The organism is Hyphomicrobium sp. (assembly GCF_020852195.1).
In the GTDB taxonomy this organism is placed as follows: domain Bacteria; phylum Pseudomonadota; class Alphaproteobacteria; order Rhizobiales; family Hyphomicrobiaceae; genus Hyphomicrobium_C.
Map to the genome: position 1 here is coordinate 1 of NZ_JADZBI010000154.1, position 54,256 is coordinate 54,256.

At 66.5% G+C, this 54,256-nt stretch carries 52 protein-coding genes, 2 tRNA genes and 1 pseudogene; 26 read left to right on the forward strand and 29 right to left on the reverse strand.

Going from position 1 to position 54,256, the window contains the following annotated elements:
- Window positions 1-151: 151 nt before the first annotated feature.
- Entirely contained in the window at window positions 152-2,350 is a 2,199-nt protein-coding gene (locus IT540_RS13020) for an EAL domain-containing protein (RefSeq protein ID WP_291178453.1), read from the reverse strand.
- Window positions 2,351-2,749: 399 nt separating this feature from the next.
- Between IT540_RS13020 and IT540_RS13025 the strand changes: the two genes are divergently transcribed.
- On the forward strand, window positions 2,750-3,913 hold the full coding sequence (locus IT540_RS13025; RefSeq protein ID WP_291178457.1) for a saccharopine dehydrogenase NADP-binding domain-containing protein: 1,164 nt from the start codon (window positions 2,750-2,752) through the stop codon (window positions 3,911-3,913).
- An 11-nt stretch (window positions 3,914-3,924) separates the two neighbouring features.
- On the opposite strand, the gene IT540_RS13030 is transcribed toward IT540_RS13025, so the two are convergent.
- From IT540_RS13030 to IT540_RS13045, 4 genes are all read right to left on the reverse strand, one after another.
- Window positions 3,925-4,359 carry a heme-binding protein gene (locus IT540_RS13030; RefSeq protein WP_291178461.1) on the reverse strand — a complete coding sequence of 145 codons (435 nt, stop codon included), beginning with the start codon at window positions 4,357-4,359 and terminating at the stop codon, window positions 3,925-3,927.
- 350 nt (window positions 4,360-4,709) lie between these two features.
- A complete protein-coding gene (locus IT540_RS13035) occupies window positions 4,710-5,873 on the reverse strand; it encodes a slipin family protein (RefSeq protein WP_291178465.1) in 1,164 nt (387 codons plus the stop codon).
- Between the two features lie 372 nt (window positions 5,874-6,245).
- Window positions 6,246-6,311 (reverse strand) — tRNA-Asn (locus IT540_RS13040).
- 3 nt (window positions 6,312-6,314) lie between these two features.
- Window positions 6,315-6,386 (reverse strand) — tRNA-OTHER (locus IT540_RS13045).
- A gap of 322 nt (window positions 6,387-6,708) precedes the next feature.
- Between IT540_RS13045 and IT540_RS13050 the strand changes: the two genes are divergently transcribed.
- Both IT540_RS13050 and IT540_RS13055 read left to right on the forward strand, forming a co-directional pair.
- Window positions 6,709-8,370 (forward strand): GMC family oxidoreductase, encoded by a 1,662-nt coding sequence (locus tag IT540_RS13050; RefSeq protein ID WP_291178469.1) that lies wholly within the window; start codon window positions 6,709-6,711, stop codon window positions 8,368-8,370.
- A gap of 92 nt (window positions 8,371-8,462) precedes the next feature.
- Window positions 8,463-9,401, forward strand: coding sequence for a 50S ribosomal protein L11 methyltransferase (locus IT540_RS13055; RefSeq protein ID WP_291178473.1), 939 nt, complete (start codon window positions 8,463-8,465; stop codon window positions 9,399-9,401).
- 151 nt (window positions 9,402-9,552) lie between these two features.
- On the opposite strand, the gene phaZ is transcribed toward IT540_RS13055, so the two are convergent.
- Complete coding sequence (phaZ, locus tag IT540_RS13060) at window positions 9,553-10,929, reverse strand: polyhydroxyalkanoate depolymerase (RefSeq protein WP_291178477.1); 1,377 nt, start codon at window positions 10,927-10,929, stop codon at window positions 9,553-9,555.
- A 179-nt stretch (window positions 10,930-11,108) separates the two neighbouring features.
- Complete coding sequence (locus IT540_RS13065) at window positions 11,109-11,774, reverse strand: SCO family protein (RefSeq protein WP_291178481.1); 666 nt, start codon at window positions 11,772-11,774, stop codon at window positions 11,109-11,111.
- Window positions 11,775-11,953: 179 nt separating this feature from the next.
- On the opposite strand from IT540_RS13065, the gene IT540_RS13070 reads away from it, so the two are divergent.
- Window positions 11,954-13,384: an ActS/PrrB/RegB family redox-sensitive histidine kinase gene (locus IT540_RS13070; protein WP_291178485.1), complete on the forward strand. Its 1,431-nt coding sequence runs from the start codon at window positions 11,954-11,956 to the stop codon at window positions 13,382-13,384.
- A 169-nt stretch (window positions 13,385-13,553) separates the two neighbouring features.
- Window positions 13,554-14,120: an ActR/PrrA/RegA family redox response regulator transcription factor gene (locus tag IT540_RS13075; protein WP_291178489.1), complete on the forward strand. Its 567-nt coding sequence runs from the start codon at window positions 13,554-13,556 to the stop codon at window positions 14,118-14,120.
- 32 nt (window positions 14,121-14,152) lie between these two features.
- On the opposite strand, the gene IT540_RS13080 is transcribed toward IT540_RS13075, so the two are convergent.
- Complete coding sequence (locus IT540_RS13080) at window positions 14,153-14,683, reverse strand: MmcB family DNA repair protein (protein ID WP_291178492.1); 531 nt, start codon at window positions 14,681-14,683, stop codon at window positions 14,153-14,155.
- Between the two features lie 174 nt (window positions 14,684-14,857).
- Between IT540_RS13080 and IT540_RS13085 the strand changes: the two genes are divergently transcribed.
- The 4 genes from IT540_RS13085 (at window position 14,858) to IT540_RS13100 (ending at window position 20,034) form a co-directional block, all read left to right on the forward strand.
- Window positions 14,858-17,386: an ATP-binding protein gene (locus tag IT540_RS13085; RefSeq protein ID WP_291178494.1), complete on the forward strand. Its 2,529-nt coding sequence runs from the start codon at window positions 14,858-14,860 to the stop codon at window positions 17,384-17,386.
- Window positions 17,383-18,264 (forward strand): hypothetical protein, encoded by an 882-nt coding sequence (locus tag IT540_RS13090; protein WP_291178496.1) that lies wholly within the window; start codon window positions 17,383-17,385, stop codon window positions 18,262-18,264. The genes IT540_RS13085 and IT540_RS13090 overlap by 4 nt, the downstream gene beginning before the upstream one ends.
- Before the next feature lie 89 nt (window positions 18,265-18,353).
- Window positions 18,354-19,241: a bifunctional DNA-formamidopyrimidine glycosylase/DNA-(apurinic or apyrimidinic site) lyase gene (mutM, locus tag IT540_RS13095; protein WP_291178498.1), complete on the forward strand. Its 888-nt coding sequence runs from the start codon at window positions 18,354-18,356 to the stop codon at window positions 19,239-19,241.
- Window positions 19,242-19,260: 19 nt separating this feature from the next.
- Window positions 19,261-20,034, forward strand: a complete 774-nt coding sequence (locus tag IT540_RS13100; RefSeq protein WP_291178501.1) for an enoyl-CoA hydratase — start codon at window positions 19,261-19,263, stop codon at window positions 20,032-20,034.
- A gap of 39 nt (window positions 20,035-20,073) precedes the next feature.
- Here IT540_RS13100 and IT540_RS13105 read toward each other — a convergent pair whose 3' ends face one another.
- The 4 genes and pseudogenes from IT540_RS13105 to IT540_RS13120 all read right to left on the reverse strand — a co-directional run bounded on the left by IT540_RS13105 (window position 20,074) and on the right by IT540_RS13120 (window position 23,651).
- Complete coding sequence (locus tag IT540_RS13105) at window positions 20,074-20,628, reverse strand: hypothetical protein (protein WP_291178504.1); 555 nt, start codon at window positions 20,626-20,628, stop codon at window positions 20,074-20,076.
- A gap of 97 nt (window positions 20,629-20,725) precedes the next feature.
- Window positions 20,726-21,319: a hypothetical protein gene (locus IT540_RS13110; protein ID WP_291178507.1), complete on the reverse strand. Its 594-nt coding sequence runs from the start codon at window positions 21,317-21,319 to the stop codon at window positions 20,726-20,728.
- A gap of 181 nt (window positions 21,320-21,500) precedes the next feature.
- Window positions 21,501-22,436, reverse strand: a complete 936-nt coding sequence (gene argF / locus IT540_RS13115) for an ornithine carbamoyltransferase (protein ID WP_291178510.1) — start codon at window positions 22,434-22,436, stop codon at window positions 21,501-21,503.
- 33 nt (window positions 22,437-22,469) lie between these two features.
- A pseudogene (locus tag IT540_RS13120) lies at window positions 22,470-23,651 on the reverse strand (aspartate aminotransferase family protein).
- Window positions 23,652-24,344: 693 nt separating this feature from the next.
- On the opposite strand from IT540_RS13120, the gene IT540_RS13125 reads away from it, so the two are divergent.
- Window positions 24,345-24,905, forward strand: a complete 561-nt coding sequence (locus IT540_RS13125) for a GcrA family cell cycle regulator (protein ID WP_291178514.1) — start codon at window positions 24,345-24,347, stop codon at window positions 24,903-24,905.
- Between the two features lie 108 nt (window positions 24,906-25,013).
- Here the strand turns inward: IT540_RS13125 and IT540_RS13130 are convergent, their stop codons facing one another.
- On the reverse strand, window positions 25,014-25,511 hold the full coding sequence (locus IT540_RS13130; RefSeq protein ID WP_291178517.1) for a DUF2244 domain-containing protein: 498 nt from the start codon (window positions 25,509-25,511) through the stop codon (window positions 25,014-25,016).
- A 27-nt stretch (window positions 25,512-25,538) separates the two neighbouring features.
- Here IT540_RS13130 and nth point away from each other — a divergent pair, with 27 nt between their 5' ends.
- Together nth and IT540_RS13140 are read left to right on the forward strand one after the other, a co-directional pair.
- On the forward strand, window positions 25,539-26,270 hold the full coding sequence (gene nth, locus IT540_RS13135; protein WP_366029853.1) for an endonuclease III: 732 nt from the start codon (window positions 25,539-25,541) through the stop codon (window positions 26,268-26,270).
- A 187-nt stretch (window positions 26,271-26,457) separates the two neighbouring features.
- Window positions 26,458-28,272: an EAL domain-containing protein gene (locus IT540_RS13140; protein WP_291178525.1), complete on the forward strand. Its 1,815-nt coding sequence runs from the start codon at window positions 26,458-26,460 to the stop codon at window positions 28,270-28,272.
- 208 nt (window positions 28,273-28,480) lie between these two features.
- Here IT540_RS13140 and hisF read toward each other — a convergent pair whose 3' ends face one another.
- Window positions 28,481-29,254 carry an imidazole glycerol phosphate synthase subunit HisF gene (hisF, locus tag IT540_RS13145; RefSeq protein ID WP_291178528.1) on the reverse strand — a complete coding sequence of 258 codons (774 nt, stop codon included), beginning with the start codon at window positions 29,252-29,254 and terminating at the stop codon, window positions 28,481-28,483.
- An 82-nt stretch (window positions 29,255-29,336) separates the two neighbouring features.
- Between hisF and IT540_RS13150 the strand changes: the two genes are divergently transcribed.
- Complete coding sequence (locus IT540_RS13150; RefSeq protein WP_291178531.1) at window positions 29,337-29,612, forward strand: hypothetical protein; 276 nt, start codon at window positions 29,337-29,339, stop codon at window positions 29,610-29,612.
- Between the two features lie 9 nt (window positions 29,613-29,621).
- Here IT540_RS13150 and hisA read toward each other — a convergent pair whose 3' ends face one another.
- The gene (gene hisA / locus IT540_RS13155; RefSeq protein WP_291178534.1) at window positions 29,622-30,350 is read right to left on the reverse strand and encodes a 1-(5-phosphoribosyl)-5-[(5-phosphoribosylamino)methylideneamino]imidazole-4-carboxamide isomerase; all 729 of its coding nucleotides are present in this window, start codon (window positions 30,348-30,350) and stop codon (window positions 29,622-29,624) included.
- Between the two features lie 188 nt (window positions 30,351-30,538).
- Between hisA and IT540_RS13160 the strand changes: the two genes are divergently transcribed.
- From IT540_RS13160 to IT540_RS13175, 4 genes are all read left to right on the forward strand, one after another.
- A complete protein-coding gene (locus IT540_RS13160; protein WP_291178537.1) occupies window positions 30,539-30,853 on the forward strand; it encodes a hypothetical protein in 315 nt (104 codons plus the stop codon).
- Window positions 30,854-31,108: 255 nt separating this feature from the next.
- Window positions 31,109-31,468: a hypothetical protein gene (locus tag IT540_RS13165; RefSeq protein ID WP_291178540.1), complete on the forward strand. Its 360-nt coding sequence runs from the start codon at window positions 31,109-31,111 to the stop codon at window positions 31,466-31,468.
- 239 nt (window positions 31,469-31,707) lie between these two features.
- Complete coding sequence (locus tag IT540_RS13170; RefSeq protein ID WP_291178544.1) at window positions 31,708-32,121, forward strand: YciI family protein; 414 nt, start codon at window positions 31,708-31,710, stop codon at window positions 32,119-32,121.
- A 279-nt stretch (window positions 32,122-32,400) separates the two neighbouring features.
- Window positions 32,401-32,610, forward strand: a complete 210-nt coding sequence (locus IT540_RS13175) for a hypothetical protein (protein WP_291178547.1) — start codon at window positions 32,401-32,403, stop codon at window positions 32,608-32,610.
- 425 nt (window positions 32,611-33,035) lie between these two features.
- Here the strand turns inward: IT540_RS13175 and pyrE are convergent, their stop codons facing one another.
- From pyrE to hisB, 4 genes are all read right to left on the reverse strand, one after another.
- The gene (gene pyrE, locus IT540_RS13180; protein WP_291178550.1) at window positions 33,036-33,593 is read right to left on the reverse strand and encodes an orotate phosphoribosyltransferase; all 558 of its coding nucleotides are present in this window, start codon (window positions 33,591-33,593) and stop codon (window positions 33,036-33,038) included.
- 97 nt (window positions 33,594-33,690) lie between these two features.
- A complete protein-coding gene (gene hisH, locus IT540_RS13185) occupies window positions 33,691-34,344 on the reverse strand; it encodes an imidazole glycerol phosphate synthase subunit HisH (RefSeq protein ID WP_291178553.1) in 654 nt (217 codons plus the stop codon).
- A gap of 6 nt (window positions 34,345-34,350) precedes the next feature.
- The gene (locus tag IT540_RS13190; protein ID WP_291178556.1) at window positions 34,351-34,911 is read right to left on the reverse strand and encodes a DUF2628 domain-containing protein; all 561 of its coding nucleotides are present in this window, start codon (window positions 34,909-34,911) and stop codon (window positions 34,351-34,353) included.
- On the reverse strand, window positions 34,911-35,504 hold the full coding sequence (hisB, locus tag IT540_RS13195) for an imidazoleglycerol-phosphate dehydratase HisB (protein ID WP_291178559.1): 594 nt from the start codon (window positions 35,502-35,504) through the stop codon (window positions 34,911-34,913). Before hisB ends, IT540_RS13190 begins: the two co-directional genes overlap by 1 nt.
- 143 nt (window positions 35,505-35,647) lie before the next feature.
- Here hisB and hslV point away from each other — a divergent pair, with 143 nt between their 5' ends.
- From hslV to IT540_RS13225, 6 genes are all read left to right on the forward strand, one after another.
- Window positions 35,648-36,220: an ATP-dependent protease subunit HslV gene (gene hslV / locus IT540_RS13200; RefSeq protein WP_291178562.1), complete on the forward strand. Its 573-nt coding sequence runs from the start codon at window positions 35,648-35,650 to the stop codon at window positions 36,218-36,220.
- A gap of 23 nt (window positions 36,221-36,243) precedes the next feature.
- Complete coding sequence (locus tag IT540_RS13205; RefSeq protein ID WP_291178565.1) at window positions 36,244-36,561, forward strand: multidrug efflux SMR transporter; 318 nt, start codon at window positions 36,244-36,246, stop codon at window positions 36,559-36,561.
- A 28-nt stretch (window positions 36,562-36,589) separates the two neighbouring features.
- The gene (locus IT540_RS13210) at window positions 36,590-37,618 is read left to right on the forward strand and encodes a hypothetical protein (protein ID WP_291178568.1); all 1,029 of its coding nucleotides are present in this window, start codon (window positions 36,590-36,592) and stop codon (window positions 37,616-37,618) included.
- Window positions 37,619-37,628: 10 nt separating this feature from the next.
- Window positions 37,629-38,942, forward strand: coding sequence for an ATP-dependent protease ATPase subunit HslU (hslU, locus tag IT540_RS13215; RefSeq protein WP_291178571.1), 1,314 nt, complete (start codon window positions 37,629-37,631; stop codon window positions 38,940-38,942).
- Between the two features lie 490 nt (window positions 38,943-39,432).
- The gene (locus IT540_RS13220; RefSeq protein ID WP_291178574.1) at window positions 39,433-40,554 is read left to right on the forward strand and encodes a WD40 repeat domain-containing protein; all 1,122 of its coding nucleotides are present in this window, start codon (window positions 39,433-39,435) and stop codon (window positions 40,552-40,554) included.
- Window positions 40,555-40,646: 92 nt separating this feature from the next.
- On the forward strand, window positions 40,647-40,868 hold the full coding sequence (locus tag IT540_RS13225; protein WP_291178576.1) for a hypothetical protein: 222 nt from the start codon (window positions 40,647-40,649) through the stop codon (window positions 40,866-40,868).
- Window positions 40,869-40,880: 12 nt separating this feature from the next.
- Here the strand turns inward: IT540_RS13225 and gcvA are convergent, their stop codons facing one another.
- Window positions 40,881-41,828 carry a transcriptional regulator GcvA gene (gene gcvA / locus IT540_RS13230; RefSeq protein ID WP_291178579.1) on the reverse strand — a complete coding sequence of 316 codons (948 nt, stop codon included), beginning with the start codon at window positions 41,826-41,828 and terminating at the stop codon, window positions 40,881-40,883.
- A gap of 104 nt (window positions 41,829-41,932) precedes the next feature.
- On the opposite strand from gcvA, the gene IT540_RS13235 reads away from it, so the two are divergent.
- Together IT540_RS13235 and IT540_RS13240 are read left to right on the forward strand one after the other, a co-directional pair.
- The gene (locus tag IT540_RS13235; RefSeq protein WP_291178582.1) at window positions 41,933-42,079 is read left to right on the forward strand and encodes a hypothetical protein; all 147 of its coding nucleotides are present in this window, start codon (window positions 41,933-41,935) and stop codon (window positions 42,077-42,079) included.
- Between the two features lie 21 nt (window positions 42,080-42,100).
- Window positions 42,101-42,418, forward strand: coding sequence for a multidrug efflux SMR transporter (locus tag IT540_RS13240; RefSeq protein WP_291178585.1), 318 nt, complete (start codon window positions 42,101-42,103; stop codon window positions 42,416-42,418).
- On the opposite strand, the gene IT540_RS13245 is transcribed toward IT540_RS13240, so the two are convergent.
- The gene (locus IT540_RS13245; protein WP_291178588.1) at window positions 42,398-43,213 is read right to left on the reverse strand and encodes a rhodanese-related sulfurtransferase; all 816 of its coding nucleotides are present in this window, start codon (window positions 43,211-43,213) and stop codon (window positions 42,398-42,400) included. The two genes, IT540_RS13240 and IT540_RS13245, sit on opposite strands and share 21 nt — an antisense overlap.
- Before the next feature lie 17 nt (window positions 43,214-43,230).
- Entirely contained in the window at window positions 43,231-44,187 is a 957-nt protein-coding gene (gene pip / locus IT540_RS13250) for a prolyl aminopeptidase (protein ID WP_291178591.1), read from the reverse strand.
- A 135-nt stretch (window positions 44,188-44,322) separates the two neighbouring features.
- On the opposite strand from pip, the gene IT540_RS13255 reads away from it, so the two are divergent.
- On the forward strand, window positions 44,323-45,162 hold the full coding sequence (locus IT540_RS13255; RefSeq protein WP_291178594.1) for a transglutaminase family protein: 840 nt from the start codon (window positions 44,323-44,325) through the stop codon (window positions 45,160-45,162).
- Window positions 45,163-45,298: 136 nt separating this feature from the next.
- On the opposite strand, the gene IT540_RS13260 is transcribed toward IT540_RS13255, so the two are convergent.
- The 7 genes from IT540_RS13260 to rpsT form a co-directional block, all read right to left on the reverse strand.
- A complete protein-coding gene (locus tag IT540_RS13260; RefSeq protein WP_291178597.1) occupies window positions 45,299-45,694 on the reverse strand; it encodes a hypothetical protein in 396 nt (131 codons plus the stop codon).
- An 11-nt stretch (window positions 45,695-45,705) separates the two neighbouring features.
- Entirely contained in the window at window positions 45,706-48,144 is a 2,439-nt protein-coding gene (gene gyrB, locus IT540_RS13265) for a DNA topoisomerase (ATP-hydrolyzing) subunit B (RefSeq protein ID WP_291178600.1), read from the reverse strand.
- 168 nt (window positions 48,145-48,312) lie between these two features.
- Window positions 48,313-49,512, reverse strand: coding sequence for a DNA replication/repair protein RecF (gene recF, locus IT540_RS13270; RefSeq protein WP_291178603.1), 1,200 nt, complete (start codon window positions 49,510-49,512; stop codon window positions 48,313-48,315).
- 123 nt (window positions 49,513-49,635) lie between these two features.
- Window positions 49,636-50,754: a DNA polymerase III subunit beta gene (dnaN, locus tag IT540_RS13275; protein ID WP_291178606.1), complete on the reverse strand. Its 1,119-nt coding sequence runs from the start codon at window positions 50,752-50,754 to the stop codon at window positions 49,636-49,638.
- Between the two features lie 354 nt (window positions 50,755-51,108).
- Window positions 51,109-52,662 (reverse strand): chromosomal replication initiator protein DnaA, encoded by a 1,554-nt coding sequence (gene dnaA, locus IT540_RS13280; protein WP_291178611.1) that lies wholly within the window; start codon window positions 52,660-52,662, stop codon window positions 51,109-51,111.
- Window positions 52,663-52,762: 100 nt separating this feature from the next.
- Window positions 52,763-53,200 carry a rhodanese-like domain-containing protein gene (locus IT540_RS13285; RefSeq protein ID WP_291178614.1) on the reverse strand — a complete coding sequence of 146 codons (438 nt, stop codon included), beginning with the start codon at window positions 53,198-53,200 and terminating at the stop codon, window positions 52,763-52,765.
- Between the two features lie 660 nt (window positions 53,201-53,860).
- Complete coding sequence (gene rpsT, locus IT540_RS13290; protein WP_291178618.1) at window positions 53,861-54,124, reverse strand: 30S ribosomal protein S20; 264 nt, start codon at window positions 54,122-54,124, stop codon at window positions 53,861-53,863.
- Window positions 54,125-54,256: the final 132 nt, after the last annotated feature.

The following is a 54,256-nucleotide window of genomic DNA, read 5'->3' on the forward strand; positions in this document are numbered from 1 at the left end:
CCCGGCCTTCGCCGGGATGACGTTGGGAGGAGGTAGGCCGCTCTCACCCACATCCCGGCGAAGGCCGGGACCCACGCCAGCTTCCATAAATGTCACGCCGGCCGGATTCTCGTTAGGCAGCGCAACTGCAGATCGCGAGTGGAGAGGCCGGTCAGGCGACGCGTTTGGGCTTGCGCTTGGTCAGGAAGGGCAGGAGGGCATCCTGGGGGCGCGCCTTGCTGAACAGGTAGCCCTGTCCCTGCTCGCAGCCGATGCTGCGCAGGCACGCCAGCTCCGCATCCGTCTCGATGCCTTCGGCCGTGGTCGTCTTGCCGAGCGTCTCGCCCAGGCCGACGATGGCGCGGACCACCGCCTGCTTCTCGACGTTGCTCGCAATGCCCTGCACGAACGAGCGGTCGATCTTGATCTTGTCGAAGGGAAAGCTGCAGAGGTAGCCCAGCGACGAGTAGCCGGTGCCGAAATCGTCCATGGCGATGTGCGTGCCGAGATTGCGCAGATCGGCCAGCGTGTCGAGCACCATGTTCGAGCGGTCGAGGAACAGCGATTCCGTGATCTCGAGCTCGAGGCGATCGGGGGAGAGGCCGGTGGCGGCGAGCGCACTCTCGACCATCTCGCGGACGTTGCCGCAGCGGAACTGCATCGGCGACAGGTTGACCGCGACCCGCACGTGCTCCGGCCAGGCGGTGGCGTCGCGGCAGGCGCGGCGGAGGACGAAATCGCCGAGCGCCCAGATGAGGCCCGCCTCCTCCGCAATGGGGATGAACTCAGCCGGCGAGATGAAGCCGCGCTCGCCATGTGCCCAGCGCACCAGCGCCTCGGCGGCCACGATGCGGCCGCTCGTCAGCGACACCAGCGGCTGGTAGTGCACGTCGAGCGCATTGCCCTCTATGGCCGTACGCAGGTCGGATTCGAGGCGGCGGCGCTCCTGGGCGCGCGCGTTCATCTCGGCTTCGAAGTAACGGAACGAGCCCTTGCCGCGCAGCTTGACCTGGGACAGGGCGAGATTGGCGTTCTTCAGAAGCTTGCCTGCCTCCTCGCCGTCGCCGGGCGCCACGGCGATGCCGATGCTGGCGCCGATGGTCACCTGCTGGCCCTGGATCTTGAATGGCGCGCCGATGACGTCGATCAGGCGTCGCGCGACGGCGCTCACCTCTTCGGGATCCGATACGTCGCGCATGACGATGCCGAACTCGTCTCCGCCGACGCGGGCAGCCTCCGAGCCCTGGCGCAGCGTCTTCGAGATGCGCCGTGCGCAGGCCTGCAGCAGCAGATCGCCCGCGGCCGGCCCCATGGTCTCGTTCACCGACTTGAAGTTGTCGAGGCCGACGCAGAGCGACGCGCCAAGGCCGCCGCTTACGCTTATGGCGGAGAGCATCTGCTCGGCATGCTCGATATGGGCCGTGCGGTTGGCAAGCCCGGTCAGCGGATCATGATGCGCCAGATAGGCCACCTGGGCCTCCGCGCGCCGGCGCTCCGTGATGTCGACGGCGGCCACCAGCACCGCAGGCGAGCGATCGTGGACGATGGACTGCGAGTAGATCGCCACCTCGATGGCGGAGCCGTCGCGCTTCAGATGCGTCCAGACGTGGTCGGCGAGGATACCGGGCTCGGAGCTGTAGAGCGCATCGAGCTGGCCGCGGTCGCCCGTGACATGGAGGGAGTGGACCGGCTTGCCGATCAGCTCGGCCTCCGGATAGCCATAATGATTGCGCGCGGCGGCGTTGGCCGAGAGGATCGTCTTGCCGGCCTCGGAGACGACGAACATCGGCACGGGATTGGCCTCGAAGAGGAGGCGGAACGAGGCCTCGCGCTCCTTGAGCTCGGTAATGTCAACGCGAAGGCCGATGATGCCGCCGTCGCTGGTGTGGCGCTCCTCGATCAGGATGCAGCGGCCGTCCGACAGCCACTGCTCATGGCGCTCCTGCGGCGTCCTCATCTTCGCCAGGCGCTCGGCGATCCATTCGTCCTCACACCCCTTGGCCGCTGGATAGTCGCCGCGCATGACGCCGACGCGCAGCGTGTCGGCGAGCTTGGCGCCGACTTTGAACAGATCGGCCGATCGGTGATAGATGCGCGAGTATTGCTCGTTCCAGAGGACGTAGCGGCCCTCGGAATCCAGGAACACGATGCCTTGCGGCAGGATCTCGATCGCCTCGCGCAAGCGGGCGTTGGCGAGGCGCGCGCCCTCGACGGCATTGCGCGCCATGCGCAGCGCGCCCTCGAGCTCGGAGAGCTGCGCGCCGAGCCCGCCATGCCGTGTCGCGACCTCGCCGCTCAGCACCTTCAGGGCCGCCCGCAAGGGGCGGCGGCCGGCCTGGCTCGGGCGCTTCTCGTATTTCAGCCGCTTCATTGCAAAGCCTGCCTGGGTTGCGGAGACCTACTTCCTTGCGCCGCAGTATCGGCCTCAGGATTTAACGGGGTGTTTCCCGAAGCCTCTGATGAAATCTCCCCAAGCTGCTGAAATCAGTACGCAAATGCTCGCATATTAGGCAGTTGGCGTGTCGCAAATCGAGACGCCTGGTGATGTCCGGTCGACGGGTGACTCCCGATCAGACAATATCGAGCGTTCAATTGCGAGCAGGCGGCCTGCGAGTGGCATGGGGCGTCCACGGAGTGTCGCAGCGTGCCCAAGTCCGTTGCATTTGACCTATTTTTTCCAAAGGAGGTTTATGGTTAGCGAAACCTTGATGCCTGCGATGCGGCCCGCGGCGCCACGCCGCGAGGTCCGCTTGCGCATAAAGGGCGCTCCATGGCAGCCCCTACGCCTCGCTTCTCCATCCTGATCCTCGGTAGCACAGGTGCCTTCGGCGCGCGGATCGCCGGGCTCCTGTCGCGAGACACTGTGTTCGACCTCACGCTCGCAGGGCGCACGCGCGCCACGCTCGAGGCGCAGGCGGATACGCTTTCGAAGAGCACCGGCCGGCCCGTGAGCATCGCCGTGCTCGATGCCGAGCGGATTACCGCGGACGATCTGGCGCCGCTTGACGTCCGTCTCGTGATCAATGCGTCAGGTCCCTATCGAGAGGGGCGGTATGGGCTTGCGCGCGCGGCGATCGCAGCCGGATGCCACTACATCGACCTCGCCGACTCGCGACCCTTTGTCGTGGGCTTCGGAACGCTCGACGACGAGGCACGCGCCGCGGGTGTTCTTGCGGTCAGCGGAGCGAGCTCCGTGCCGGGGCTTTCGTCCGCGGTCGTTGCGCATCACCGCGATGTGTTCGCGGCGCTGCGCGTCGTCGACATCGCCATCTCGCCTGGAAACGCGTTCGACCCGGGCGTTGCGACCGTGGCCTCGGTGCTCGGAGGCGTCGGGCAGCCAATGAGGATGCTGCGCGACGGCGAATGGCGGACGGTCTACGGATGGCAGGGGCTGCGTCGCCTGCGCTTTGGCGCGGCGGGACGGCGCTGGCTCGGTTATGTGAACGTTCCGGACCTCGAGATCCTTCCGGCACATGGCGTGAGCATCGAAACCGTGCGCTTTCAGGCAGGGCTCGAGGTCTCACTGTTTCACCTCGGACTCTGGTGCGCGTCGTGGCTGGTGCGGTGGAGGCTGGTCTCGAGTCTCGAACCCCTGGCTCCACGGCTTCTCGCCATCAAGCGCAAGCTGCACCGCCTCGGCAGCGATCGTGGCGGGATGACGGTCAAGATGCGTGGGCTCGGACGCGACGGCAGGCCGAAGGCGATCACGTGGCTGCTCGTCGCAAAGAGGGGCCATGGGCCTTACGTGCCGGCGCTGGCCGCCGTTGCGCTCGCGAGACGCCTCGCGTCCGAGGCCGAGACACGGCGCGGTGCGATGCCGTGCCATGGCATCGTGCCCCTCGCCGACATCCTCGCGGAGGCGAAGCATCTCGACATCACGTGCACCGAAAAAGAAAACCCCTCCCGCACAAGTGCGGGAGGGGACGCTGGATGATCCCTGCTGGCCTACGTACGCCAGGGATGCTCGGGGAGGTCGGAGACGCCGACCGGCTTCACGCCTGCCGCAGCAACCTTATGGTCGTTCTCGACGGAGCTGCCCGATACGCCGATGGCGCCGATCAACACGCCGTCCTGGTCGACGATGGGGAGGCCGCCCGGAAAGGTAATCAAGCCGTCGTTCGAATGCTCGATGCCGAACAGTGGCCCGCCGGGCTGCGAGAGCTTGCCGATCTGACCGGTGGGCATACCGAAGAAGACCGCGGTCTTGGCTTTCTTGATGGCGATGTCGATGGAGCCGACCCATGCGTCGTCCATGCGGTGGAACGCTTTCAGGTTGGCGCCGCTGTCGACGACGGCGATGCACATCTTGGTCTTGGTTCGCTCGGCCTCCTTGCGGGCGGCGTCGATGATCTTCTTTGCGTCGTCGATAGTGACATGCATGGGTGTTGTCCTCCGGTGCGCGCGGAAGCCGCGCGGGTCCCGTCATATCGCGAGCAGGCTTCCGGATTTCAATGGCGGCGCGTTAACCCTAGATGGTCGTCAGCGGGCATTCGCAATTGAGACAATGGCCGAGGGCGGACGCGCGTTCCGCGGCGGCTTGCTTCAACGCTAACGTCTCGTTTGTGGAGACTTGCGTGGGTGCCGGCCTTCGCCGGCATGACGGTGTGTGTGGCAAACTGCCCAGCCCAACGCACCGTCATCCCGGCGTCATGGCGGAGCCATGCTTCGCATAGTCGGCCGGGATCCACGCAAGCTTCAGCGCATGCACCAGTTGAGGGTCGCAGGACAGGTCAGCTTGCGCCGTCCTTGTCCTGGCCAAGCTTGTAGAGGTTCGAGAGCAGCGCGTCGAAGCCGCCGGCGCCTGCCCCGGTGTGCAGGTCGATGCGGCCTACCTTCTCGACCAGCTTCTCCAGTGCCTCGAGCTCCTTGAGCCGCAGGAGCAGCGGGTTGTTCTCCATCAGCTTCGAGGTGTTGAGCAGCGAGCGCGTGGCAGCCGTCTCTTCCTGGCGGCGAATGATGTTCGCCTTGGCGATGCGCTCGGCTTCGACCACCTTGTTCAGAAGCTCGCGCACGTCGCCCGGCAGGATCACGTCCTTGACGCCGATCTCTCCGATCTCGGCGCCGAGCGAGGCTGCGCGCTCGGTCACGTAGGCGCGCACCTCGCGGTCGATGGTGTCGCGCGCGGCCAGGATCTCGTCGAGCGTGCGCGCCGCCACAGCCTCGCGGATGGCGAACTGGATGAGACGATAGAGCGTGGCATTGACGTCTGCCGCGGCCAGCGCCGCCTTCTCCGGATCGACGATGCGCGCGAACGCCGTCAGCGTCACGCGGATGCCGACGCGGTCCTTGGTCAGGATCTCCTGTGCCGTCACCTCCAGCGGTTGCGGGCGTAGATCCATCTTGGCGATGCGCACCTGGCGGCCAACCGACCAGAAGCCGTAGCGCCCGGGCGCAAGCCGCTCGGTCAAGACGCCGTCCACGAACAGCAGGCCCGCCTCGCTCGCGTCGACGACGGTCGTCACCAGCGCGCCGCCCGCGCGCGCGGCGTCGAGGCGGTCCAGATGGCGCTTCTCGACGCGGAGGACGGAGGCCGTGTCGATGGTCTCGACCTCGACGGCGGTCAGTGTCTTCCAGAAAGCGCGCGTGGTGTTCGGCAGCACGAGATGCTTCGGCTCGCCGTCCATGGAGACGATGGCGACCTCGGTCGGCCCCGCCTGCACGATGGCGAAATTCTCGGCCGCGAGGTCGGGCTCGGTCTTGGCGAGCAGCAGCGCCTTCTCCGGTGCGATCTCGGCGCGCAGGATCTTCACGATCTCGACCGAGAGCTGGCTGAACGGATCGAACTCCGCGAACCGTCCGGGCTCGAGCAGCTTCACGAAGCGACCGTCTCGGCGCAGAAAGGCGCGCTCGTCGTCCTTCACGACAGCCGTGGTCCAGAAGCTCAGGCGGGACATGGGAAAACTCCGGAAACGCGATCAGAGGCAGGGAAGCTCAGAGCAAACCTAAAGAAAAATTCGCGGCGTATCTCGTCCAATCAATCCTGTGTCTTAAGGCCGGCAGGTCGCCGGCCGCTGCGCCACGACGAGGACGCGGGCCCCTGCTTCAGCCCCGAGGCTCGGCTTTACACCGCGCGTCTGCCTCCCCGTGTTCCCGAAGGAACAGCAGGCGCGCAACGGGCGGCTCCGGCTCTGCCGCGAGGCGGTATCCGCAGGGGCGCGGAGCGCTTCGACGCTTGCCTTCCGCTCCGCCCCTCGGCCGAAGCCTCGGAGCGAAACATGAGCGGGAGCAACGGCCGGCTCCCCAGAAGGAAATCGCTTGGATGCGATTGGCATGGGACTCGAACCCATAACAGCGAGATTAACAGTCTCGTGCTCTAACCCACTGAGCTAGCCGTTTGGAGAAGCTAAAGGGAATCGAACCCCCGACCTCCCGGCGCACCGGGCGCTCTGCCACTGAGCTACAGCCTCGTTTGGTACCTGACGACGCGGAACACGCCGCCGCAGGGCGGTGCGCGCCAGCCGGGTCTCAGCGAGCCCGGACACACGGCGTCGGACAGGAACCGGTGAGTAACCAGCCGATTGGGGCGAAATTCCATCCGCAGGCGCACACAAGCCTGTCGCGTCGTTACGCGAAAGCCACCCTCCCCGTCTCCTTTGTGCCTGCCCGCGGCGGACGCGTTGCATCGCCGGGCTCCGGGGGGTACGCCGGGGCGTCCCCTAAGGAACAGCGGAGCGCGCGTCCGGGCCGGCACGCTCTTCGCCCGGACGCAGCAGAAGACGGGATTGAGGGATGTCACGGTTGAGCCTTCCGACGAGCGCGCTCAAGCCGCGCTACGACGTCATCGTCGTCGGCTCCGGCTATGGCGGCGGAGTGACCGCATCCCGCCTCGCGCGGGCGGGGAAGCGAGTCGCCGTGCTCGAGCGCGGGCGAGAGGTCACGACCGGCGAGTTCCCGCAAAAGTTCTCCGAGCTCAAGGGCGAGTTCCAGGTGACGGGAAAGAGCTTCCGCACCGGCTCCGAGCAGGCGCTCTACGACGTGCGCTTGGGCAAGGATATGCACGTGCTCGTGGCCTGTGGCCTCGGCGGTGGCTCGCTCGTCAACGCGGGCGTCTCGCTCGTGCCCGATCGGCGCGTGTTCGAAGATGGCGCATGGCCGGGGCAGATTGCGCAGGACGGCACGCTCGCGGAGGGCTCCCGGCGCGCGGAGCAGTGGCTCCGGCCGGCGCGTGATCCCAGGGCGCAGGAGATGACGAAGTTCCGCGTGCTGGAGGAGGCCGGCCGCGGCATGGACGCGACGCTCGTGGCGGCGCGCGTGGCGGTGAGCTTCGAGGACGTGACCAACCCCGCCGGCATTCATCAGACAGCCTGCACCCGCTGCGGCGACTGCTGCGCGGGCTGCAACGTCGGCGCCAAGAACACGGTGGCGATGACGTATCTTCCGGACGCGGTGCGGCACGGCGCGGAGGTTTTCACGGGGCTCAAGGTCGACACGGTGCGCAAGGGCGCGGACGGCGTGTGGCAGGTCGCGGCGCATGCGATCGGGATCGACCGCAGCGTGCCTGAGGTCACGATCGAGGCTCCCGTTGTGGTGCTCGCCGCCGGCACGCTCGGCTCGACCGAGATCCTGCTCCGCTCGCGCGAAGCGGGCCTTGCACTTTCCGACCGGCTCGGACACCGCTTCTCCGCCAACGGCGACATCATCGCCTTCGGCTACGGTGCGAAAACGATCGTCAACGGCGTCGGCGTCGGACATCCGGCCAAGGTGGAGGGGCTCGAGATCGGCGCGTCCGTCTCGGGGCAGCTCGAGTTCCGCGACGCGGAGACGCTCGCCAACGAGCTCAACGTGCAGGAGGGGGCGCTGCCGTCCGCCTTTGCGTCCGTGCTGCCGGTCATGTTCCTGCCCAACGGGCGGCTGCTCGGGGCGCTCTCTAGCCTCGTCAACGGCGTCTACAAAGGCCCGTTCGCCAGCCTGCAGACGTTCTTCGCCGTATCCCACGACAGCGCCTCTGGGCGCTTCCTGCTCGAGGATGATCAGCTCGCGCTCGCCTGGGCCAACGCCAAGGACGAGCCGGTCTATGCCAGGCTCGACGAGATCCTGTCCAAGCTCGTCGGCGCGAGCGGCGGGTCGTACATCAAGAACCCGCTGGCCGGCACCGTCATGGGCCACCAGCCCGCGACCGCGCATCCGCTCGGCGGATGCGGCATGGGGCGCGACCGCGGAAACGGCGTGGTCGACCACAAGTGCCGGGTGTTCAACGGGGCGTCGGGCGCGGGCGACACGGCCGTGCACGAGGGGCTTTACGTCATCGACGGCGCGGTGATCCCGCGCTCGCTCGGCGTCAACCCGCTGCTCACGATCACGGCGCTGGCCGAGCGGGCCATGCTGCACTTTGCGCAGGACCGGGGCTTGAGCTACACAACGGCACCCGTCTCGCCTGCGGCCGCGGCCTGAGCGCGCCGTCCGCCACTTAAAGGCGCCAGCTTGCCCCTGCGCCTTTCGCGGATGACAGTTAATGCGAATTTGAAACGAGAAACCCCGCCTCCATGCGCATCGAATATCATCGCACGCTGATTGCCGACCGCGTGCGCAATCAGGCCTTTCATGACGCGCTAGCCCGAGTGATCAAGCCCGGTGCGACGACTGTCGCTGATATCGGCGCCGGTACGGGGCTGATCGGCCTCGTGGCGGCGAAGCTCGGTGCGCGCGAGGTGCGGATGTACGAGGCCGCCGAGGTGGCGGGCGTAGCGGCCGCTGCCATCAAGACCAATCGTGCGCGGGCGTGCCATCTCATGCCGTGCCACTCGACGGAGATGGAGGATCCGCCGCGCGTCGATGTCGTGGTGTCGGAGACGCTCGGCAACTACGCGTTCGAGGAGAACATCATCGACACGCTGGCCGACGCGCGGCTGCGCCATCTCAAGGACGGCGGCGTGATGATCCCCGCCCGTATCAAGCAATACGTGGTGCCGGTGATCTCGGAGCGCATTCATCGCGAGCTCGTCGCGTGGGACGACGTGGGCTTCGGCCTCGATCTTTCGGACGCGCGCAAGATGAGCCTCAACAACGTCTATGTACGCAGCTTCGAAGCGCGTGAGCTCCTGGACGGCGGAGCAGCGGCGAAGGTGTGGGATACAGTAACGCTCGGGTCGGACACGAAGAGTGCGCGCAAAGGCGAGGTGTCCTGGAAGCTCGATGCGCCGCAGACGGTGTACGGCTTCGCCTACTGGTGGGCGGCGGACCTGATCGAGGGCGTGACGCTCTCGACGGCGCCGGACGCGCCCCGCACGCACTGGGAGCAGCTCTATTTCCCGCTCGAGGCGCCGATGTCGCTGGAGGCGGGCGAGAGCGTGCTCGTCACGCTGCGCTCGAAATCGTCCGAGGAGGCCGGCACGCACCTCGCGTGGACGGCCGTGCACTTCGACCGCGACGGCGGCTCGAAGGCGCGTCAGGCCATGAACCTCGACAAGGGGTGGATCCCTTAGAGCACCCTCCACCTGTCATCCCGGCGTGAGTGGCTATGGTCGCCGATCGCGGCCCTGGGTCCCGGCTCTGCGCGCCGCCGCTGGCGCGGCGGTGCTCGGCCGGGACGACAGGATGGGCGAGAGGCGAGGGCGGAAACCTCGAGTCGCGGGGTCAGACGCTGCCGGCGCTTTGGGGGGCAAGACCGGCGTCGTTCGCTGCCTCGAACGTGAAGGCGACGGACGACGGATCGTAACCGGCGACACTTGCCGCGACGGCACGGCGCGAAGTGATTGGCCGGGTCAGGATCAGCTCGGCGCGGGGATCGAACAGACGCACGAACTGGGCGACGCGCGAGGCGATCTCGGTACGGAAACGCGAGCCATTGAAGATGCCGTAATGGCCAACGCCGGTGCACTCGATGTGCAGCTTCCTCTCGGCGGCGAGCCCCGTGCAGAGGTCGTGCGCCGCGCGGCACTGGCCGAGGCCGGTGATGTCGTCCTTCTCGCCCTCCACCGTCATCAGCGCGGGGCGGCGGATGCGGCCTGGATCGACGCGGCGGCCCCGGTGCATCATCTCGCCTTTCGGCAGCGTGTGATGCACGAACACCCGGTCGATGGTGTCGAGGTAGAACTCGGCCGTCAAATCCATCACCGCCAGATACTCGTCGTAGAAAGCGCGGTGCTTCTCGGCCGAGTCGCCGTCGCCGCTCACGAGGTGGCGGAAGAGGTCCTTGTGCGCCTTGGCGTGGCGGTCGAGGTTCATGGACATGAACCCCGAAAGCTGAAGGAAGCCCGGATAGACGGCCCGGCCGGCCCCCGCGTAGGGCCAGGGCACCTGGGTGATCACGTGGCGGGCGAACCAGTCCGTGCCGCGCGAGACGGCGACGTCGTTGACGGCGGTCGGACTCACGCGCGTGTCGATCGGTCCGCCGGCGAGGATCATGCTCAAGGGCGCTGACGGGTCGCCGTCCTCCTCCATCAGCGATACAGCCGCGAGGGCCGGGACTGCTGACTGGCACACGGCGAAGACATGGACGTCGCCGCGGAAGACGGCGAGCATGTCGCGCACATAGTCGATGTAGTCGTCGAGGCCGAAGCGACCTGCGGACACCGGAACGCTGCGCGCGTCCTGCCAGTCCGTGATGTAGACCTCGTGGCTCGGCAAAAGCGCCTCGACCGTGCCGCGCAACAGCGTTGCGAAATGGCCGGACATGGGCGCGATCAGCAGGATGCGTGGATCGGCGGCGCGCTGCGCCGCCGGCATGTCACGCCGGAAATGGATCAGACGGCAAAAAGGGCGGTTCCAGACCACCTCCTCCCCGACCTTCACATTGCGGCGTCCGATGCGCGTCGTCGACAGTCCGAAACCAGGCTTCTCATAGCGGCGCGTGGTGCGCTCGAAGACCTCGCAGGCCGCGGACGCATGGCGGCCGACGGAGGTATGCGAGAAAGGATTGAACGGGTTCTCCACTAGGTAGCGCATCTGCTCGGCGACGGCGCGCGCCGGCTTCAACGCGGCATGGCCTATTTCGTACCAGTGATAAAGCACGGTCGAATGCCTCCCGATCTCAGCCGTCGGACGATTGTCTGATCCGCGCCGGCCACCCCTCATAACGCACGAGACCGCGTTTCCGTAAGGGTGGATGCGCGGCGAAAAGCCGCCGGAACCCCATGTTTTTACTTTTTGATTCCACCCGTGACGAGAATGCACTGATTCGAGGCGAATGGCTAAGAGGCCGGTCCGCCCGCGGAGCCTTCTATCGCCTGCGTCAGCGCTCCGGCGAGCTCCGCCGCATCGACGCTGTGCGGGAAGTGCCGCGTGTACTCGCCGTTGCCGTCCATCAGGTACATGAACGTGCTGTGGTCAACGCTATAGTCGCCCGGCCTTTCCTCGTCGGGCACCTTCTTGGCGTAGACGCGATAGGCTTTCGTCACGGCTGCGATGTCATCGGACGAGCCCGACAGGCCCAGAATGTGCTTGTGGAAGCTCGCGGCATACTTGCCGACCAGCTCGGGCGTGTCGCGCTCGGGGTCGACGGTGATGAAGACGACGCCCACGTCGCCGGCCTTGTCGCCGAGCCGGTCGAGGGCAGCGGCGATCACCTGAAGCCCCGCCGGGCAGACGTCCGGGCAATTGGTGAAGCCGAAATAGACGAGCAGCGGGCGACCCGCGAAATCCTTCTCGGTGACGCGCTTGCCCGACGCGTCGAGCAGGCTGAAGGGGCCGCCGACCAGCGCTTTGCCGGTGGTCTGCATGGTCGGGGCCGGGCCGGACGGCAGCGTGGCCAGTAGCACGGCCGTCATGATGCCCGCGGCAAGGCCGATCAGGAGCGCAAGCAGCAGCGTGCCACGCGAGGCTCCGGCAAACTTCGTCGGCGTCGTGTTTTTTGTCATGCGGTCTCGCTTGTCCATCCCCCGCCGCCCCTTCTGCCGAAGGGCTGGCTCGCGCACGCGGGTGCACCCGCCCCCTCCAGGGCCAGGTGCCACCTTTCTCCTATCTGGAGCACACAACGCCTACTTGCAAGCTGTGCTAGTATTTCCGGACGATAGACCAGAAGGAAGTCATCTCCGCCGTGGTCGGACAACTCGCCAAGGCCTTTGAATCCAAGCTCAGCTTCAGCGGCGACAGCCAGCTCAGGCTGCAAACCATCGTGCGCCTCAGGTGGGTCGGCGTGATCGGCCAGATCCTCGCGCTCTGCGTGGTCTATTTCTGGTTCGGCTTCGACCTGCCGATCGGCCCCTGCCTCACCATCATCGCGGTCTCGGCGTGGGTCAACGTGTTCCTCGCCATCCGCTATCCGGCGCGGCACCGCCTGTCGGTCACCTACGCGACGGCGCTGCTCGCCTATGACATCATCCAGCTCGCCTCGCTGCTCTACCTCACCGGCGGGATCGACAATCCCTTCACGATGCTCATCGTCGCGCCGGTAACGGTGTCGGCGGCCACCCTGCCGCTCGCCTACACCGTCGGGCTCGGGCTGCTGGCGCTGGCGTGCACGTGGCTGCTCGCCTTCTACGCGATGCCGCTGCCCTGGTACGTCGATCCCCCGCTCGCGCTGCCGTTCCTCTACAAGATCGGTATCCTGGCGGCTGTCACGGCCTCGATGCCGTTCCTCGCCCTCTATGTCTGGCGCCTGACGCAGGAGGGCCGGCAGATGTCGGCGGCGCTGGCGGCAACGGAGCACGTGCTCGCGCGCGAGCAGAAGCTGCATGCGCTGGACGGCCTCGCGGCCGCGGCCGCCCACGAGCTCGGGACGCCGCTCTCCACCATCACGCTGGTCACCAACGAGCTCGAGCGCCAGATCGAGAAGGACAGCCCGCACCGGGAGGACATCCTGCTCCTGCGAAGCCAAGCGCAGCGCTGCCGGGAGATCCTGCAGAAGCTGACGCGCCATCCTCCGGACGAGGACCCGCTGCACGGGAGCCTCACGGTCAAGGAGATGGTGCACGAGGCGGCGGCGCCCTACGTCGACGGCCCCGCCAGGATCCAGATCCGCACCGCGCCGTCGGCGGCTGCGGCGGGACCGGATGCCCGCCAGCCGGTCGGCATCCGGCGCCCCGGCGTCATCTACGGCCTCGGCAACATCATCGAGAACGCCGCGGACTATGCCGAGAGCCGGGTCGAGATCGCCGCCGAATGGGACGGACAGACCGTCACCGCCGTGATCGCCGACGACGGACCCGGCTTCAAGCCGGACGTGATCGACAATCTGGGCGAGCCTTACGTTACGACGCGGTCGGATGGACGCAAGGAGCGCAAGAGCGGCGGCAAGGTTTCCGGGCTCGGGCTCGGGTTCTTCATCGCCAAGACGCTGCTCGAGCGGTCCGGGGCGCGCCTTTTCCTCGAGAACCGGACGCTGCCGGAGCATGGGGCCATCGTGCGCATCGTCTGGCCGAGGCCCGCCTTCGAAGCCCGCCTCGAGGCACGGGAGGCCGAGATCCCACGCCCCGTCCGCCAGCACCAGCCGCCTGGCCCGGAAGATCCGATTTCCGATGCGATTTAAAGGGGCTAGGCCAACCGTTCGCCGGCTATACTGCGCCGGCAGGTCCAATCCGCCCGCCGTTCACCATAACCGACCAGGGAATTGGACTTATTCATCATGCCGAATCTTGCATCTCTCCTTTGCGAACCGGCCTCGGCTAATATAAATCCCAGGAATCGGGAGGTATGCCGTGGTGACTGAAGACTTATCATTCCAGAAAGACGAGTTGCCCGAGGACCGCTCGCTCATCATCGTCGACGACGACCGTCCGTTTCTGCAACGGCTGGCGCGAGCCATGGAGCTGCGCGGGTTCGAGGTCCGCAGCGCCCATTCCATCGCCGAGGGCATCGAGCTGATCAAGCAGCAGGCGCCGGCGTTCGCGGTCGTGGACATGCGGCTCGAGGACGGGAACGGCCTCGACGTGATCGCCGAGCTGACGCGCGTCAGGCCCGACACCCGCATCATCGTGCTCACCGGATACGGCAACATTGCCACCGCCGTGTCGGCGGTCAAGCTCGGCGCCATCGACTACCTCGCCAAACCCGCCGACGCCGACGACGTGACCGACGCGCTGCTCGCGCCCCACAATGCAAAGGCGGCGCCGCCCGAGAACCCGATGTCGGCGGATCGGGTCCGCTGGGAGCATATCCAGCGCGTGTACGAGCTCTGCAACCGCAACGTCTCGGAGACCGCGCGGCGGCTCAACATGCACCGGCGCACCCTGCAGCGCATTCTCGCCAAGCGCGCACCGAAGTAGGGCGCCTAACAACGACCCCTTCCGTTCGTTCCTTACGCGTCACCGATGCCGAGGCCGACGGCGGCGGGGAGTGTCGGATCGAGCAGAACCGACAGGCGCGACGCGGACGCACGGGCGACACGGAGTGTCATAGCCTTGCGCGTGTGCGCGGCAAGGCGAAGCTCAGGCGCCGGGCGCAGAATCTCGCCGCCGTAGCGGTCGGCGACGATAAGGCCCGCGTCCTCCGGCAGGATCTCTTGCGGAAACTCCGGCGTTACGCCGAAGAAAAGCCGATCGGAATACTCACGATACTCCGGCCACTTGCGGTCGGTGCGGAAATCCTCCAGGCATGACTTAATCTCCACGATCCAAATCATGCCGTCGGGGCCGAGGCCGACGACGTCGGCTCGCCGGCCGTTCGGCAGCGAAAGCTCGGCGATCGCCGTTAACCCGTGGGCCGCCAGCACGCGCACCACGCCGCGGCAAATCTCGCGCGCAACCGGAGACTGGGGTCCGCCGAGCGACGGCTCGGTTATACTCATCCGGTTAACCGCGTTGTCCACATGGTCCTCGATGTCGGTCATTGATCTGCCATTAGAGCATTGGAGGCTGACACCAGATTGCCGTGATGCGACCACACTCTGCTCTCCAATCGTACCTTCGTCCGCACGCGCTTTCCGACCTTGCACGGCATTCCGGATGCATTGCCCGGGCTGCCTCGACATTCGTTGCAAAGACACCGTGAGATCGCCATTCCGATGTTCTTCAAACGACTGACCAAGACAAAATCAGCGCCTGCCACGCCGGCGGAGATCGAGCAGCGGCTCGAAAAAGCGAGCCCTGCACCGGAGGTCAAAGTCGGCCCGCGGCCACTGCCCGCAGCCGAGCTGCGCCGCACCGTCGACAGCAAGACGCTCGGCTTCACTACCACCGCCAACCTCGACGTGGCGACGGGACTCGCCGGTCAGGAGCGAGCGCTCGCCGCCATCGACTTCGGCCTCAGCATGCGGGCACGCGACTTCAACATCTTCGTCGTCGGGCCGCCCACGTCCGGCAAGAGCGCCGCCGTGCGCGCGCATCTTGCCAAGATCGCAGCCGCATCGCAAACGCCGACCGATTGGGTCTATGTCAACAACTTCGACGATCCGCGACGGCCACGTGCACTGTCGTTGCCGGCGGGCCGCGCCGAGGGACTGGCGCAGGGCGTGCTCGCGGCGCTGCGCGAAATGGCCGCCTCGCTGCCGACGGCGTTCGGCTCGGAGGACTATCGCGCGCGCCGGCGCGCCATCGAGGAGGAGTTCCGGGCGGGCCAGGAGGATGCGCTCGACGCGCTCAACGCCCGCGCCGCGCAGCAGAACATCGCCGTGCTGCGCACGCCGCTCGGCTTCGGCATGGCGCCCATGCACGACGGCAAGGTGGTGCGGCCCGAGGTGTTCAACCAGCTTCCCGAGGCCATGCGCCGCGACGTCGAAAAGCGCATTACCGCGCTGCAGACGGAGCTCGAGGCGATCCTCGCCAGCGCGCCGAAGGCAGACAAGCGCCGACGCCAGCAGCTTGCGGAACTCAACGAGGAGACGGCGCGCCACGTGGTCGAGGAGGCGCTCGACGCGCTCTCGGCGTCGTTCGCGGACCTGCCCGAGGTGGCCTCGTTCCTCGCCGACATCGAGAAGGACCTCGTCGCCAGCAGCGCCCTCTTCGCGATCCCCGAGGCGGAAGCCAAGACCGTCGCCGCGCAGATCGATCCGGCGCAGGATGCCAGGCTGCGCCGCTATCTCGTCAACGTCGTCGTCTCGCACAAGAATGCCAAGGCCGGTGCGCCGGTGTGCGAGGCGTCCGATCCAACGCTGACTAGCCTCGCGGGCTGGATAGAGCCGGCCACACAGGGGGGAGCCGCCGATTTCCTCGCCATCCGGCCCGGCGCCCTGCATCGCGCCAACGGCGGCGCGCTGATGATCGAGGCCCGCCGCCTATTCGCCTCGCCCAGGGCCTGGGAGGGCCTCAAGCGCGCGCTCGAGGCCGGAGAGGTCCGCGTCGAGGTGTCCGAGCCGACGACGGCGAGCGGCGCAACGCCGGTGCCGACGCTCGAGCCCGAGCCGATCCCGCTCGCGATCAAGATCGTGCTGCTGGTCGACCCCGAGCTGCTCGCCACCATCGAGCAGACCGATCCGGACTTCGCACAGCTCTTCAAGGTGCAGGCCGACTTCGACGAGACGCTTGGGCGCAGCGCCGACAACGACCGCATCTTCGCCCGGCTGGTGGCGACAATCGTCGAGACCCATGGGCTCAAGCCGATCGACGCCGGGGGCGTGGCGCGCCTCATGGAGGAAGCGGCCCGCATGGCCGAGGACCGCGACAAGCTCCTGATCGAGACGGGGCGGCTCGCCGACATCGTGCGCGAGGCGGACTACTGGGCCGATGGCGAGAACCGCAAGGTGACGTCCGCAGCAGACATCACGCGCGCGCTCACGGAGCGTACGCGGCGCACCGACCGGCTGCGCGAGCACCTGCAGGAATCGGTGGCGCGCGGCGTGGTGCTGGTCGATACGGCCGGCAGCAAGGTCGGGCAGATCAATGCGCTCTCCCTCGTGCAGAAGGGACAACTTTCGTTCGGGCGGCCGGCGCGCATCACGGCGCGTGTGCATCTCGGCCAGGGGCGCGTGACCGACATCGAGCGCGAGGTCGAGCTTGGCGGCCCGCTGCATTCCAAGGGCGTGATGATCCTCTGGGGCTATCTCGCCGGGCGCTTCGCGCAGGACGTTCCGCTGGCGCTGGCGGCGACGCTGGTGTTCGAGCAGTCCTACGACACGATCGAGGGCGACAGCGCGTCGGCGGCGGAGCTCTTAGCGCTGCTCTCGGCGCTGGCGGACGCGCCGCTCAACCAGGAGATCGCGGTGACGGGCTCCATCAACCAGTGGGGCGAGGTGCAGGCGGTCGGCGGCGTCAACGAGAAGATCGAAGGCTTCTTCGACATCTGCGCGGCACGCGGGCTCACCCGCACCCAGGGCGTGCTCATCCCGGAAGCCAACAAGCAGCACCTGATGCTGCGCGAGGACGTGGTGGCGGCGGTGCGCGAGGGGCGCTTCGCCATCTACGCCATCAAGACCATCGACGAGGGCCTCGCGCTGCTCACCGGGCTCGAGGCCGGCAAGGCGGGCGCCGACGGACGTTTCGGGGCCGATACCGTGAACGGGCGCGTCGAAGCGCGGCTCAAGGCGTTCGCCGAGCGTGCCCGCAGCTTCGCGTCGAGCAAGGCCGGCGCACCGGGTGCGGGCTCAGGCGCCGCATGATCGCGCATATCGCACAAGCTGACGAGCAACGCGGCCGCGTTGTGCTGTGGCTTGGGCCCACGGGCGAGACGCAGGACACGGCGCTGGACGCGGCGCTGCGCCTCGCGCATGCCTTCGACTCGGAGATCGAGTGCCTGTTCATCGAGGATCGTCGGCTGTTCGATCTCGCCGCGCTGCCGTTCGCGCGCGAGATCTCGCTGTCGGGGCGTCGCTCGCGAGCCATGTCGCCCGAAGCGCTCGCGCGCGACATGCAGGCTCATGCCGCTGCGCTGCAGCGCCGCGTCCTTGCCCGGGCGCGGGTGGCGGACGTGAAGGCGCAAGCGCGCGTCGTGCGTGCCGAGCCGGCGCAGGCGCTCGCCGAGGTGTGTGCCGAGAACGGACCCTGGAACGTGGTGACAGTCGGCGGTGCGGTGCGCAACGGCACGGCGACCGGCCACATGGGTGCGGGCCTCGCGGAGCTGTTCCAGTCCGTGCACGCAACGACGGGCATCGTCGTCGCCGGCCCCCAGGCCCAGCACGCCTGCGGGCCGGTGATTGCCGTCGTCGAGGAACTGGACCGCGTGGTGCCCATGCTGCGTGCCGCCGAGCGGATCGCAACGGCGACCGGCGGCGATGCCCGGCTGTGGCTGCTCGAGCACGATCAGGCGCGGCAGGACTGGATCGAGGGCCAGATCCGCCTCGCGCTCGGGAACTATCCCGGCATCAACTTCGACGTCTTGGACATGTCGGTGCACACACCCCGCAGCATCGCCCAGATGATGCGGCGCGCGGGGGCGGGGTTCGTCATCACGCGTTTCGGTGGCACGCTGACGCCGCGCGAGCAGGACGTGGCGCCGTTCGCGGAGATGCTCGAAGGGCCGCTGTTCCTGGTGCGGTAGCGGCGCGGGTGCGGGGACCAGGAAAACGCTGCTTGTGCCGCTCCATCCGCGACGCTACTAGCTCGCAATCCTGAAACGGAAATGCGAGCATGCCGGAGCTGCCCGAAGTCGAAACCGTGCGCATGGGGCTCGAGCCGGTGCTCACCGGCCAGACGTTCGCGCGCGTCACGACCCACCGCGCCGACCTGCGCTTTCCGTTTCCCGAGAACTTCGCCAAGCGGCTGACGGGCGCGCGCGTCATGCGCCTCGAGCGGCGCGCCAAGTATCTCATCGCCCATCTCTCGACCGGCGAGGCGCTGCTCATGCACCTGGGCATGACGGGCCGCTTCCACGTGCAGGCCAAGGGCGAGGCCGTGGCGCATCTGCTCGGCGACTACGAGTACGAGACCGGTGCCCAACCCAAGCACATGCATGCCGTGTTCGACATGCGCGGCGGGGCGCGCGTGACTTACGCGGATCCGCGCCGGTTCGGCTACATGCTGTTGGTGCCCGACGCGGAGCTTGCGGAGCATGCGCTCATGCGGGGGCTCGGCGTCGAGCCGCTGTCTGACGATCTCACGCCCGCCTATCTCGCGCGACGCGCCGTAGGACGGCGCAGCGACCTCAAGGCTTTCCTCATGGACCAGCGCATCGTCGCCGGGCTCGGCAACATCTACGTGTGCGAGGCGCTGTTCCTGGCCCAGCTTCGACCATCGCGCCCTGCGTCGGTGCTGGCGACGCGCGGCGGCAAGCCGACGGTGCACGCGACGCGGCTCGCGGCAGGCATCAAGGCTGTGCTCAAGGCTGCCATCGCGGCCGGCGGCTCGACGCTGCGCGACTACCGACAGGCCGACGGCAGCACGGGCGCTTTCCAGAACACGTTTCAGGTCTACGGCCGCGAGGGCGAGCCTTGCGTCAGGCCCGGCTGCCGGGGCATTGTGCGACGCAGCACGCAGGCTGGACGCTCAAGCTTCTATTGCCCGGTGTGCCAGCACTGAAACAAGGAAGGCGCCGCCCATGGCTTTCGAAACGATCCTCGTCGAGACGCGCGGACGCGTGGGTCTCATCACGCTCAACCGTCCCGCCCAGCTCAATGCCCTCAACGATCAGCTCATCGGCGAGATCAACCAGGCGCTCGACGGCTTCGAGGCGGACGAGGGGGTAGGCGCCATCGTCGTCACCGGTTCCGAGAAGGCGTTCGCAGCCGGCGCCGACATCAAGGAGATGCAGGCCAAGACCTATATCGAAGCCTACAAGGAGGACTTCATCGCGAGCTGGGAGCGCATCACACGGGCCCGTAAGCCGGTGATCGCCGCCGTCGCGGGCTTCGCGCTCGGGGGCGGGTGCGAGCTGGCCATGAGCTGCGACCTCATCATCGCGGCGGATACCGCAAAGTTCGGGCAGCCCGAGATCAAGCTCGGCATCATGCCGGGGGCGGGCGGAACGCAGCGCCTGATCCGCGCGGTGGGCAAGTCCAAGGCTATGGAGCTGTGCCTCACCGGGCGCATGATGGACGCGGCGGAGGCCGAGCGGGCGGGGCTCGTTGCGCGCGTGGTGCCGGCCGCGGATCTCCTGGCGGACGCGCTCAAGACGGCCGAGACCATCGCCTCGATGTCGCTCACGGCGGCGATGCTGACCAAGGACTGCGTGAACCGCGCCTACGAGACGACACTCGCCGAAGGCATTCGCTACGAGCGGCGCACGTTCCACTCCCTGTTCGCCACGCACGACCAGAAGGAAGGCATGGCGGCGTTCGTGGAGAAGCGGAAGCCCGCGTTCAAGAACGGCTAGCGGATAATTCTCATCGCGCGATTGCGTTGGGCAGGGGTCTTACGGCTTGATGCGCGTCTGCGTCACGGCCGACATCAGGCAGAGCGCGATGATGGCGATGCCGCCCCACAGGAACACCTCGTTGGCGGCCCAGTCGCCTTTCAAGGTCGCGAGCTTGTCGGCGCCTACAAGATAAACGAGCCCGCCCGCGGCGGCGAGGCCGTGAACGGCGGTGAGAAAGAGCGGCGGAACGTGACGGTTGTTCGCGCGGCCGAGCCAGTAGCCGTAAAGGCCGATGCATGCGGCGAAGATCGCCGCGCCGAGCCCGTATTGGAAGGCGTGGCGCCAAACGACGTCGGACAGGGAGTAGATGGCGAACAGTGCGGAAGCGCCCCAGGCGTAGACCAGCGCCGCGAGCCAGACGTTGCATCGCACGGCCTCGCGGATCGACTCCTGGCCGTCCGGGCGCGCCGCCGATCCGGTGCTCTTCGACCATAGCGGCGCGTTGATGCCGAGCCCGGTGCCGACCACCAGCGCCACCAGCAGGCCTGCGGCGAGCGACGGCAGGAAACGATCGCCGCGGCCGGCGCCGAGCACCATCATCGTGATGCTCAAGGCCGACGCCAGGAGCAACCACGGAAGCAGCGGCCGGAGTGAGATTCCCGGCGCGTACGAACGCCCATGCTGATTGATGCTCATGCGGGCTTATTGACTAGGGGGAATTTTTATTGCCGTCAATCAAAGCATGAGCAGAAACAATGGCCAAGGCCACGGCACCAAACAAAAAAATGCCGTTGCCGGCCCAGTCGTTGTCGGTCGCGTAGAGGATCTCCTTGTCGGGATCGACGGCGAGACCGATCAGGGTGGCGATCATGCCTACGAGCAGGGCGATGGCGAAGTAGCGGCCAAGGCGCAGCAGGGTCGCGTCCTCGCGGCCCTGGGCCGCGTCCTTGGCCAGGAGCGCGGAGAAGCCGAGGCAAAGCAGGCCGGCGCCGGCAAAGGCGGCCGAGAAGTGCGTCCACTCCCGCCACGACATCACCGTCGTGTAGATCAGCACCAGCGCAGCGGCGCCCCAGAGCCAGATGAGGCACAAGTTGCGGGCCGTTCGGCTCTCGACCAGGCTCTTCGCGGCCCCGGCAGCGCGCAGCGACCGGCGCTCAGACACGCCGACGGCGGCCAGCAGCAGGTTGACGACGGCCGCCGCGCCGAGCAGCCCCAGCGGTTCCGCCGCGCCGGCGGAATAGACGACGCCGGCAAGCCCGAGGCCGAGCACGAGGGCCAGGCCGACAATGGAATGTATGGTCATTTCAGAGCGTTCCTCCCCGTGCGTGCAGCAGTCCGTGCTCTTACAGCACCTTTTGCCGGAGCTGGGAAGCAACCGGGCGCACGTCGGTACTCTGTGGGAACTCTCCATGTGGCAGGCCCTCACCCTGCCTCTCTCCCCAAGGGACGAGGAAACCAGGACGCGCGCCTCGGCCGATCCCCGATCAGCCGACGCCGAGGCACCAGGCAAGGATGGCCTTCTGGGCGTGCAGGCGGTTCTCGGCCTCGTCGAAGACCACCGATTGCGGGCCTTCGAGCACGGACTCGGTCACCTCGTTGCCGCGATAGGCGGGGAGGCAGTGCATGAAGATCGCGCCCTTGGCCGCCTTGGCCATCAGCGCATCGTCGACGGCGTAGGGCTTCAGGAGTTGCTTTCGGCGCGCGCCATCGGTGTCGCCCATCGAGACCCAGGTGTCGGTGACGATGCAGTCCACGCCGCGCACGGCCTTGGCCGGGTCGGTCATGATGGTGACGTCGGCCTTCTCGCGGCGCACCCAGTCGATGATATCGTCCTTCGGGCGCAAGGCATCGGGGCAAGCCACGCGCAGGGAGAAGCCGAATTTCGCGGCCGCCTGCATCCACGAGGCGGCGACGTTGTTGCCGTCGCCCACCCAGGCAATGGTGCGGCCCTTGATGGGGCCGATCCGCTCCTCGAAGGTCATGACGTCGGCCATGATCTGGCAAGGGTGCGTCTTGTCGGTCAGGCCGTTGATCACCGGAACGGTGGCGTGCCTTGCCAGATCCAACAGCGTGTCGTGGGAGTTGGCGCGGATCATGATGGCGTCGGCATAGCGCGAGAGCACGCGTGCGGTGTCGGCGATGCTCTCGCCGCGGCCGAGCTGCAGATCGGTCTGGTTCAGCATGATGGTCTGGCCGCCGAGCTGGCGCATGGCGACGTCGAACGAAACGCGGGTGCGCGTCGACGGCTTCTCGAAGATCAGCACCAGGACGTCGTCCTTGATGCCCTTCGGCTTCAGCTTCGCGGGAACGCGCTTGCCGGCCGCCTTCATGGCGTGGGCGGCGTCGATGATGCGCCGGAGCGCCTTGGAGTCGATCTCGTCGAGATCCAGGAAATGTCGAATAGCGGGTGCTTTGGCCATGGCCTGCAGCCGGCTCCAGATCCGGGGTTGGGTTCAGGTTTTCGATTGTGAGACGTGAGATTTCGCGACATGGGCGAGCGCGCGGGAAAGGCGCTCGATGCCTTCGCTGATCTCGTGGTCGGCGACGATGAGAGGAGGCAGCACGCGCACGACGTTGTCGCCAGCGCCGACGACGAGCAGGCGCTCAGCGCGGGCCGCCGTGACGACATCGGCCGGCGCAGCATCGACCTTGATGCCGGCGAGAAGTCCCTGGCCGCGCACCTCGACCACGAGGTCCGGGAACTGGTCCTGGAGGCGCGCGAGGCCCTGACGCAGGCGCAGCGCCTTCTGCTGCACACCTTCGAGGAAGCCCGGCTCGAGGATGACATCGAGCACCGCGTCGCCCACGGCGGTGGCCAACGGATTGCCGCCGAAGGTCGAGCCGTGGGTGCCGGGCGTCAGGCCCGCCGCGGCGGCCTCGGTCGCCAGCACGGCGCCGAGCGGAAAGCCACCGCCGATGCCCTTGGCGACAGCCACGATGTCCGGCGCGATGCCGGCCCACTCGTGCGAGAAAAGCTTGCCCGAGCGGCCGACGCCGGTCTGCACCTCGTCGAGCACAAGCAGGATGCCGGCCTCGTCGCAGAGCGCGCGCAAACCCTTGAGGTAATCCGCCGAGCCCACATGCACGCCGCCCTCGCCCTGCACGGGCTCGACCATGACGGCAGCCGTCTCCGGGCCGATGGCGGCGCGGACGGCCTCGAGATCGCCGAAGGGAACGTGGTCGAAGCCCGGCGCCTCGGGGCCGAAGCCTTCGAGATACTTTGGGTTTCCGGCGGCGGCGAGGGTCGCAAGCGTCCGCCCGTGGAAGGCACCGAGGCAGGTGATGATGCGCCAGCGCTCGGGATGACCCGATACGAAGTGATAGCGGCGCGCAGCCTTGATGGCGCCCTCGCAGGCCTCGGCGCCCGAGTTTCAGAAGAAAACCTTGTCGGCGAACGTCGCCGCGACGAGACGCTCGGCGAGCTTCTCCTGGCCGGACACGCGATAGAGATTGGACGTGTGCCAGAGCTTTCCCGCTTGCTCCGTCAGCGCGGCGACAAGGCGCGGATGGGTGTGGCCCAACGCGTTGACGGCAATGCCGGAGCCGAAGTCCAGATAGCGCTCGCCCGTCTCCGTCTCGAGCCAGGCGCCTTCGCCCTTGGCAAATACGAGGTCCTGGCGCGCGTAGGTGCCCATGACCGCGGGCGACGGGCCCTTGGAAGCGTCCGTTTTTGCGGCGGTCGAGGCTGTGAGGGGTTTGGACATGGCGCCCATCCCACTCCCCAAAAAAGACGAAAGCCGCCCTCCCGGCGGCCGCGCGAAGGAGGCGTGATACGCGCGCCGGGGGTCAAAGTCAACGGAGGGTTGCGCCGGAAGCCTCCTGAGCCGGCGTGCCCACGTAAGGGGGCAACAGCGTTCGCCCCACCTCGCGACCTCATCCTCCGGTCGGCCATCATTGCGCCGCGAGAGGCGGGAATAATATCGGGGGAAAGTCCGGAAGGCCTTTCTTGCCGGCCTCGGCCGACTCACTCTGTGGCGAGGGCGCCACGCGTCCCCTGTCAACAGGCACCGCGTACGTGGCGCCTGCTTGTACAAGAAAATCAAGTTATTGTAGGTTAAGGGCGTCCAGACACCGACATGTCGCGTTGCTGTGCGGCTGTCTCTTGTGTTGCTTGTCTGGCCTGCGTTCGGACCCAGTATCAGCGGCTTAGTCCCGCCAGTCCGCTCTAGTTCCTGCGTCATCTTCAGTTCGCGTTGCGAGCAGGGTGTGGCTCTGCTCATGCTTGGCGTGTGTTCCTCGCCCTGCGTGATGTGCCGCCGCTCTCCTCGTGCGCCTGCCTATCCCGGGTCCTCGGCCCGGATGGCTCATGCTTTGAGGAGCACCGAACTATGGCCTGGAACGACGAGCGGGTTGAGCTCTTGAAGAAGCTCTGGTCCGAAGGGCTCAGCGCGAGCCAGATCGCCGGACGCCTCGGCGGGGTGACGCGCAATGCCGTGATCGGCAAGGTCCACCGGCTCGGCCTTTCGGGACGCGCCACCACATCGCGCATGAAATCGCACCGCCCGCGGGCGCGCGTCGCCGCGACGGCGCGGCGCATGCAGCAGAAGTCGCGCTTCGCGCCGCAGGGCAATCCCGCGCTGCGTGCCCTCTACCAGCCTGAGGCCGAACCCTTCACACCGTCGGTCGAGGAGCTCGTGATCCCGCTCAAGGAGCGGCGCACGATCCAGACGCTCACCGAATGCTCATGCCGCTGGCCGATCGGCGATCCGCAGGCCGCCGACTTCCATTTCTGCGGAAAGACCAAGGTCACCGGGCTTCCCTACTGCGAGTTCCATGCGCGCCGCGCGTTCCAGCCGCCGCAGCCGCGCCGTCGCGAGCGCGAGGTGGCGGAGCCCCGGATCCCGGCGCTCGCACACACGGCCTCCGGCAAAGAGCCGGCGGACGTGTAAAGAGACGACCCTTTCTGCGGGGGGAAGGTCGGGTGCGTCGGGGGGCGCGCCCGACCTTCGTTTTTGGTGCATTGCTCTGACGGAAGAGGCGGAGATGCGCGGCCGTGATCAGGCCGAAAAGCTCATGCGGCTGTCATCGAGGGCGCGACGCAGGGCGCCGGCGAAATCGCGGCGCTCCTCGTCGTTGAGAAGGCGGCCGAATTCCAGCTCGCGGCCGTGGGACGCGAGCCTCAGGTGATTGCCGCCATCGGGGCGCTCGGTGAACAGCACACGCACCCAATAGGGGTTGAACTCAAAACTGCGGCTCTTGCCCGAGGCCGAGACCTGCCGCAACGTCAGCGTGCTCGGCGTCAGCTCCACTAGCTCGTAGGCGCGCGCGGCGCGATAGTTGAGCTTGAACGCGACGTAGATCAGCAGCACGTCGAGGCCGAAAAACCCCATTACCGGCCAAGCCCCCATGAGCAGGAAGGCCATGCCGGACACGAAGCTCACGCTCCCGATGGCGAGCATGAGGATCAGAAACCCTCGCGGCGAAAGCGAGCGATGAGGGTGGAGAATGGCGCGAAAGACGCTCGCGTCGGGGGATTGAGGTCCGCTATCGTTCATCAGGCCAGCCTACCTTCGGGATCCGTCTTGTCAAAGCGCCTATCCGCTGATGAACGTTCCGCCGCCCTGCCGGCGCCCCGTTCCCATGCCCCCCGCGCCACTCGGGGCGGCGCACGGCGGCGCGGCCTTTCGTCCGCTGAAATCCAGGAGATTTTCAGGCGGTTCGCGGCGGCGAACCCGGAGCCAAAGGGCGAGCTCGAGCATACCAACCCGTTCACGCTTCTGGTCGCCGTCGTGCTCTCGGCGCAGGCCACGGACGCGGGCGTGAACAAGGCGACGCGAGCGCTGTTCCGGAAAGTGGATACGCCGCAAAAGATGCTCGCGCTCGGCGAGGACGCACTGCGCGAGCACATCAAGTCCATCGGGCTCTACCGCGCCAAAGCCAAGAACGTGATCCTGCTCAGCGAGAAGCTGATCCGGGAGTTCGGCGGGGAGATCCCCGCGGACCGCGATGCGCTCGAGACGCTGCCCGGCGTCGGGCGCAAGACCGCCAACGTGGTCATGAACATCGCCTTCGGCGCGCCGACCATGGCGGTCGATACGCACGTGCTGCGTGTGTCCAACCGTATAGGACTATCGGAGGGTAAGACGCCGCTCGCGGTGGAAGCGGATCTCCTCGCAAAGGTTCCGCCCGAATACGGTCTTCATGCGCATCACTGGCTCATCCTGCACGGACGCTATGTGTGTAAGGCACGACGCCCCGCGTGCCCAGCCTGCCTCATCCGCGATATCTGCCGCTTTCCGGACAAGACGCTCTAGCGCAATAGATGCGTAAGCAGATCAATTGAGCGCCGCTCTTAAGCTCGCGTCAACCACGCTTAAGATCGTTTACTCGGTCGGCCGACAGATTAATTCCCTCCTTACCACTCTCCTCTAACGGTTGGCGGACTGCCGCCAGCATGACTTGCAGACACGCATTTATTTCCTCCCTGGAGTTGGCACTCGAATGGCTTGCCCTCAGCTTGTGGATGCGACGTCCGCCGCTTTGATCGAAGCAGCCGCGAGCCTTGATGCGCAGAAGCTCATCGAGCACGCGCGCAAGCTGGCAACGCTCAACACGCGCTTCGAGGTCGCCCTCAACAACATCGCACGCGGGCTTTCGATGTTCGATGCCGAGGGCCGTCTCATCATCTGCAACGGGCTCTACCGGGAAATCTATGGGCTGCCGGACGAGCTCACGGAGCCAGGCACCCCTTTCTCGCGCATCATCGCCTATCAGGCAGCGAAGGACGGCTCAGCCAACACCGCCGAGGATCTGAGGCGCCAGCAGCTTTGGGTGACGGAGCACGCGGCGGAGTTGCAGTATGGAAAGATCTTCACCCATACGCACAATCTCCCCGACGGCCGCATCATCCTCGTCACCGTTCAGCCGCTGGAGGACGGCGGCTGGGTCGACATCCAGGAGGACGTGACAGAGGCGACGCTCGCTCGCGAGCGCATCACGTGGCTTGCCCGGCATTGCCCGCTGACAGAGATCCCCAACCGCTTCCATTTGCGCGAGCGGCTCGAGGAGGCGCTGCAGTGCCTGGGGTCTCACGAGAAGCTCGCCGTACATCTCGTGGATCTCGATTATTTTAAGCAGGTGAACGACACGCTCGGCCATGCCGCCGGCGATGCCGTTCTCAAGGCCGTCGCCAAGCGCATGCTGGCCACGTTGCGCGAGAACGACGCCGTCGGCCGCGTGGGCGGAGACGAGTTCGCGATCATCCAGCGGGGCATCAGCGGGCCGGAAGACGCGGCGCGTCTCGCGGAACGCCTCGTCAAGACGCTCAACGCGCCCTATCGCGTGCTCGGCTCGAACGCCGCGATCGGCGCCAGCATCGGTATCGCGATCGCTCCGGATCACGGCGTCGATTCCGACACCCTGCTCAGAAAAGCCGATATGGCGCTCTACCGTATGAAGACCTGCGGCCGCGGCAGGTCCTACGTCTACAGGACGGAGGACGAAGCGGTCGCGCTCGAGCGCATGGAGCTCAGGAGCGCACTCAGAGACGCCCTCAAGAACCGGCAGCTCGGGCTTCACTATCAGCCGATCGTCGACGTGAAGGCCGGGACGGTGACGGCGTGCGAGGCGCTCATGCGCTGGCAACACCCGAGCCTCGGAATGGTGCCGCCGTCCACGTTCATTCCGATCGCCGAGACCTCCGGACTGATCCTGCCGATGGGCGAATGGGCCCTGCATCAGGCCTGCCATGATGCCGCCGGGTGGCGCTCCGACATCAAGGTCGCCGTCAATCTCTCGGCCGTACAGTTCGACCAGAGCGATCTTGCGATCAGCGTGCAACGCGCGCTCGATGCCTCCGGGCTCGACGCGGAGAGGCTCGAGGTCGAGATCACCGAGACCGCGCTCCTCAAATGCGAGGCGCGCACGATCGAAACGCTGGGGCGGCTCAGGGCGCTCGGCGTGCGGCTGGTGCTGGACGACTTCGGCACCGGCTTTGCCTCGCTCAACTATCTGCGCAACTTCGCCTTCGACAAGATCAAGATCGATCAGTCGTTCATCAACGAGATGGCGGACCGGCGGGACTGCATGGCCATCGTGGGCGCGGTCACCGGACTTGCGAGGACGCTCGGCATCGGGCCGGTGGCCGAGGGCGTCGAGGAACTCGAGCAGCTCGAGGGCGTGACCGTCGCCGGATGCCAGGAGATGCAGGGCTTCTATTTCAGCCAGCCGGTGCCTGCGGTCGAGGTCGAGGCCGCCGTGGCCGCCTGCGTCAGCCGGTTGGCGCATGTATCCTCCGCCGGCCTTTCCGCTTCCTGATCGCTCCATCCTCAAGTCTCGGGCAGAGGTAAGGGGACCCGTCGCACGTTTCCTGCCGGCGTCGCATGCGCTGAAACTGGCGTGGGTCCCGGCCTTCGCCGGGATGACGTGCCACACGCGACGTCATCCCGACGGAGGTCGGGATCCACGCCAGCGTCCACAAATGTCACGCAGGCACGACCCTCGTGCGACAGCAAGAAACGCGCAGTCAGGCGACGCGCACGGCGATGCCGGCCGCGGCCATGTGCTGCTTCGCTTCCCCGATGGTGTGAGTGCCGAAGTGGAAGATCGAGGCCGCGAGCACGGCGCTCGCGTGTCCGTCCCTCACGCCCTCGACCAAGTGGTCGAGCGTGCCGACACCGCCCGAGGCGATGACGGGAACCGGCACCGCATCCGAGATGGCGCGCGTCAGCTCGATGTCGAAGCCGGCCTTCGTGCCGTCGCGATCCATGGAGGTGAGCAGGATCTCGCCCGCGCCGAGCGCCACCACCTCGCGCGCATATTCGATCGCGTCGATGCCGGTCGGCTTGCGCCCGCCGTGGGTGAAGATCTCCCAGCGGAGCGGCTCGCCTTCGGCAGAGACGCGCTTGGCGTCGATGGCGACGACGATGCACTGGGCGCCGAACTTCTCCGACGCCTCCTTGACGAACTGGCGGTTGGCGACGGCCGCGGTGTTGATCGACACCTTGTCGGCGCCGGCCTCGAGCAGCTTGCGGATGTCGTCCACGGCGCGCACGCCGCCGCCGACGGTGAGCGGCATGAAGCAGCGCTCGGCCGTGCGCTCAACGACGTCGAAGATGACGTCGCGGTCCTCGTGCGAGGCGGTGATGTCGAGGAAGCACAGTTCGTCGGCACCGGCGGCGTCATAGGCGGCGGCGGCCTCGACCGGATCGCCGGCATCGACGAGATCGACGAAGTTGACGCCCTTGACGACGCGCCCGTCCTTGACGTCGAGGCAGGGGATGATGCGGGTTTTCAGCATGGGTCTCGCACGACAACGTTTGCCGTCTGCTCCGCCCGGTAGCATATTCCGGCGGAATGCCACAAGAACGGAGCCCTTGCGCATGAGCTCTCTCGATCCGTTTCCCGCGTGGCTGCTTCCTCTCGCGCTCGGGCTTTTCGTCGCCGCCCTTCTCCTGATGCGAAGGCGGACGCGCCGGGGCTCATGGCAGCGCGGGCAGGATGCGAATGCTCGTCAGGATGGCGGGGCCTATGCGGCCTATGGAGCGCCGTCGGACGGCGGCTGGTCCGGGAGCGGCAAGGGCAAGCACGCCTGCGACGGCGACAATGGCGGCGGTTCCGACGGAGGAGGAGACGGTGGCGGTGGCGGCGGGGACTAGCCCCGTCCTTCACGCCGCCGACAGCAAGGCCAGCGCCTCCTTGGGATCGAGGCGGCCATCATAGAGCGCGCGGCCGGTGATGGCGCCTTCCAGCAGCGCGTACTCGGGGCGCAGGAGCGCCTTGACGTCCTCGATGGAGGCGAGGCCGCCCGAGGCTACGACGGGGATGCTCGTCGCGCGCGCCAGCTCGGCGGTGGCTGGGAGGTTCAGGCCCTTCAAGACGCCGTCGCGCTCAATGTCGGTGTAGACGATGGCAGCAACGCCGGCGTCCTCGAAGCGGTCGGCGAGATCGATGGCGGTGAGCTCGGAGGTCTCGGCCCAGCCCTCGACCGCTACGCGGCCGCCCTTGGCGTCGATGCCGACGGCGATGCGGCCGGGGAAGTTCCGGCAGGCCTCGCGGACGAGTGTGGGATCGCGCACGGCCGCCGTGCCCAGGATCACGCGGCGGATCCCGCGTGCGAGCCAGGTCTCGATGGTGGCGATGTCACGGATGCCGCCGCCGAGCTGGGCCGGCATGGTGATGGCCTTCAGGATGGCCTCCACGGCGGCCGCGTTGACCGGCTTGCCGGCGAAGGCGCCGTTCAGATCGACGATGTGCAGATACTTGAAGCCCTGCCGCTCGAACGCCTGGGCCTGGGCGGCCGGATCCTCGTTGAAGACGGTGGCCGCGTTCATGTCCCCGAGCTGCAGACGGACGCACTTGCCGTCCTTCAGATCGATGGCCGGAAATAAGATCACTCGGGTCCCTCGTCAGTCCCGCTACAGCTTTCCTGCTACAGCTTTTTCATGTGACCGATGATGCAGGCTTGCGGCCGGCGCGGCTCGAAGCAGTCACGGTCCCGGCGGCGCGCATCCGCCATCAGATTGCTATGGTCTTGCCCGATCAATAGAGTTTGTCGTCGAGCGTCAAGTCCGTGTCATAACATATGCAGGCCGCATATCTCACCCCACCGCCGTTCCGTACCGCCCTGGCGCGCCCCGCGCTGACGGAGGCGGACGCCATCGACATCTGGATCGCGCGCTGGCTCAGGATCCGCCCGCGCGACCTGATCCTGCGCTACGGCTGCGATCCGCGCCGGCTCTACGAGATCTGGCAGGAGGAGCGGTTTCCGGGCAGCCGCGCCAAGGCCCTTGACCTCTTCCTTGCTCAATATCCGGGGCTTGCAGACCGGATCGACCCGGGACCCCACGTGCGCGTCTCCAAGGCTGCCCATCCGGACCAATTGCGCCTCTTCGACTAGGGGTTGCGGGCCTTCTTTCCTACATGCAGCAATATGACTTATTGCATTGATTTTGCTTGCATGTTTTAGTTCGCTCGCGGTCCGTTTGGCGGCTATAGTGGGGCTTGTGCCCGCAACCTCCGTCACGGTCTGACCGCGCCCCGACCCTCAAGAGAACAAAATTCGAACGGACTCTAGACGTGGTGAGCGACTCATGCCACGTTCCCTCTACGTTCTCACCGCGTCCCCCCACTCTTCTCGCCCACGGAGAGCCCCATGCGCACCTATCTCATCTCGTACGACCTCGCCAAGCCGCACCTCATCAAGCACGTCGTCGCCCAGGCGATCATGGCCGCCGGCCATAGCTGGGCACGCCCGCTCGAGCAGACCTGGTACGTGCGCTCGGAAGAGAGCGAGGAGGCGCTGGAGGCCAAGCTGACGCGCATCCTCGATTCCGAGGACGGGCTGCTCATCCAGCGCGTCAAGGACGAGGCGATCCTGACCAACACCTCGATCCGCTGGTTCAAGCAGCGCCAGGCCGGCGTCGAGATCAACGGCGACACCAACATCATCGCCTTCCCGATTGCGAAGCCCGTGAGCGACGAGCCGGAGTTGCCGTTCGCGGAAGCGTGCTGAGCCTCTTTTCTGTTGCGTTAGTTGCGTTCGGCGTCGAGCCAACTCCGGTGCTCCCCCCATCCCCCGCGCCAGGCGTTGCTCATTGAGAAAGGGAGGCTTTCGAGCCTCCCTTTTTTTGTTGCCGGAGATGCGGTCCGGCCGTTTCGTAGCTCGCAAATAAAAAGTGTCGGCTTTGCCGTCCGTCGTTCGTCGTTCCGGTGGCGCGGCACGACGCAACGCCAGATCCAGGGAGGTACCCCATGCGCTACATGATTTTGGTCAAGGCCTCGGCGGACTCGGAAGCGGGGCTCATGCCGGGCGAGGACATGCTGAAGGCGATGGCGGACTATCACGAGGAGCTGGCCAAGGCCGGCGTGCTCGTGGACGGCAACGGACTCCATCCCACGTCCAAGGGCTATCGGCTGCACTACTCCGACGGCAAGCGCACGCTGATCGACGGGCCGTTCGCGGAGACCAAGGAGGTCATCGCCGGCTACACCATGATCAAGGTGAAATCGACCGAGGAGGCGCTCCACTGGTTCCAGCGGTTCCCGCAGCCGCACTACACCGACTGCGAGATCGAGCTCCGGCGGATGTTCGAGCTCGAGGAGCTGGGCGAGGGCGAGGAGATCGACCGCTTCCGCGAGATGGAAGTCGACGTGAAAGGAACGTGATAGCTGCCTAGGACTTAGGCAGTCTTTCGCATACTTCGAGCAAACTTGTGGATAAGCAAAGCGCGCGATCGCTTTAACTTGAAGCCGCAACTCACTCGCGCGCTAGATGCCTTGCCGCGCACGAGCACGACCACGCTCGTTGGATTGATCTCGGGTGCGATCGTGCTCTTTGTTCGTTGCGAGTCCGATCACCTTTTGCGATGTGCGCGCTTCTGCCTGCATCGCGAACGATCAGACTCGAGGCGCGGCTCGTTTGGTCAAGTAGAGGAGTTCTTCCCTATGGCATCCAATGAGAAAACGTCGGCTCAGGTCGCAGCCATCGCACAACGCGCCCAACAGAACCCGAAATCCGTTACGCCGGAAGAGATTCAAGCTCTTGCGGCATCGGTTCTGAACCAGTCCGATCGCAATCGGCAGCAGCAGGGCCAGCAGAACCCGCAGAATCAGCGGAGCGGTCAGCAAAACCAGTCGGACCAGCAAAGACGGTAGGTCCGGTCTCTTCTGTAAGTGTCTCAATCGAGAGAACGCAGCGAGTGGGTATCGTCATGATCCCACTCGCCTGGGCATTCTCAGGGTGCCCCAGATCGCCGATGTTCTGGGCGAGGACCTTGACCTCGGCGGTGTCCTTCAAGAGCCATCCCACGGACGCCACCTCGACCGCTTTCGGCTCGGGCAGCGCGGACAGATAGCGCCACTGGCCGCACGGTTGGCGGCTGTCCTGCCAGCGGATGATGACGAGTCGGCATTGCCCCGACATGCGAGTCCCCCGGTGATTCGGCGGGAATCATAGCAGAGTCAGGCCGTTCGCGCGGTGGTCGCTTTGCCACTGTCGCGAGGATCGTGGGCGGCTGCGGCCGCCGCGCCGACACCCCACCTAGGTCCGGCCCCCTCGAAGCGGGAGGAGTATGCGGACACTATGCGCTCAGGAACTCGCTGGCCTTGAACAGGGAGGCGAAGGGGATGCCGGCTTCGGCGTAGAGTTTCTCGGCACCTTCCTCGCGGTCGAGGATCGAGATCACGAGCGCGATCGTGGCGCCGGCTGCCTTCAGCGCCTCAACCGCCTTCATGGCCGAGCCGCCGGTGGTGGTCACGTCCTCGACGATGGCAACGCGCCTGCCTTTAACGTCTGAGAGCCCTTCGACCAGCTTCTTGGTGCCGTGGTCCTTCACCGTCTTGCGCACGAAGAAGCCCGGCAGCGGGCGGCCGGCGTGGCGGCTCAGAATCGAGATCGGCGTGATCAGCGGCACGGCGCCCATCTCGAGGCCGCCGACGATGTCGGCGTCGGTCTCGGCGATCTCCGCATAGATCAGCTCTGCGAGCAGGTCTGCGCCCTCGGGATCGAACATCGTGGGTTTCATGTCGAAGTAATGATCGCTCTCCTTGCCGGAGGCGAGCACGACATGGCCGCGCACGAAGGACTTCGTTTTGACGATCTCAAAGAGGCGCGCGCGAGCGTCGGTGGCATTTGTCATGGGCGAGGTCCGAAGTTGCGTCGGGAATGCTCATAGACGGCGCATGGCGACGCGTCCACCTACTGTTCCCCTCTCCCCGTTCTTAAGGGGAGCGGGATTACGGCGCCCACTTCAGGAAGTTGGCGATGAAGGCGAGGCCTAGGGCCTGGCTCTTCTCAGGGTGGAACTGGGTGCCGGCGACGTTGCCCTTCGCAATGATGGCCGTCACCGGGCCGCCGTAGTCGGTCTCGGCCACGACGACAGCGCGGTCCTTGGCGACGAAGTGGTAGGAGGGCACGAAGTAGGCGTGCAGCCCGCTCGGGCCGGTCGGGATGCCGGCGAGCAGCGGATGCGGGTTACGTACGTCAAGCGTGTTCCAGCCCATGTGCGGAATCTTGAGTGTGGGGTCGGCCGGCTTGATCGCGCGCACCTCGCCCTCGATCCAGCCGAGGCCGTCGGTCACCTCGAACTCGAGGCCGCGGGTCGCAAGGAGCTGCATGCCGACGCAGATGCAGAGGAACGGGCGGCCGCGCGCGTGCACGGCCTCCTCCAGCGCCGCGCGCATGCCCGGCACGGCCTCGAGGCCGCGCTTGCAGTCGGCGAAGGCGCCGACGCCGGGCAGCACCACGCGGTCGGCTGTGCGCACGTCCTCCGCTCTGGCGCTGACGACGATCTCGGCCTCCGCTTCCGCCTCCCGTGAGGCGCGCTCGAACGCCTTGGCGGCCGAGTGAAGGTTCCCGGAGCCGTAATCGATGATGACGACGCGCTGCATGAGGGCTCAGGTCTTGATCGCGAACTTGCTGCGAAGGCGTTCGGAGAGCCGGCGTACGGCACCTTCGACGCGCGATGTCGCGCTGCCCTCGTCGATGGCGGCAAAAGACCCGCCCATGGCGCGGATAGTCCCTGCCGTCTCCGTCTCAACGGACGGCAGCCAGGCCTCGAAGAAGCGGCGCTCGGCTTCCTCACGGCCGCGGCCGCTGACGACGGCGATCTCCTGCCAGCCGGCGCGGCCGAGCGACCAGCGTTTCAGCTCGTTAGCCTCGAAGCCCGCGACGACGTTGAGCAGGAAAAAGATCCAGCCGGACCAGCCGCTCCCGACGCCGGCCAGCGACAGGATCGACGCCAGGACGACGGCCGCAGCAGTGTAGGCTGCAAGCGCAAGCCATTCGCCTCGCGCGAGAAAATAAAGCGGACCGAACAGCACTACCAGCCAGGAGAAGCCGTCGCCGACGAAAAGAAGCCTTTCCGCTCGATCCAGCCTCGTGCCTCCGGCCTTGGGCGGCTCGTGAACCGTGAACGCCGACACGCGCGCCATTCCATTGGAGAGCCATCGCAACATCAGGCCAGCATTCCCTTCGTGGAGGGAACGCGGCCCACCTGCCGCGGATCCAGCGCGACGGCTCCGCGAAGCGCGCGCGCGAGGCCCTTATAGCAGGTCTCGGCGATGTGGTGGTTGTTCTCGCCGTATAGGTTCTCGACGTGCAGCGTGATGCCGGCATTCTGCGCGAACGCCTGGAACCACTCGCGGAAAAGCTCCGTGTCCATATCGCCGATCTTGGGGCGCGAGAAGGTGACCTTCCAGATCAGGTACGGGCGGCCGGAAACGTCGATGGCGACGCGCGTCAGCGCCTCGTCCATAGGCAAGAGCACGTCCGCGTAGCGCGTGATGCCCTGCTTGTCGCCGAGCGCCTTCGCCACCGCCTGGCCGAGCACGATGCCCACGTCCTCCGCTGTATGATGGAAGTCGATGTGCAGGTCGCCCTTGGCCTCGAGCTTGATGTCGAAGAGGCCGTGGCGCGCGAGCTGCTCCAGCATATGATCCAGGAAGCCGACGCCGGTCGAAATGTCGGAGACGCCGGTACCGTCGAGATCGACCGTGGCGGTGATCTGCGTTTCCTTTGTCCTGCGGGCGATGGTGGCTTGCCGCTTCACGGGTATCCTCGTTGGGCAGGAGGGCGGGGCAACCTGCCGTTGTTGCCTTAACGAACCCCAGCGTTTATCAGCTTCGGGGACCCGGTTCCAGAGCGCCTACGGCGCATCCGGGGCCGCGCCCCCGCTTCCTTGGCACAGGATTTATGGCAAACACCCCGCACAGCTCTACCGACGGCGCCGCCTGGCACGCAACGACCATCCTAACCGTGCGCAAGGACGGGCGCGTGGTGATTGCCGGCGACGGGCAGGTGAGCCTCGGGGCCACCATCATCAAGGCCAACGCCCGCAAGGTGCGCCAGCTCGGTAAAGGCGGCGTTATCGCCGGATTTGCGGGTGCAACCGCTGATGCGTTCACCCTGTTCGAGCGCCTCGAGGCCAAGCTCGAGCAATATCCGGGGCAGCTCATGCGGGCGGCCGTGGAACTTGCCAAGGACTGGCGGACCGACAGGTTCCTGCGGCGGCTCGAGGCGATGATGATCGTGGCGGACGCCGACATCACGCTGGTGCTCACCGGCACCGGTGACGTGCTCGAGCCCGAGCATCACGTGATGGGCATCGGCTCCGGTGGAATGTATGCGCTGGCGGCGGCGCGGGCCCTGCTCGACCAGCCGCTCGACGCCGAGGCGATCGCGCGGCGCGCGATGGCGATCGCGGGCGAGATCTGCGTCTACACCAACACCAATCTCGTCCTCGAAAGCCTGCCGTCGTCGAAATAGCGACGCCTTCCCAAGGAGCTCTCATGGCCTGGGTCTTCCTGATGCTTGCCGGCGCGTTCGAGATCGCGTTCACGACCGCGATGCGCTTCACGAACGGCTTCACCAAGATCTGGCCAAGCCTGCTTGTGCTCCTGCTCGCGGCAATCAGCATCTATTTCGTCGCCAAGGCGTCCGAGCTGATCCCGCTTGGGACCGCATATGCCGCCTGGGGCGGGATCGGCGCGATCGGCACGGTTGCTATCGGAATTCTCTACTTCGACGAGCCGGTGACGCTTTGGCGCATGGTGTTCCTGTCGACGCTCATCATCTCCATCGCGGGGCTCAAGCTCGTCACGGAGTAGGCGGTGCGCGCATGATCGCAGAGGCAGGATGATCCGGGACGAGCAAATCGAGGCGGCCGTTGCGCAAGGCATCCTCACGGCCGAGCAGGCCCGGCGGCTGCGCGCCTTCGCGGATGGCAGCCCCACCGGCGCGGCGCCCGACGATACGGCGGCCGATGCGGACGACGAGAAGTTCCGGCTGATCGGCGGCTTCAACGACGTGTTCGTGACCATCGGTGTCGCGCTGCTGGTCGCGGCGCTGTTCGCGCTCGCTAGCGTGTTCGAGCTCCGGCCCGGGTTCGCGGTGCTGGCCATGATCTCGGCGTGGGGGCTCTCCGAGGTCTTCTCGCGTCGCATGCGGCTCGCGCTGCCGTCGGTCGCGCTCGCCGTGATGTTCGCCGGCGGCGCGGCGTTCGCCGCCGCATCGCTCGCCGATCTCACGTGGCCCAATCTCTCCTTCCTGTTTGCGGCCCTCGGTGCCGCGCTCGGGGCTATCGCGCACGAGCGGCGCTTTCGCGTGCCGATCAACTGGGCCATCGCGGCGGTGGGCCTCGTCTATGCGGTCGCGGACGGGGTCTCGCTCGCCGCCCCAGGGTGGATGGAGCACAATCGGCCCGCGCTGTTCGCAGCGCTTGGGCTCGGCGTCTTCCTCGCCGCGTTGCGTGTCGATGCGAGCGATATCGCGCGGCGAACGCGCCGGTCCGACATCGCGTTCTGGCTGCATCTCGTGGCTGCGCCCATGATCGTGCACGGCGCGATCCCGCTTCTCGTCGGCACGCCCGACGGCATGGGCACGGGGCAGGCGCTGGCGGTGCTCGGTATTTTCGTGCTGCTCGGCCTCATCGCGGTGACCATCGATCGGCGTGCGCTGCTCGTTTCCGGATTGATCTACGCCGGCGTGGCCATCGGCTACCTTCTTTCGCAAAGCGTCGAGAAGGATCTGGGGGCGTCGCTGACACTGCTCGGCCTCGCGACCCTGGTCCTCAGTCTGTCCGCCGGATGGCGGTCGCTGCGCAGGGTGCTGCTGCCGCTGCTTCCGCTCGGCCCCTTGCGCCAACTCGTTCCTCCGCCCACCTGACGGATCACCCATGACCACATTCTCGCCGCGCGAAATCGTCTCGGAGCTCGACCGCTATATCGTCGGGCAGGGTGACGCCAAGCGCGCCGTCGCCATCGCGCTCCGCAATCGCTGGCGGCGCCAGCAGATCGAGGGATCGCTCAAGGACGAGGTGCTGCCCAAGAACATCCTCATGATCGGCCCCACCGGCGTCGGCAAAACGGAGATTGCGCGCCGCCTCGCTAAGCTCGCCGGAGCGCCGTTCCTCAAGGTCGAGGCCACCAAGTTCACCGAGGTCGGCTACGTCGGGCGCGACGTGGAGAGCATCATCCGCGACCTGGTCGAGGTCGGGCTGGCGTTGATGCGGGAAGCCAAACGCAAGGAGGTGCGCGCGCAGGCCGAGAAGAACGCGGAGGAGCGCGTGCTCGATGCGCTCGTAGGTCCCACGGCCTCGCCCGGCACGCGCGAGACGTTCCGCAAGCGGCTGCGCGCCAACGAGCTCAACGACAAGATCATCGAGGTCCAGGTCGCCGAAACTGGCGCGAGCCTGCCGATGCTGGACATTCCCGGCATGCCGGGCAGCTCGGTCGGCGCCATCAATATCGGCGACCTATTCGGGAAGATGATGGGCGGGCGCACCAAGCCACGGCGCGTCACGGTCAAGGATAGCCACAACCTGCTGATCGCGGAGGAGAGCGACAAGCTGATCGACCACGAGCAGATCACGAGCGAAGCGATCCGCGCGGTGGAGAACAACGGCATCGTGTTCCTCGATGAGATCGACAAGATCTGCTCACGCGGCGAGACGGGACGTTCCGGTGCCGAGGTCTCGCGCGAAGGCGTGCAGCGCGACCTGCTGCCGCTGATCGAGGGCACCAGCGTCTCGACCAAGTATGGGCCGGTGAAGACGGACCACGTGCTGTTCATCGCCTCGGGTGCGTTCCATGTGGCGAAGCCCGCGGACCTTTTGCCGGAGTTGCAGGGGCGGCTGCCGATCCGCGTCGAGCTCACGGCGCTCTCGCGCGAGGATTTCCGCCGCATCCTGACGGAGCCCGAGGCGAGCCTCATCAAGCAGTACACGGCGCTGATGGCGACCGAGGGCCTGATGCTCGCCTTCACCGAAGACGCCATCGACGCGCTGGCGGACACGGCCGTACTCGTCAACTCGACGGTCGAGAACATCGGCGCACGGAGGCTGCAGACGGTGATGGAACGCGTGCTCGACGAGATCTCGTTCGAGGCGTCGGACCGCAACGGCGAGACGGTGACCATCGATGCGGCCTACGTCACGAGCCGTGTCGGAGAGCTCGCGAAGAACGCGGATCTGTCGAAGTTTATCCTTTGACCGGCGCTCGCTCGGCGCCCCCACCTGAGCAGACCCGTTCTGAGTTGCGGAGTGGCACGAGGATCCTGCCGGCGTGGCTTTTTTTTTGGATGCTTGCGTGGATCCCGGCCTGCGCCGGGATGACGTTTGTTACGTGGATACCTCGTGCCTCCCCTCAACGTCATCCCGACGCAGGTCGGGACCTACGCAAGTCTCCGCTTGCCCGACGTGGAAATGGTGGAATCCACATACTCCAAGAGAACCTGTCTGCAACAATTCCCAACGGGAGAGGGGAGCGCGGCACGGCTCTCCCCGATGAGGGAAAGTCACACAGCGGTCCATGCGAAGCATGGCTTGGCCGTGACGCTGCGCCGGTGAGGGGCGCTTTGAGGGCAAAGTTCCCGCCTTCGCTGCGTTTTCATCCGTCCCTAGGTTTCAAATCTTCTTGCCCGTCTCCGTGCAGCGATTAAAAGTTACGATATAATAAAACATAAGCGAGGAGAGGCGCAGGATGGCTCGATTTCCCGGCACCGCCTTCGGCGCGGTGGCCCTGTCCATTGCCATGGCGCTCGGCGCGGCGGCCTCCGACGATGCCAAGATCGCCTCGGCTCTCACCATCTCGGACCACGACGCCGACGTGTGGTCCGCCACATACAGCACCGACGGGACGCGCATCCTCACGGCCTCGGCCGATCGAACGGCGCGGGGGTGGGATGCGAAGACGGGCAAGGAGCTGCTCAAGCTCTCGGGGCACGATGAGGCGGTTCGCCACGCCGCCTACAATGCCGATTCCAGCCTGATCGTCACGGCCTCGCGCGATGCGACCGCGCGGCTCTGGGACGCCGCGACGGGCAAACAGATCGCGGTGCTCGGCGGGCACGAGCTGATGGTCGACCATGCCGAGTTCAGCCCCGACGGCAGCCGCATCGTCACTGTGCCCCACGACAAGACCGGCAAGCTGTGGGACGGCAAGACGGGTGCGCCGATCGCGGACCTCGTTGGGCACGAAGCCTACATGACGTGGGGCGTGTTCAGCCCGGACTCGAGCCTCGTTCTCACCGCCTCCAGCGACGAGACCGCGCGCGTGTGGGACGGGAAGACCGGCGCGCCGCTTCACGTGCTCAAGGGTCACACCGGCATGGTGAGCTACGCGGCGTTCAGCGCCGACGGCGCCCGCATCATCACGGGCTCGACGGACAAGACGGCGAAGATCTGGGACAGCAAGACGGGCAAGGAGCTGCTCACCATCGCGGGCGGGCATATGCGCGCGATCCTGCGCGTCGCCTTCAGTCCCGACGGCAAGCGTGTCATCACCGGAGCCGCCGACAAGCTCGCCAAGATCTGGGACGCGGAGACGGGCGCTCTGCTGGTCACGCTCGAAGGCGGGCACAGGCGCATCCTCTCGGTCGCGCATTTCAGCCGCGACGGACGGCTCGTGGTGACCGCCGCGCACGACAAGACTGCGCGGGTGTGGGATGCGGTGACGGGGGCGTCGATCGGTGTGCTCGCCGAGCATACCAAGGAGGTCGACACCGCCGAGTTCAGCCCCGACCTCCGCCACGTGCTCACCAGCTCCTTCGACGGGCTGGTGAAAGTGTGGCCGCTGCCGCCCGTGGAGAGCGCGGAAAAATAGGGATCGCGCCGGGATCTGGCGGGACGCTTGCAGTTACGGATATGATCGCGCCGCGGTCGGCTCGGATCGCGCCTCTCTCTCATGGATGCTGCGTGAAGGCTCTTGTCACCGTTCTCTCCGGACTTGCCGGCGCTGTCATCGGATGGGTGGTCGCTGCGGCGGCAACGCTGATGTTTGGCGAAGCCTTCGGCCTCACGGAGTTCGAAGGCGAGCGCAGCATGACGGCCGTGTTCGGCATCGGCCCGATCGGTGGACTGGTCGGGCTCGTCGTGGGACTTTGGCTCGCGCTCAGGATGTACAGGCCGCGGATGTAGGCGGCTTGCTTCTCAATGTGCAGGACGAAGCCGCGGCGTGCGCGCCGGTGCGACCGTCGCCTTTGCCACCGCGTCCAGCGTGTGGGCGATCTCGGCCGAGAGCCAGACGCGGAACGCGGCCATGGCGCGGGTCTCCTTGCGGTCGGCGCCGCGCACGAAATAGTAGCCGTAGGTGCGCACCGCGACTGTAAACGGCCGCACCAGCCGCCCCCCGACCAGCGCATCGGCGGAAATGATCTCATCTGCGAGGGCGAACCCTTGCCCAGCCTCGGCGGCGGGCACCGTGAGGTGGAGCCCCAGTGTGGGGCCTTCCGGTGCAATGCGATCGGCCACGCCTGCGGCCGTCAGCCATTCCATCCAGTAGCGGCGTGACTCCTCCTGCAGCAGCAGGCCGGGCTGCAGGTCCGACGGGAAATGAATATGCCTCTCGCGCAGCAGCGCGGGACTGCACACGAGCGTGAGATTGGTGCCGGTCAGCTTCTCCGCAGCGACGTTGCTCCAGACGCCACGTCCATAGCGAACGCCGACGTCGGCCTCGCCGCGTCCGAAATCGGCGAGGCGGTTGGAGGAGTCGAGGACAAGGCTGATGTCGGGATTGGCCTCCGTAAAGCGGCCGAGGCGCGGCACCAGCCAGAGCGCGGCGAACGACGGCTCGACGGTGACGGAAAGCTGCTGGCGACGCCGGCGGCGACGACCCGACACGCCCTCTGTCGCGGCGGCGATGAGATCCAAGCCGCGCGTGAGATCGATGACGTAGCTCTTGCCGCGCTCCGTCAGCTCCACGCCGCGCCCCGTGCGCACGAACAGCTTCGTGCCGAGCCAGCCTTCGAGCTCGCGGATATGCCGGCTGATGGCAGCATGGGTGACGTTGAGCTCGGCCGCGGCAAGCGTGAAGCTTTCATGACGGGCGGCAGCTTCGAACGCCTTCAAAGCATTGAGCGGAGGGAGATTTCGGACCATGGGGATATGTAACAAAATCTTACACGCCATGTAAAGCAACGGCGCTTGCCCGGGGCCGCTGCAAGGCGCACGCTCCCGTCAACTCAAGCCAAAAGGAGCGCATCATGCTGCTCGCCATCGAAAGCTTCATCCGCGTGTTCGAAAGACTGCTCATCGAGACGCGGCCCCATAAGACGGAACCGCTCCGGCATGCCGACAACGATAACGACGAGATCAGCGAAGAAGATCGCCGCTGGGCGGCCTACAGGTAACAAGAAACTACGGAGACGAGATTGAGCTGGATCTATCTTCTGCTCGCGGGTGGACTCGAGATCGCCTTCACCACCGCCATCCGGTACACGGACGGCTTCACGAAGCCATGGCCGACGGCGCTCGTGCTGGCCCTGGCCACGATCAGCTTCTACTGCGTGGCGAAATCCACGGCGACGATTCCGCTCGGCACGGCGTATGCCGTCTGGGGCGGTCTCGGCGCGGTCGGGACGGTCGTGATCGGCGCCCTCTATTTCGGCGAGCCGGTCACATTCTGGCGCATGGCGTTCCTCGTCTTGCTCATCGCGTCGATTGGCGGCTTAAAGCTCGTCACCGACTGAGCAGCGCGGGCAATGGGGCGCATGCGCGCTCTCGCCTTCGGCCGCGACCGGATACCCGCAGTGCCGGCACATGACGTGCGAGCCCGGCTTGACGCCGTGCTCCAGCGCAACGCGCTCGTCGAAGACGAAGCATTCGCCCTGCCACAGGCTCTCCTCGGACGGTATCGTTTCCAGATATTTCAGGATGCCACCCTCGAGGTGGTAGACCTCGGGAAAGCCCTGCGAAACGAGATAGGACGATGCCTTCTCGCAGCGGATGCCGCCGGTGCAGAACATGGCAATGCGCTTGTGGCGAGCGGGGTCGAGGTTTGCTGCGACGAAATCCGGGAATTCGCTGAAAGCGCGCGTCGCGGGATCGACGGCACGCTTGAACGTGCCGATGCCGACCTCGTAGGCGTTGCGCGTGTCGATGACGATCACGTCGGGATCCTCGATGAGCGCGTTCCAGTGCTCGGGCTTGACGTAGGTGCCGACCTGCTGCGAGGGATCTGCCTCGGGGCGGCGCAGCGTCACGATCTCGCGCTTGATCCTCACCTTGAGTCGGCCGAACGGAATCTCGTCGGCGTACGACTCCTTGCTCGCGAGGCCGGCAAAGCGGGCATCGGCGCGCAGCCAGGCCAGCATGCGGCGAATGCCTTCGTCCGGGCCGGCGATGGTGGCGTTGATGCCTTCGGGCGCGATGAGGATCGTGCCCTTGATGCCGTGCTCGCTTGCGGCGGCGAGCAGACTCGCGCGCAGCGTCGGAAGATCCGCAAGCGTGACGAAATTGTAGAATGCTGTGACGGTGACGGACATCGGATCCCGGCGCGTCCCTACTTGCTCGCGAGATGGTCGACCGCGCGCTTCATGGCCTCGAAGACGCCGGGCTCGGTCATGGCGTGGCCCGCGCTCGGCACGATTTCGAGCCGGCTCGCGGGCCAGCGACTCGCCAGCTCGTAGGCCGCGCGCGGCGGGCACAGCAGATCATACCGGCCTTGCACGATCACGCCCGGAATTGCGCCCAGGCGACCGGCGCCGTCAAGCAGCTCGCCCGGGGGCAGAAAGAAGCGGTTTGCGATGTAGTGGGCTTCGATGATCGGCGTCGGGGGAACGCGCCCTTCAGTGGGCAGCGTCTCGGGCAGTGCGGCAACAGGCGGGGCAAACTCCGACAGCACGCGCTCGAACTGGAACCACTGGCGCGCCGCGGGATCGCGGATGTCCGGATCGGTGCTAGTCAGGCGGGCGACGTAGGCCGCGAGAGGATCGGCCTGCTCGGACTCCGAAAGTGCGGCGACGAAGCTCTCATAGAGATCCGGCCGCAGTTCGGCCGGCGCGCGGCGGAAGGCCCAATCGACCTCGGCGTCGGAGCCGAGGAACACCGCGCGCAGCACCAGCCCCGAGACGCGCTCGGGATGGGCCTCGGCATAGGCGAGCGCCAGCGTCGAGCCCCAAGAGCCGCCGACGATCAGCATCCTCTCGAATCCAAAATGCGCACGGATCTGCTCTAGGTCGGCAACGAGATGCGGCGTGGTGTTGGCGTGCGTCGAGAGATAGGGATGGCTGCGACCGGCGCCGCGTTGATCGAACAGGACCGCGTGGAACCGCTCGGGGTCGAACAGCAAGCGATGGCTCGCCTGCGATCCGCCGCCCGGCCCGCCGTGCAGGAACAGCGCCGGGATGCCACCGCGCTTGCCGACCTGCTCCACGTAGAGCCAGTGCCCGTCGCCGACCGAGAGCATGATGGCGTCGAAGGGACGCGGCGTTTCCCGCGTGGAAGCGTGTAATGTCATCGGTACGGCAATCCATTTTAGAACGGGCACCGTGCGGCACCCCGTTCCTGCATTCAAGTGCTTAATTTTCGGGCACCGATCAAGCGGAACGACGCAGCCCAGGCCGGAGTTATGCTCCACTACAGAGGTGGTTCCATGCTCATCAACTATGGCTTCGACATTTCCATTCTCGTTCCCCAGTCCACTCCGCTCATTACGCTTCTCGACATTCGCGACAGCCGCCGCGGCGACATCGTCGGAGAAGGCACGTTCGTCACCGCTCCTGAGGTGCCGGTCTCGGTCTACCGGGACCAGTTCGGCAACATCTGCCGGCGCATGGTGGCGCCGAAGGGAGAGTTCCGGCTGACGCTCGGCGGAACGATCCGGGACTCGGGCAAGCCCGATCTCCTGGACGAGAGCCTGGCGGAGATTCCGATCCAGGAGCTGCCCAACGATGTCCTCGTCTATCTGCTCGGCAGCCGCTATTGCGAGACGGATCACCTCAGCGACATGGCCTGGAAGCAGTTCGGGAGCGTGAAGCCCGGATGGGGGCGGGTGCAGGCCATCGTCGATTTCGTGCATGAGCGTTTGAAGTTCGGCTACCAGCATGCGCGCGCGACCCGCACGGCGGCGCAGGCGTTCGAGGAGCGCGTCGGCGTCTGCCGCGACTTCGCGCATCTCACCATCGCGCTCTGCCGGTGCCTCAACATCCCTGCGCGCTACGTCAACGGCTACCTTGGCGACATCGGCGTTCCGGCCGATCCGGCGCCGATGGACTTCAGCGCCTGGTGCGAGGTCTATCTCGGCGGACGCTGGTGCGCCTTCGACGCGCGCCACAACAAGCCCCGCATCGGACGCATCGTGGTCGCGCACGGCCGCGACGCGACGGACGTGCCGCTGTTCCATACCTTCGGCCAGCACACGCTGAAGTCGTTCAAGGTCTGGACCGACGAGGCCGCCGACGAAAAGGCGCAGCCCGAGCGGCCGGCGGCGTAGGCCGGTCTCGCTCAGCGGCGATGCGGTGACGTGTCTGGATCCCGGCCTGCGCCGGGATGACGGCAAATTGGGGTTGCCGATCGGCACAAACTTAAACGTCACTCCGGCGGAGACCGGAGTCCAGATATGTCGAGGATCAGCTCATGGTTGAGACGGCGCGGCGGATCTGCTCGGCGAAGGCCGGTGCCCCGTAGCAGCGGAACGTGAGGGTCGCGTCGTCGTCGGTGCGCACGTCGACGATGCGCGTGAACCAGCCGAAGCGATCCACGACCTCGACAATGCGTGCCAGATCGGCCTTGCGCGATGTTTCGCCACTGTGCGCGAGAACGTTGACGGCGTTGGGCGTGAACACCACGGCCTCGCGCGTTAGCGCGACGCGCCCGCCGACCCACAGGCCGCCCATGGCGGTCTTCATGCCGCTCATGAACGGGTTCAGCCAAAAGCCGAATGCCTTGGCGGCTCCGCTCGGCTCGGCGTCGGCGATCAACGCGTTGGCGTATTTCCAGGCGATGACGTCGGAGGGCTCGGTCATCGCCTGGGTCCCTATACGTCCAGGTTGGCGACGGTGAGGGCGTTTTCCTGGATGAACTCGCGGCGCGGCTCCACCACGTCGCCCATGAGCTTAGAGAAGATCTCGTCCACCTCCGAGACGTCGCCGATCTTGACCTGCAGCAGCGTGCGCGCGTCGCGGTCGAGCGTCGTCTCCCAGAGCTGCTCGGGGTTCATCTCGCCCAAGCCTTTGTAGCGCTGAAGCGAAAGGCCCTTGCGGCCGGCCTCGTAGATAGCGTCCAACAGCGTGCGTGGCCCGTGGATGGTCAGCGTCTCGGTCTTGCGGCGCAGCTTGGTGCCGAGGCCGTAGACCTCGGCCAGATGCTTGCGCTTCTCGTTCAGGCGGCGTGCGTCGAGCGAGGCCAGCAGCGCGCGGTCGAGCGCGTGCACCTCGGTGACACCGCGTACCTCTCGGCGGAAGAGGAAGCCGTCGTTGCCGTAGCTGCCGGACCATCCCTTCTCCGTCTCCTCGGCAACCTCGTTCAGTCGCGCGGCGACGGTGGCTGCCGCGGCATTGGCGGAGGTTGCCGACTGTAGCAGCGCCGGATCGAAGGCGCCGGCGATGGCCGCCTGCTCGACGATGGGGCGCGCATAGCGCGAGTGGAGCTGGTCGATCAGACCGACGATGCCGCGCGCCTGATCGACGATGTCGCGCAGGTCGCGGCCCGCACGCTCCTCGCCGCCGGCGACGAGCACCGTGTCCTCGAGCCCAGACTCGATCAGGTAGTCCTCAAGCGCCCGCTGATCCTTGAGGTAGGTGCCGCTCTTGCCGCGGCTCACCTTGTAGAGCGGCGGCTGGGCGATATAGACGTGTCCCTTGTCCACCAGCTCCGGCATCTGGCGATAGAAGAACGTGAGCAGGAGCGTGCGGATGTGGGCGCCGTCCACATCGGCGTCCGTCATGACGATGATCTTGTGGTAGCGCAGCTTCGAGAGGTCGAAATCGTCGCGGATACCGGTGCCGAGGGCGCCGATGATGTTGGTCACCTGCTCGGAAGAGAGCATCTTGTCGATGCGCGCGCGCTCGACGTTCAGGATCTTGCCGCGGATCGGCAGCACGGCCTGGTACTCGCGCTTCCGGCCCTGCTTGGCCGAGCCGCCGGCCGAGTCGCCCTCGACGATGAAGAGCTCGGTATTGGCGGGGTCGCGGTCCTGGCACTCGGCGAGACCGCCCGGCAGGCGCAGCCCGTCGAGCGCGCTCTTCCTGCGCGTCAGCTCGCGCGCCTTGCGGGCCGCCTCGCGGGCCAGCGCCGCCTCGACGATCTTGCCGACGATGGCTTTCGCCTCCTTCGGGTGCTCCTCGAACCAGGCCGAAAGCTCCTCGGCGACCACGCTCTCGACCACCGGTTTCACCTCGGACGAGACGAGCTTGTCCTTGGTCTGGCTCGAGAACTTGGGATCGGGGACCTTGACGGAGAGCACGCAGGTGAGGCCCTCGCGGGCGTCCTCACCGGAGAGGTCCACCTTCTCCTTCTTGGCGATGCCGCTGTCGGTCGCGTACTTGTTGATGACGCGCGTCAGCGCGGCGCGGAAGCCGGCCAAGTGCGTGCCGCCGTCGCGCTGCGGGATGTTGTTGGTGAAGCAGAGCACGTTCTCGTGGTAGCTGTCGTTCCACCACAGCGCGACCTCGACGCCGACGCGATCCTTGTCGGTGCGGATCATGATCGGCTCGCCGATTATCGCCTGCTTCGAGCGGTCGAGGAAGCGGACGAACGCGGACGTGCCGCCGTCGTACAGGAACTCCTCACGCTTCACGTCGGCGTGGCGCGCGTCCGTCAGCACCACCTTGGCGCCGGAGTTCAGGAACGCCAGCTCGCGCAGGCGATGCTCGAGCGTCGCGTAGTCGAACTCGACTTTCGTGAAGGTGTTGGGGCTCGGCAGGAACGAGACCTCCGTGCCGCGGTTCCCCTTCCCGTCGCCGACGACCTTCAGCGGCGCCACCGCGACGCCGTCGCGGAACTCGATAACGTGCTCCTTGCCGTCGCGCCAGATGCGTGCCCGAAGCCACGTCGAAAGCGCATTGACGACGGAGACGCCGACGCCGTGCAAGCCGCCCGACACCTTGTAGGAATTCTGGTCGAACTTGCCACCGGCGTGCAGCTCCGTGAACACGATCTCGGCGGCGGAGCGCTTCGGATCTTGGTCGTCGTCCTGCTTGATGCCGGTCGGGATGCCGCGGCCGTCGTCGCGCACGGTGCACGAGCCGTCGGGGTTCAGCGTCACCTCGCACACCTTGGCGTGGCCGGCCAGAACCTCGTCGATGGCGTTGTCGACAACCTCATAGATCATGTGGTGGAGGCCCGAGCCGTCATCGGTGTCGCCGATGTACATGCCGGGGCGCTTGCGCACGGCTTCGAGGCCCTTCAGCATCTTGATGCTGTCGGCGCCGTAGTCCTCCGGCGCGGGTGTTTTCTTGGCGGGCTGAGCGCTCATTCGGTCCCTGTGGCAAGGTTTCTTCTGATGGGCGCGAAGTCTACCATACGGCGGGCCAAAACGGCGTAAAAAAGCGCGTATGAGGCCTGCTACCCCATGCTATTTTGTATATTATTTTCAATTGCTTGCTTGCCTGCGTCGGCAAGTCCGAAGGCGAGCGGTGCCGGCTCAGTCGACGCGCACCGCGGACCCCTCCCCGACGCGCCAGAATTGGGCCTTTCCGGAGAGGCTTGCGAAGGACTGATGATCCGTACCCGTCATCCACGCCTGGGTCCCGAGACGCAGCAACTCGTCGAACAGCGCGGCGCGGCGATCGGCATCGAGATGGGCCGTCACCTCGTCGAGCAGCAGCATGGGCGTCTCGCCGTCGCGGCGGGCGGCGACCAGCTCGGCGTGGGCGAGCAGGAGCCCCATCAGCAGCGCCTTCTGCTCGCCGGTCGAGGCGTGCCTCGCTGCCGTGGCCTTGGGGCCGTGCGCGACGAGGAGGTCGCTGCGGTGCGGGCCATCGAACGCGCGGCCGGCCGCGCGGTCGCGCTCGCGCACGTCGCGCAACTGGCGCGCGTAGGCGTCCTCCACATCGACGGCGGCGCGTGCGGCGAGATCGCGGTCGATGGCGCCTTCGAGGCCGACCTCGCTCCAGGGAAAAGGGCTGTCGGGATCGCGCGCGCGGCGGGCGTCGATGACGGAGGCGAGGGCAGCGACCGCCTCAGCACGCGCGGCGGCGATGGCGATGCCCATCTCGGCCATGACAAGCTCGAGCCCGTCGAGCTGCGCGCCGCGCGTCACGCCGTCCGAGAGCAGCCGGTTCCTCTGCGCCATGGCGCGCTCGAAGCGGCCGGCGCGCGTACGGTGGCCAGGATCGAAACAGACGATGAGGCGGTCGAGGAAGCGGCGCCGCTCGGAGGCGGGGCCGGTGAAGAGCCCGTCTGTCGCCGGCGTGACCCAGACCATCTCCACATACTCGCCGAGCGCTCCGGATCCCGACTTGCTCTCACCGTCGATGCGCACGAGGCGGCCTGCCGCGCGGTCGCCGTTGCCCGGGCCGGCGGACTGGCCGGTGCCGATGGTGACGGGGCCGACGGCCGTGTGGACGCGGGCGGAGACGGACCAGTTTCCGTCGCCTCCCGATCGCGCGAGGTCGGAGAGCGGCGCCTGGCGCAGGCCCTGGCCCGGCGCGAGCAGGGAAACCGCTTCCAGCACGTTGGTCTTTCCCGAACCGTTGGCGCCCGTGAGCACGATCGGCTCGGGCGCGAGCTCAAGGGCGAGCGCGGCGTAGCTGCGGAAGTGCGTCAGCGTCAGCCGCTCGACCCAGAGGCGGGGCGAAGCGTGCGGTGCGGCGGGTGTTTCCTGTTCGGTGGCCGAGGCCAAGCGTTGTGTCTCTTTCGTCTACGTTGCGCGTGGAGCGCTCCCTCACTCGTGCAGCGTCATGGCGAAGCGATGCTCCGCAAGGACATCGCTTCCGGTGAGAGGGTGCGGCGTCTGCAGAGCGCCTTACACGCGCATCGGCATCAGCACGTAGAGCGCATTGTCGTCGCCGGCGCTGCGGATCATGGTCGGCGAGCCCGGGTCGGCCAGGAGGAAGCGCGCCTCGTCGCCTTCGAGCTGGCCGGCGATGTCGAGAAGGTACTTGGCGTTGAAGCCGATCTCGAGTGGAGAGGATGTGTAGTTGACGTCGATCTCCTCGGTGGCGCTGCCTCCCTCGGGGTTGTTGACCGAGAGCACCAGCTTGCCGCTCGTGATGTTCAGCTTCACGGCGCGTCCGCGCTCGCTGGCGATGGTCGACACGCGATCGACGGCGCTCATGAAGTCGGTGTTGGCGACGCGCAGCTCCTGGTCGTTCGACTGCGGAATGACGCGGCCATAGTCGGGGAAGGTGCCGTCGATCAGCTTCGAGGTGAGCGTCACGGAGCCGATCTCGAAACGCACCTTCGAGGCGGAGACGGCGACGCTCACGGTCTCAGCGCTCTCCTCGATCAGGCGATGCAGCTCGTGCACGGTCTTCCTCGGGATGATCACGCCCGGCATGCCCTCGGCGCCCTTGGGGCGCGGCAGCTCGGCCTGGGCCAGGCGATGGCCGTCGGTCGCGACGGCGCGCAGCATCGACGTCTTCCCGGACTCGGCGATGTGGAAGAAAATGCCGTTCAGATAGTAGCGCGTCTCCTCGGTGGAGATGGCGAAGCGCGTCTTGTCGATCAGGCGCTTCAGGTCCTTGGCAGCGATCTCGAAGGAGGTGCCGAGATCGCCGGCGTTGAGGTCCGGGAAATCCTCGGGCCCGAGCGTCTGCAGCGCGAAGCGCGCCTGTCCGGCAGCGAGCGTCAGGCGCTCCTTCTCCGTATCACGGCGGATGTCGATCTGGCTGCCCTCGGGAAGCTTCCTCACGATGTCATGCAGGATGTGGGCAGGCACCGTGACGGCGCCAGCCGCGCCGACGTCGGCGCGCACCTCCTCGATCACCTCGCGCTCGAGATCCGTGGCCTTGAGCTCGAGCGCCTGGCCGGATGCCTTCAACAGCACGTTGGAAAGAATGGGAATGGTCGTGCGGCGCTCGACGACGCTTGTCACGTGCCCGAGCGCCCTCAGAAGTTCACCGCGTTCGATCACAAGCCGCATCGGTCGCCTCGAAGTTTCGTGTCCAGCCCCGAGAGAAGCATGGATTCGCAGGTGGGACAAAAGGTGGCTCGTCCGTCCTCCGACCAGCAGAGGGATGAAAAAGCTCAGCTTCCGTCATGGATGGAAAAACAGTGGCGTGCGAGGCACAACTTGCCCCGATTGGACCTTGGATTTCAAGGGGTCGCGCGGGCTTCTGAAGCCGTTTTAGACGGCTTTGGCGGTTTTTGACCCCTATCCGCCAAAAACATCGGGAGCAGCATCCGAAGACGCCGCTCCCGCCCCGCTTGAACGTGGCGCCGGTCTCCCTCGCCACGCCACGTCCTTTGCTCGAACCTGCAGGCCTCCGAAGCCCCTTTAATGGCTGATCAGCTTCTTCAGCTCGTCGATCTCGTCCCTTAGGCTCGCGTCCCCGGCGATGACACCCTCGATCTTGCGAATCGCATGCAGGACGGTGGTGTGGTCGCGGTTGCCGAAGCGACGCCCGATCTCGGGGAGCGAGCGGTGGGTCAGTTGCTTTGCGAGGTACATGCCGATCTGGCGTGGCCAGACCACGGACCGGTGACGGCGCTGCGAGAGGAGATCACCCTTCGAGACGCCGAAGTGACGCGAGATGATGCGCAGGATGTCCTCGATCTTGATCCGGCGCGGCTCGACGCCCTGGAACAGGTCGCGCACGACGGTCTCGGCGATGTCGGGCGTGATGGGCGCGCGCATGTGCTGCCACGTGAGGAAGAGGCGGTTGATGGCCCCCTCCAGCTCGCGGCCGCTTTCCGTCAGGCGGCTGGCCAGGATCTCGATCACCTCGCGCGACAGCTCGAAGCTCGGATCGGCGGCCTGCTTCTCGGCGAGGCGCTGGTCGAGCACGCGGTGGCGCAGCTCGTGGTCGAAGCTGCCGATCTCCGCCACGAGACCGCGCTGGAGGCGCGAGCGCATGCGCTCGTTCAGCCGCTCGATCTGCGCGGGATGGCGCGCGGAGGCGACCACGACCTGACGGCCGCCGTCGAGCAGCGCGTTGATGATGTGATCGAACTCCTGCTCGGTCTTCTCACCCTGCATGAACTCGAGATCGTCGATCAGCAGCATGTTGATCGAGCGGAACTTCTCCTTGAAGGAGAGCGGATCCTGAGCGCGCAGCGCCTCGACGAACTGATAACGGAAGCGCTCGGCCGTGAGATACAGCACCTGCGCGTTCTGGGCGCGGCGTTTGACCTCCCAGGCGATGGCCTGAAGCAGGTGGGTCTTGCCGAGGCCGACCGACGAATAGAGGTAGAGCGGGTTGAAGGCCGGGCTGTCGGTCAGCACGGTTTCGGCAACCTGGATGGCACCGGCGTGGGCCATGCGGTTCGAGGCGCCAACGACGAAGTTCTCGAAAGTGTGGTGCGGGTCGAGGGGTGATCCCTCGAAGCCGTCGACGCTGGTGCGGCCGGCCACCGGCCGGATGACGGGCATCCGCGCGGGCTCGGAGATGCCAGCCGCGCGCGGCTCGCCAGCCGCCTCGCGGGCCTGTTTGGCAGGCTCGGTCGCGAGCGGGCCAAGGTTGCGGGATGCACCCGCGCCGGGCTGGCGCACGGAGACCTCGACGTGCTGAGCCGTCTTGAACTCGGTCTTACAGCACTTGAGCAGTTCATCCATATAGTGGGACTGGATCCACTTGCGCAGGAAGACGACAGGCACCGACACCTTGACCGTCTTGCCGTCGAAGCTGTCGAACTCGAGCGCCTTGAACCAGCTCATGTAGATGTCGTCGCCAAGCCGGTGCCGCAGCAGCGCGCGCACCTTGGTGCCCTTGCCCTCCGCATTCTCTTCCTCGGCGGGCCGCGCCTCAACGAGGGCGCGCTCGCCCGACGGCCCGCGCACGGCCCGCTCAGGTGCCGAAAAAGATAGCTCCGCTTTCGAGATGGCTTGCATTTGAGTACCCCGCACTTGTTGCGTCCGCCTTCCGCAAGGCAGACAATCCATGGCGTCGCCCGTTCGCCCAAACGGGCTCCGCCCATTCCCTTGAGACGCTCTATCCTTGCCGCCAAGGCAGACCGGCTGCTTTCCAGCCCGCCACCTGCCCTCGCTTCTGGGTGGGATCGAGAGGACCCTCGAAGCCATCCGCCACGTTGCGGCAGCGCGTATAGCCTGCGTCTGCCATTGCGACCGCAGCCGCTCGGCTGCGCGCGCCGGACCGGCATACGAAGAACAGCTCAGCGTCCTTCGACACACCGGCCTTCTCGAGCTCGCCAGACAACTTTTCCACGAAGTCCGGATCAGTCCGGTTTTCGGGAAAGGTCTGCCACTCGACAGTCACCACACGCTTGTTCAGCGTGCTGAGATCAGGCAGGCCGACAAAGGTCCATTCCGCTCGAGTCCGCACATCGATCAGAACAGCCTCTGCGTCAGCCTTTAGGCGGGCCCATGTCTCGTCGACGGGCACATCCTCGATTTTGACGCCATCGGTCAAACCCTTATCCTCGACCCTACTCCGCCAGCCAAAGCTAAACACCCCGAACTGACAAAGTTAACGCAAATAAAAAACAGTAACACTTCAGTAATAGAACGCGCACATCCCGCAATACTAGCGAGACACTTGCACTCCACTGAAATACTGAAGAATTCAGGATGACGTTACGCAACTAGACCCTGAGTCCGGGCGGGGAGATACTAGGCGTTACAGCCAGTCTGGCCCCGTCGCGCTGACGAGGACTCTTTTAAAGGGTTGGTAACCTTTTAGCAAGGGCGGGGGTGGGTGGAGAAAGCGCCCGCAAGCGGCTGGACGAGCGGTGCGTGCAACGTGGAAAACTTGAGTCTCCTCCACAGGTGCAGTGGGGAAACTCCTTGAGGTCAAAGCCAAATCGGAAAGGGTGGCGAGGCGGCAAAATTCAATTGCGGCGTTCCTGTGACACTCCCGAAGGGGCCACTTTTTTGTTTGCCGGGCGAAAGGGAGGAACGGGAGGGAAAATAGCCGGGCGCGAGGCTCGGTCGGGACGCCCTCAAGAATCCGTCACTTAGAGGGGTAGGATGGAGGCCGGCGATTCTGTCGCGCGGCCTTCCCTGTGGCGAACAGAGCACACTCTTTTTGCTGACGATGCGGATTGCGAAAGAGCGTGGGGAGAACCGTGTATCAGGCCATCGCCTTGATACGCTGCGCGAGGCGAGAAACCTTGCGGCTCGCGGTCTTCGGATGCATGACGCCCTTCTGCGCTGTGCGCACGAGCGAGGGCTGGGCCGACCGAAGTGCAGCAGCGGCGGCGTCCTTGTTGCCGGAGGCAATCGCCTCCTCGACCTTGCGCACCGCCGTCTTCGCGGTCGAGCGGCGGTTCTTGTTGATCTCGGTCCGGCGCACCATCTGGCGCGTGGCCTTCTTTGCAGACTTCGTGTTGGCCATAGAGGCTACCTTTCTTCTCGGAGGCCCTCCGCTAAGGAGAGGCTCCCATGACTAAGCCGTGACTTGCTGACATTGTGTCTGCCCTGGAAGGCCAGCCGCGCGCGCCCCGCACGTCCGTTTGCGGGCGCATGC

What these genes read in the sequence shown, in the direction of transcription:
- IT540_RS13025 (WP_291178457.1), top strand. Translation starts at nt 2,750, where the DNA reads ATGGCAGCCCCTACGCCTCGCTTCTCCATCCTGATCCTCGGTAGCACA.
- IT540_RS13110 (WP_291178507.1), bottom strand. Translation starts at nt 21,319, where the DNA reads ATGACCATACATTCCATTGTCGGCCTGGCCCTCGTGCTCGGCCTCGGG.
- hisF (WP_291178528.1), bottom strand. Translation starts at nt 29,254, where the DNA reads ATGCTGAAAACCCGCATCATCCCCTGCCTCGACGTCAAGGACGGGCGC.
- IT540_RS13050 (WP_291178469.1), top strand. Translation starts at nt 6,709, where the DNA reads ATGTCACGGTTGAGCCTTCCGACGAGCGCGCTCAAGCCGCGCTACGAC.
- IT540_RS13130 (WP_291178517.1), bottom strand. Translation starts at nt 25,511, where the DNA reads ATGAACGATAGCGGACCTCAATCCCCCGACGCGAGCGTCTTTCGCGCC.
- rpsT (WP_291178618.1), bottom strand. Translation starts at nt 54,124, where the DNA reads ATGGCCAACACGAAGTCTGCAAAGAAGGCCACGCGCCAGATGGTGCGC.
- IT540_RS13090 (WP_291178496.1), top strand. Translation starts at nt 17,383, where the DNA reads ATGATCGCGCATATCGCACAAGCTGACGAGCAACGCGGCCGCGTTGTG.
- dnaA (WP_291178611.1), bottom strand. Translation starts at nt 52,662, where the DNA reads ATGCAAGCCATCTCGAAAGCGGAGCTATCTTTTTCGGCACCTGAGCGG.
- IT540_RS13190 (WP_291178556.1), bottom strand. Translation starts at nt 34,911, where the DNA reads ATGTTGCGATGGCTCTCCAATGGAATGGCGCGCGTGTCGGCGTTCACG.
- dnaN (WP_291178606.1), bottom strand. Translation starts at nt 50,754, where the DNA reads ATGCGGCTTGTGATCGAACGCGGTGAACTTCTGAGGGCGCTCGGGCAC.
- IT540_RS13085 (WP_291178494.1), top strand. Translation starts at nt 14,858, where the DNA reads ATGTTCTTCAAACGACTGACCAAGACAAAATCAGCGCCTGCCACGCCG.
- IT540_RS13140 (WP_291178525.1), top strand. Translation starts at nt 26,458, where the DNA reads ATGGCTTGCCCTCAGCTTGTGGATGCGACGTCCGCCGCTTTGATCGAA.
- pyrE (WP_291178550.1), bottom strand. Translation starts at nt 33,593, where the DNA reads ATGACAAATGCCACCGACGCTCGCGCGCGCCTCTTTGAGATCGTCAAA.
- IT540_RS13255 (WP_291178594.1), top strand. Translation starts at nt 44,323, where the DNA reads ATGCTCATCAACTATGGCTTCGACATTTCCATTCTCGTTCCCCAGTCC.
- gyrB (WP_291178600.1), bottom strand. Translation starts at nt 48,144, where the DNA reads ATGAGCGCTCAGCCCGCCAAGAAAACACCCGCGCCGGAGGACTACGGC.
- IT540_RS13035 (WP_291178465.1), bottom strand. Translation starts at nt 5,873, where the DNA reads ATGTCCCGCCTGAGCTTCTGGACCACGGCTGTCGTGAAGGACGACGAG.
- IT540_RS13150 (WP_291178531.1), top strand. Translation starts at nt 29,337, where the DNA reads ATGAGCTCTCTCGATCCGTTTCCCGCGTGGCTGCTTCCTCTCGCGCTC.
- mutM (WP_291178498.1), top strand. Translation starts at nt 18,354, where the DNA reads ATGCCGGAGCTGCCCGAAGTCGAAACCGTGCGCATGGGGCTCGAGCCG.
- IT540_RS13245 (WP_291178588.1), bottom strand. Translation starts at nt 43,213, where the DNA reads ATGTCCGTCACCGTCACAGCATTCTACAATTTCGTCACGCTTGCGGAT.
- IT540_RS13220 (WP_291178574.1), top strand. Translation starts at nt 39,433, where the DNA reads ATGGCTCGATTTCCCGGCACCGCCTTCGGCGCGGTGGCCCTGTCCATT.
- IT540_RS13080 (WP_291178492.1), bottom strand. Translation starts at nt 14,683, where the DNA reads ATGACCGACATCGAGGACCATGTGGACAACGCGGTTAACCGGATGAGT.
- IT540_RS13170 (WP_291178544.1), top strand. Translation starts at nt 31,708, where the DNA reads ATGCGCTACATGATTTTGGTCAAGGCCTCGGCGGACTCGGAAGCGGGG.
- argF (WP_291178510.1), bottom strand. Translation starts at nt 22,436, where the DNA reads ATGGCCAAAGCACCCGCTATTCGACATTTCCTGGATCTCGACGAGATC.
- IT540_RS13210 (WP_291178568.1), top strand. Translation starts at nt 36,590, where the DNA reads ATGATCCGGGACGAGCAAATCGAGGCGGCCGTTGCGCAAGGCATCCTC.
- IT540_RS13055 (WP_291178473.1), top strand. Translation starts at nt 8,463, where the DNA reads ATGCGCATCGAATATCATCGCACGCTGATTGCCGACCGCGTGCGCAAT.
- IT540_RS13165 (WP_291178540.1), top strand. Translation starts at nt 31,109, where the DNA reads ATGCGCACCTATCTCATCTCGTACGACCTCGCCAAGCCGCACCTCATC.
- IT540_RS13020 (WP_291178453.1), bottom strand. Translation starts at nt 2,350, where the DNA reads ATGAAGCGGCTGAAATACGAGAAGCGCCCGAGCCAGGCCGGCCGCCGC.
- IT540_RS13205 (WP_291178565.1), top strand. Translation starts at nt 36,244, where the DNA reads ATGGCCTGGGTCTTCCTGATGCTTGCCGGCGCGTTCGAGATCGCGTTC.
- hisH (WP_291178553.1), bottom strand. Translation starts at nt 34,344, where the DNA reads ATGCAGCGCGTCGTCATCATCGATTACGGCTCCGGGAACCTTCACTCG.
- hslU (WP_291178571.1), top strand. Translation starts at nt 37,629, where the DNA reads ATGACCACATTCTCGCCGCGCGAAATCGTCTCGGAGCTCGACCGCTAT.
- pip (WP_291178591.1), bottom strand. Translation starts at nt 44,187, where the DNA reads ATGACATTACACGCTTCCACGCGGGAAACGCCGCGTCCCTTCGACGCC.
- IT540_RS13100 (WP_291178501.1), top strand. Translation starts at nt 19,261, where the DNA reads ATGGCTTTCGAAACGATCCTCGTCGAGACGCGCGGACGCGTGGGTCTC.
- IT540_RS13175 (WP_291178547.1), top strand. Translation starts at nt 32,401, where the DNA reads ATGGCATCCAATGAGAAAACGTCGGCTCAGGTCGCAGCCATCGCACAA.
- IT540_RS13125 (WP_291178514.1), top strand. Translation starts at nt 24,345, where the DNA reads ATGGCCTGGAACGACGAGCGGGTTGAGCTCTTGAAGAAGCTCTGGTCC.
- IT540_RS13030 (WP_291178461.1), bottom strand. Translation starts at nt 4,359, where the DNA reads ATGCATGTCACTATCGACGACGCAAAGAAGATCATCGACGCCGCCCGC.
- IT540_RS13160 (WP_291178537.1), top strand. Translation starts at nt 30,539, where the DNA reads ATGCAGGCCGCATATCTCACCCCACCGCCGTTCCGTACCGCCCTGGCG.
- IT540_RS13260 (WP_291178597.1), bottom strand. Translation starts at nt 45,694, where the DNA reads ATGACCGAGCCCTCCGACGTCATCGCCTGGAAATACGCCAACGCGTTG.
- IT540_RS13235 (WP_291178582.1), top strand. Translation starts at nt 41,933, where the DNA reads ATGCTGCTCGCCATCGAAAGCTTCATCCGCGTGTTCGAAAGACTGCTC.
- gcvA (WP_291178579.1), bottom strand. Translation starts at nt 41,828, where the DNA reads ATGGTCCGAAATCTCCCTCCGCTCAATGCTTTGAAGGCGTTCGAAGCT.
- IT540_RS13065 (WP_291178481.1), bottom strand. Translation starts at nt 11,774, where the DNA reads ATGACAAAAAACACGACGCCGACGAAGTTTGCCGGAGCCTCGCGTGGC.
- hslV (WP_291178562.1), top strand. Translation starts at nt 35,648, where the DNA reads ATGGCAAACACCCCGCACAGCTCTACCGACGGCGCCGCCTGGCACGCA.